Genomic DNA, 55,849 nt, shown 5'->3' on the forward strand with positions numbered 1-55,849 from the left:
GCCGTGGTGGCAGACGCTCCGGAGCCACTTCGATATAAGGTTAGTGGTCCACTGCGTCACACTGGCGGTTTGAGCGGCTTTCTTTTGCCTACTTTTCTTTGCCGCTGCAAAGAAAAGTAGGTGCCGCCCCGCACAGGGGTAACACTAATAGACCGACACGAATACAAGGAAACGCCAAAGTACTATAACCCGCACCCAACGGCAGAAATCACAATTTCAAACCCACTCACCAAAAGCATTGCCGCGCAAAAACGGGGCCGCCCTGCACGTCTGCCGACAATATATCCGTTTCGCGATGCATTGCGCGTGACACATGCGGGACGTCACACAGATGTCATGAGCGCTCGCGCTGTCACGTTATCGACATGATTCGCCGCGCTCGCGGCGCACAGCCGCGCAAATAGGTGTAGTCGTCTAGACGTCGCGATGCCTTCACTCAACCGTCATAGTCCCTTCCTAGAATGACCCCACTCAATCAAGGATTCGCGGCCGCGTGCCCGATCCACGCGACGAATCGACATGGACGCCAGGAAGTACGCCGGAATGGACGCAATCCGCATCGAACGCCTCTCGAAGACCTTTAGCGGGGCCGCAAGCCGCAAGGCGCTCGACGAAATCAACCTGCGCGTGAGCGCAGGCGAAATGGTTGCGCTGATCGGCGCATCGGGCTCGGGCAAGTCCACGCTGCTGCGCCACATCGCCGGCTTCGTGGCCGCCGATCCACAACCTTCGCAGATCGAAATACTTGGCCGGCCGATTCAGCAGAACGGACGCATCGTGCGCGAGGTGCGCCGCATTCGCCGCGATATCGGCTTCGTGTTTCAACAGTTCAATCTCGTGCACCGGCTCACGGTGGAAACCAACGTGCTGATTGGCGCGCTCGCGCGCCTGCCACTGTGGCGCCGTCTCACCGGATGGTTTCCGCGCAGCGAGCGCGAGCTAACGGCTGCGGCGCTCGCGGAAGTGGGCATCGGCGACAAAGCAGGCGAGCGCGCCGCGAATCTCTCGGGCGGCCAGCAGCAGCGCGCCGCCCTCGCCCGCGCGCTCGTGCAGCGCGCACGCCTGATTCTCGCCGACGAGCCGATCGCCTCGCTCGACCCCGAGTCGTCGCGCCGCGTGATGGAGATGCTGCGCATGCTCAACCGCAATCACGGGCTCACGGTGCTCGTGTCGCTGCATCAAGTCGATATCGCGATGCGGTACTGCCCGCGCACGATCGCGCTGCGTGACGGCCGCGTGGTCTACGACGGCCCGTCCGCCGCGCTCACGCCCGCCCTATTGCACGAGCTTTACGGCAGCGCCGCGCGCGAGTTGCTCGAATCCGATCCCGCTCATGCGGCCACTCACCGCTTCGGCGCGCAGCCTGAAGCTGCCTGAAGTCGCCGGAAGCTACCCGATCACGCAAACGTCCCCCCTCCCCACGGAATCCGCCTCTCCCATGAAACTGCTCCGTTCCATGCTCTCCTGGTGCGCCGCCGGCGCCGTCGCGTTCGCCTCGCTCGGCGCTTCGGCCGCCCACGCGGAAGACATCAACTTCGGCATCATCTCCACCGATTCGTCTTCGGTGCTCAAGCAACGCTGGCAGCCGTTCATCGACGACATGAACCGCCAGACCGGCCTGCACGTGACAGCGTTCTTCGCGACCGACTACTCGGGCATCATCGAAGCCATGCGCTTCAACAAGGTGCAGCTCGGCTACTTCGGCAACGCCTCGGCGATGGAAGCGGTGGACCGCTCGAACGGCGAAATCTTCGCGAAGGTGCTCTACGCCAACGGCGACGCCGGCTACAAGTCGGTGCTCATCACCAACGTCAACAGCCGCGTGAAGACGCTCGACGATGTATTCAAGAATACTAAGGATCTGACGCTCGGCTGGGGCGATCCGAATTCCACTTCGGGCACGCTGATTCCCGGCTATTACCTGTTCGCGCAGCACGGCGTCTCGGTGAACGCATCTGCGTTCAAGACGGTGCTGCCTTCGAGCCACGAAGCGAACCTGCTCGCGGTGGTCAACAACAAGGTCGACATCGCGACCAACAACACCATCGAGCTCGCCACGCTCCAGCAGAAGCACCCGGACCGCTTCGCGCAGGTGCGCGTGCTGTGGACCTCGCCGCTGATCCCGTCCGACCCGCTCGTGTGGCGCAAGGACCTGCCTGAAGCCACCAAGCAGAAGCTGCGCGACTTCTTCTATCACTACGCGAAGACCGATCCGAAGGAGAAGAAGATCATGGCCGACATCACGGGCTACGCAGGCTTCGCGCCCGCCTCCGACGCCCAGTTGCTGCCGATCCGCCAGGTCGCGCTGTTCCAGCAGAAAGAGAAGATCGCCGCCGACACGCATCTCTCCGACGAGGACCGCAAGAGCCAGATTGCGGCCATCGACGCGAAGATCGGCGCGCTCGCCAACGCGACGAAGCAGTAATGGGCACGATGGACTTCGACGCATCGCGGCTCGCGCAGCGCGCCGACGGCCTCGACGCGGAGCCGTCGGCGCACCTCGGCGAAGCGCCTGCGCAAGCGCCGGCCACGCCGGCGCTGCTCGCGCGCCAGGTGAGCGCAACCGCGGGCAAGCGCAGCTGGTCGTCGCTCGTGCTGTGGGCAGTCGTATTCGTGCTGCTCGGCGCGGCCTGGCGCGGCGCGGACATGCGTCCTCTCGATCTGTTCGCAGACTCGCAGAACATGGGCACCTTCGCGAGCGGCTTCTTCCCGCCCGACTTCACCGAATGGCGCACCTATGTGCACGAGATGTGGGTGACGGTGGCCGTCGCGCTTTGGGGCACGGCGCTCGCCATCGTCTGCGCGGTGCCGTTCGGGCTGATGTCCTCGCACAACCTCGCGCCGCGCTGGGTCCTGCATCCGGTGCGCCGCCTGATGGACGCATGCCGCGCCATCAACGAGATGGTGTTCGCGATGCTCTTCATCGTCGCGGTCGGGCTCGGGCCGTTCGCGGGCGTGCTCGCGCTGTGGGTCCACACGACGGGGGTGCTCGCCAAGCTCTTCGCGGAAGCCGTCGAGGCCATCGACCCGCGCCCCGCCGAGGGCGTGCGCGCGACCGGCGCCACGCCGCTCGACGAGATCATCTACGGCGTGCTGCCCCAGGTCTTGCCGCTGTGGATCTCATACGCGCTTTACCGGTTCGAGTCGAACGTGCGCTCGGCGATGGTGGTGGGCATGGTGGGCGCGGGCGGCATCGGCGTCGTGCTGTACGAGGAAATCCGCTCGTTCGACTATGCGCAGACGAGCGCGGTGCTGATCATGGTGATCGCCGTGGTGACGGTGATCGACCTCGTCTCCGCGCAACTGCGCGCGCGTGTGATCTGAGACCTCCACGCCCACCCCATTAAGTGCGGCGAGGCGCGGGCTGCATGGCAACCGCCGTGCAGCCCGCGCTTATTTCTTTGGACGGCCCACCCTTGCGTTCTGGCGCTGCGGCGCATTCGCTGGAATAATCGGCTGCTTGCGGCCGCAACCTCCCCGCGCCCACCCCACTCATAGCGCTCGTTCGATGGCAAGCTTCGTCGTCCTGCTAGTCCTGCTCTCGGCACTCATGCACGCGAGCTGGAACGCTTTTCTCCACCTCTCGGGCGACCGCGTCTGGCTGCTCGGCATGTTCTCGGTACCCTATGTGCTCGTGAGCGCCGTCGGCGTGTGCGTGCTGCCGCTGCCCGCTCCGGCGAGCTGGCCGTATATCGCGGCATCGGCACTGCTCGAATTCGCGTACTGCTTCGCACTGGTCCGCGCCTACCGCAGCGGCGACTTCGGGCAGATCTACCCGATCGCGCGCGGCCTCTCACCGCTGCTCGTGTTCGTGGGCGCGCTCGTGTTCGCGCACGAGGAACTGCACGCGCTCGCCGCCACGGGCGTGATGCTGGTCTCGCTCGGCATCATGTCGCTCGCGTTCAGGCGCGGCATGCGCTTCTCGGGCGAAAGCGTGCCCTGGGCGCTGGTGACGGGCTTCTTCATCGCGACCTATTCGGTCGTCGACGGCCTCGGCGCGCGCCTCGCCGGCAATCCGCTCAGCTACATCATGTGGGTCTATCTGCTCTGGAACGTCCCGCAGTTCATCGTGGTCTGCAAGCTGCGCGGCGGCGCGGCGCAAATGTTCGTCTCGAAGGGCAATGCGGTGCGCGGCATGCTCGCCGGCGTGCTCGCGCTGAGCGCGTATTGCCTCGTGATCGAGGCGTTCCGTTATCTGCCGATCGCCATGGTGTCCGCGCTGCGCGAGATGTCGTCGATCTTCGCGGTGCTGATCGGCTGGCTCTTCATGCGGGAAAAGCTCACCGCGCGCCGTATGGTCGCGTGTGTGCTCGTGACCTGCGGGGCAGTGTTGATACGGATGTAAGCGGGCCGTGATGCGGGCTCACGCCTGCATGATCAGCGTCGGGTGGTAGCGCCAGATTTTTGGATCCGCGCTCAGCAACGGCATGCCTTCGTGCAGTGCCTGCGCAATCATCAGGCGATCGAACGGATCACCATGATCCGCGTGGACGGGCAGCGACGCGACGGCCTCCGTGTGATCGCCCGTAATAGGCAGCTCCGCAAAACCAGCCAGACGAAACGCCGAGCGGGCATCGCGCGGATGCACGCGCAGATTTCCCTTCGCGTGCTTGATGGCGATCTCCCATACTGCCGCCGTACTTACGAACAACGTGTTGGCCGGATCCTCGATGACCTGCGCGGCGCGCGCCGACAGCTGCGGCGCCCCCTCTGCCGCCCATAGGGCAATGTGTGTGTCGAGCAATACTCTCACGGCTCGACGCCCGCGCCGGCACTCGCATCGAAATCGGCTTCAATCTCCGAATCGCCAGCGTTGAACGCCTCGAGTGTGGCTGGCACGTTGAGGCCGGCAAGCAGCTGGCGCGCCGCGCCAATTCGCCGTGGCGCGCTGTACGGAACGAGCCGCGCGACGGGCGTACCGTTGCGCGCGATGATGACCTCGTTTTCCTGGCCGACTTCGAGCCGCTCGACGAGGCTGGAAAGTTTTGACTTGGCGTCGTGCATGTTGACCGTAAGCATGGCGCTCTCTCCATGGCGCGCGAAGCTCGCGCGATATTAGCTAATCAATGTTAGCTAGTATGCCGCCAGTCGCGCATTAGAGCAACAGCAGACGGCCCACCCGGAACACCGGCTAGATCCCGGCGGACGCAATTGACGCACCGGGCGCATGATTTCCCGGTCAGGCCCGGCTAGGCAAACACCGGCAACGTCACATCAATCGCCTCGGCGAGCGTATCGAACGCGGGCGCGATTTCCTCGTCGGGCACGCACGCATAGCCAATCAACAGCCCCGACGCCGCGCGCTCGCGCTCCGAGTAATAACCCGACAGCGGCCGCACGACGATATTGCGCGCAAGCGCGGCCTCGGCCACGGCGCGGTCGTCGCTGCCTTCGGGCAACTGCATCACCACGTGCAGCCCCGCATCGCCGCCCATGGCCGGCAGCGCATCGCCGTAACGGCGCGTGGCCGCATCGAGCAGGGCCTGGCGGCGCTGGCCATAGAGCGCGCGCATCTTGCGGATGTGCGAGGTGAAATGCCCTTCGGCGATGAACTCCGCCAGCACCGCCTGCTGCAGGAGCTGACCCTCGCGATAGAGCTCGGCGCTCGCGGTCGCGAAGCTCTCGGCGAGCGGCTCGGGCGCAACGAGATAGCCCACGCGCAGCCCCGGAAACAGCGTCTTGCCGAAGCTGCCCACATAGATCACCTGCCCCGCCGTATCGAGCCCCTGTAGCGACGCGAGCGGCCTGCTGCCGTAGCGGAATTCGCTGTCGTAGTCGTCCTCGATGATCCAGCACTGGTGCTGGCGCGCGTACTCGAGCAGCATGCGGCGGCGCGCGAGGCTCATCACCATGCCGAGCGGGTACTGGTGCGAGGGCGTGACGAGAATCAGCTTCGGCGGCGCGGCGGCGAAGTCGGCCGTCGACGGATTGATGCCCTCGCTGTCCACCGCGATCGGGCGCGGTTTGAGCCCCGACACCTGCAGCACGCTGCGCACGCCCCAGTAGCACGGGTCTTCGGTCCAGATCGTGTCACCGGGGTCGGAGAGCAGGCGCACGGCCAGGTCCACCGACTGGTGGATGCCCGTCGTGATGATGATTTGCTCGGGCGAGCAGCGCACCGAGCGCGAAGTGCGCAGATAGTCAGCGAGCACGTGGCGCAGGAGCGCCAGGCCGCCGCCCGGCGCGTAGGTCAGCAGATCGGGGCGCAGGCTGCGCCAGTACTTGTTGTGCAGGCGCGTCCAGATGCGCGCCGGAAAGCGCGAGACGTCGGGCACGCCCGGCATGAACGCGCCGCCCTGGCGCTTCGAAACGCCCGCGCCCGCGATCAGGCGCGCGCCGCGCGTGGAGAGCGCGCGGGCCGCCGTGCGCTGCGCCTGCGTGGGCGCGAACGGCGCCTGGATGTCCTCGGTATCCGCGCGAAGAGAATCGGCTTGCATCGCGGGCCTCGCCGCAATTGGCGGCACGCCATCGGCGCCTGGCAAAGTGCGCGTAATTGGGCTGTTAGTTGCGATTAAACCCGCATTGCCCACCATGCGTGCAGTCATGCCCGCCATCGAATTGGGTGCGGATCCAGATTCAGCGGCATTTTTAGCCATCCGCAGGGAGCCAATTTCCGCCGCGCCAACGATCTCATCGGGCGAAGTATCGGCGACGAAGGTCCCGCGCCCCGTCGCCGAAGTCACATAGCCTTCGAGCACGAGTTGCTCGTACACCTGCGTAACCGTATTGCGCGCAATGCCCAGCTCCGCCGCCAGCAGCCGGGACGACGGCACCCGCGCGCCCGCGGGCAACTCGCGCGAGAGGATCGCCTGCTGCAGCAGACGATGCAGTTGCCGGTAGACCGGTTGACCGCTGCCGCGCTCGATCCGCTGGGCCAGCCAGTCGGACAGGACACTCGCTCGCATCGAAATTGGCTCCTAATAATTTTACTGAATGGCTCTGAAATTTAGAGCCAAACGTGAGTATAGTCGCTGCATGGACGGAATGCGGACCGAATGGGACCGTATGCCGGTCCACCCGACAACCGAACCGACACTGTTTTCGAAGGAGACGAACGTGAGCAAGAACGCCGAACTGCAGAACCGCAAGAACGCCATTACCCCGCGCGGCGTGGGCGTAATGTGCGACTTCTACGCCGAGCGCGCCGAGAACGCGGAACTGTGGGACGTCGAAGGCCGCCGTTTCATCGACTTCGCCGCCGGTATCGCCGTGTGCAACACGGGCCACCGCCATCCGAAGATCGTCGCCGCCATCAAGGCGCAGCTCGACCACTTCACGCACACCGCCTACCAGATCGTCCCCTACGAGTCGTACGTCTCGCTGGCCGAGAAGGTCGCCCAGCGCGCACCGGGCAACTTCGCCAAGAAGGCCGCGTTCTTCACGACCGGCGCCGAAGCCGTCGAGAACGCCGTCAAGATCGCCCGCGCCCACACCGGCCGTCCGGGCGTGATCGCCTTCGCGGGCGGCTTCCACGGCCGCACGCTGATGGGCATGGCGCTCACGGGCAAGGTCGCGCCGTACAAGCTCGCGTTCGGCCCGTTCCCGGCCGACGTCTATCACGCGCCGTACCCCAACTCGGTCCACGGCATCAGCACGGCTGACTCGCTCAAGCACATCGAGATGCTGTTCAAGGCCGACATCGATCCGAAGCGCGTCGCCGCGATCATCTTCGAACCGGTCCAGGGCGAAGGCGGCTTCTACCAGGCGCCCGCTGACTTCGTGCGCGGCCTGCGCAAGATTTGCGACACGCACGGCATCCTGCTGATCGCCGACGAAGTGCAAACGGGCTTCGCGCGCACCGGCAAGCTGTTCGCGATGGAACACTACGACGTCACGCCGGACCTGATGACGATCGCCAAGAGCCTGGCCGGCGGCATGCCGCTGTCGGGCGTGGTCGGCCGCGCGGAAGTCATGGACGCGGCAGCGCCCGGCGGCCTCGGCGGCACCTACGCGGGCAACCCGCTGGCGGTGGCGTCGGCGCACGCGGTGATCGAGATCATCGAAGAAGAGAAGCTTTGCGAACGCGCCACCCAGCTCGGCGACAAGCTCAAGGCCAAGCTCAACGCGATGAAGGCCGAAGTCCCGCAAATCGCCGACGTGCGCGGTCCGGGCGCGATGAACGCGGTCGAATTCTTCAAGCCGGGCACGAACGAAGCGGACGCCGACTTCACCAAGCGCGTGCAGACCGCTGCGCTGAACCGCGGCCTGCTGCTGCTCATCTGCGGCGTGTACTCGAACGTCGTGCGCTTCCTGTTCCCGCTGACGATTCAGGACAACGTGTTCGACGAAGCGCTCGCGATCCTCGAAGAGTCGATCAAGGAAGCCGTGGGCGTGCCGGCGTAAGCCTCGCGTCGCGACTTCAGCCTTAGCACAAGCACTTAGTGGCCCGCCGCGCGCGGGCCATCCACGAAACGGCACACCGGCGTTTGCCGCTGTGCCGTTTGTCGTTCTTATTGCATCGAAATCGAATCGCATCAACGCTATCGGGAGCCCAGGCATGAACCTGAAAGACGCATCGCTGCTGCAAAGCAAGGCCTATATCCACGGCGAATGGCAAGGGGCCGAAGACGGCGCCACGCTCGACGTGATCAACCCCGCCACCGGCGCACTGATCGGCACCGTGCCGCGCATGGGCGCCGCCGAAACGCGCCGCGCGATTGCCGCCGCGAACGCCGCCTGGCCCGCCTGGCGCGCGAAGACCGCGAAGGAGCGCAGCGTCATCCTGCGCAAGTGGCACGACCTGATGATGGCGAACGCCGACGACCTCGCGCTCATCCTCACCACCGAGCAAGGCAAGCCGCTCGCCGAGGCGAAGGGCGAAATCGGCTACGCCGCGTCGTTCCTCGAATGGTTCGCCGAAGAAGGCAAGCGCATTTACGGCGACACGATTCCGACCGTCGCCAATGACAAGCGCATCGTCGTGACGAAGGAACCCGTGGGCGTGTGCGCCGCCATCACGCCGTGGAACTTCCCCGCCGCGATGATCACGCGCAAGGTCGGTCCCGCGCTCGCGGCAGGCTGCCCGATCGTGCTCAAGCCCGCCGAAGCCACGCCGCTTTCGGCACTCGCGCTGGCCGTGCTGGCCGAGCGCGCGGGCGTGCCGGCCGGCATCTTCAGCGTCGTCACCGGCGACCCGAAGGCCATCGGCGGCGAGCTCACGAGCAACCCCACGGTGCGCAAGCTCTCGTTCACGGGCTCGACGCCGGTGGGCCGCCTGCTGATGGGCCAGTGCGCAGCGACGGTCAAGAAGGTCTCGCTCGAACTGGGCGGCAACGCGCCGTTCATCGTCTTCGAAGACGCCGATATCGACGCTGCCGTGGCAGGCGCCATCGCCTCGAAGTACCGCAACAGCGGCCAGACCTGCGTGTGCACGAACCGCTTCTACGTGCACGACGCCGTCTACGATACGTTCGCCGCCAAGCTGCGCGAAGCCGTGGAAAAGCTCAAGGTTGGCCTGGGCACGGAAGCTGGCGTCACGCAAGGCCCGCTCATCAACGAAGCGGCCGTGCTGAAGGTGGAGTCGCACATCGAAGACGCGCTCGCGAAGGGCGCCCAGGTGCTCACGGGCGGCAAGCGCCACGCGCTCGGCCATGGCTTCTTCGAGCCCACCGTGCTCACCAACGTCACGCCCGCGATGAAGGTCGCGCGCGACGAAACCTTCGGTCCGCTCGCTCCGCTGTTCCGTTTCTCGTCGGACGAGGAAGTGATCAGGATGGCGAACGATACCGAATTCGGTCTCGCCGCGTACTTCTACAGCCGCGACATCGGCCGCGTGTGGCGCGTGGCGGAAGCGCTCGAGTACGGCATGGTGGGCATCAACACCGGCCTGATCTCGAACGAAGTGGCGCCATTCGGCGGCGTGAAGCAGTCGGGCCTCGGCCGCGAAGGCTCGCACTATGGCGTGGACGACTACGTCGTCGTCAAGTACATGTGCATGGCAGGCATGTAAGCCGCACGGCGACACTCAAAAGAAAGCGGGCGCCGTAAAAGGCACCCGCTGAAAATCGAAACGCCGGCGCATCGCGATGCATTCGCGGTGCGCCGGCGTTTTCGCTGATGTGGCCGGACCGCTCGGTCCGCCAGCGCTTATTGCGCCTGGCCCACCGGCGTGACCTGCGTTGCGTAGGCGGAAACGAACACGGCGTGGATCGTGTCGCCAACCTTGAGCTTCTTCAGATCGACATCGGGCGTGGCTTCGAGCGTAACCGTTTGATAGGCGCCGCGCAGCGTGACTTCACGCTTCTTCGCATTGATATGCTGCACCGTGGCCTGCACCTCGACCTGACGCGCAGCGTCGTAACCCGACGATGCCGGCAGATAGACGTTGGTATCGACGCGCTTGCGAATGCCCTTGTCCTTGCCCGTCACCTTTTCGGCGGTCACGAGCAGTGCGTTCTTGTAGAGCACGTCGACGGTATCGCCCACGTTGAGCTGGTCGAAATTGCCCACCTGCTGGCTGAGCGCGATATCCACGTCATTGCCACGCGGGCCGCGCAGCGTGACCACGCGCGACGCACGGTCGATGCCGACGATCTTGGCCTGCACGTGAACCGGCTCTGCATTGGCGACGATCGCTTGCGCCGCGCCCGCAAGCGCCGATTGCGCCTCGGGTGCCGACGCCGGCTGCCCGGTTTGCGCCGATGCTGCTTGCGCGAACGCCATGCTAATGACCACCGCTGCTGCCAAAGATGTTGCCTTCATCATCTGTATTCTCCAAAAGTCGAGGTTTAATTTTCGCTGCAACGGCTTGCGCCGAAGTGGGACGATTCTACGCGTCCCTTTTAAAAATCGACTAGAGAATGGCTGCGAGCCAGATCAGATTAAGCTGAACGCATAACAAAATGCGTTGTTTTATTGATCGGCGTCGAATCCGAAATAATTCAGGGTATTTTTTCTATTCACGAAACGTTGATGCGATGCGTTTCAATATGAGGGCCATTGGTACGCAGGACGAAAAAAGCCGCGAATCTTTCGACTCGCGGCTTATTCACTGCGCATTGGCAGCGGCGGCGGCCAAAACGAACTTCCGGCCGCCTGAGCGGAATCAAACTCGCTCGATGGCGATAGCGATGCCCTGACCCACGCCGATACACATCGTGCACAGCGCATAGCGGCCCTGCGTGCGATGCAGTTGGTACATCGCCGTCGTCACGAGACGCGCGCCGCTCATGCCCAGCGGATGACCCAGCGCGATTGCGCCGCCGTTCGGGTTGACGCGGGGATCGTCGTCGGCCACGCCGAGCATGCGCAGCACGGCCAGGCCCTGCGAGGCGAACGCTTCGTTCAGTTCGATTACGTCGAACTGGTCGATGGTCATGTTCAAGCGCGCGAGCAGCTTCTGTGTGGCGGGCGCCGGCCCGATACCCATCACGCGCGGCGCAACGCCCGCGGTCGCAATACCGATCACACGCGCGCGCGGCGTGAGGCCGAAGCGCTTCACGTTTTCCTCGTTGGCGAGCAGCAGCGCGCACGCACCGTCATTCACGCCCGACGCATTGCCCGCGGTAACCGAGCCATCCGGGCTCACGACGCCCTTGAGCTTCGCCAGCGTCTCGAGGGTCGTCTCGCGCGGATGCTCGTCGCGCGACACCACGAGCGGATCGCCCTTCTTCTGCGCGATCGTCACCGCGACAATCTCCTGCGCGAGCGTGCCGTCAGCCAGGGCGCGCGCGGCCTTCTGCTGGCTGCGCAGCGCGAAAGCGTCCTGATCGGCGCGGCTCACGCCGTAATCGACGGCGACGTTCTCGGCGGTCTCCGGCATCGAGTCCACGCCGTACTGCTGCTTCATCAGCTTGTTGACGAAGCGCCAGCCGATGGTCGTGTCGTAGATCGCGGCATCGCGCGCGAAGGCGCTGGCAGACTTGCCCATCACGAAAGGCGCGCGGCTCATGCTCTCCACGCCGCCCGCGATCATCAGGCCCGCTTCACCCGACTTGAGCGCGCGCGCGGCAATGCCCACGGCGTCCATGCCCGAGCCGCACAGCCGGTTCACGGTCGAGCCCGGCACGGCCTGCGGCAGGCCCGCCAGCAGCGACGACATGCGCGCGACGTTACGGTTGTCTTCGCCCGCCTGGTTCGCGCAGCCGTAGATCACGTCGTCGATTGCGGCCCAGTCCACGTCCTTGTTGCGCTCCATGAGCGCCTTGAGCGGCACGGCCCCGAGGTCGTCGGCGCGAACCTGCGCAAGGGCGCCCGCGTAGCGGCCGATCGGTGTGCGAATCGCGTCGCAGATGAATGCTTCCGTCATGAGAGTCTCCAGTTCCAGTCGCACATGGTGCGATCCGATGCAAGGCTGATTGAGATTGACGGACTGCGCGGGCGATAAAAAGTGGCGGGACTCGAGCGCGCATGTCCAGATGCGTTTTGTTCGCTACGCGAACTCATGATCGTTTAACGAACAATTGGCGCCCATGATAGGCGTCGCTGCGCGCGAGTGTCAAGCTGGCGTCTCACCTGATCGGCGGGGCGTATTCCGTCAGATGAAATGAAAACGGCCGCACAGAACACCTGTCTGTGCGGCCGTCGGCCTGTGCGGACCGGCGCCCTGGCGGTTCTCGCCAAGGCACCGGACAGAGCCGGTGATTATCGCGACATCATGTTCATGCCGACGTTGTGCATGACCCAGATCGTGCCGAAGATCAGGAACGCAGCCGCCAGCACAGTATAGGCGAGCGAGAGCACATTCCAGCCCTGCCCCGACGACGTGTTCAGATGCAGGAAGAACACGAGGTGCACGATCACCTGCACGAACGCAAGTACGGCGAGCACGACCATGATGATGTTTGGCGCCAGCGTACCGTGCATGACGATGCCGAACGCAGCGGCAGTCAACAGCACCGCGAGGATGAAGCCCGCCACATAGCTGCCGAGGCTGCCATGGGCTTCGCTATGAGAATGCGCCATTTAGATCACGCTCCCGAGATAGACAAAGGTAAACACGCAGATCCACACCACGTCGAGGAAGTGCCAGAAGAGGCTGAGGCACGTGAGACGGCGCACTTCCCTGTCGTCCATTTGCGGACGGCGGATCACCTGCAACATCAGCACGGCCATCCAGACGAGGCCAAAGAAGACGTGCAGACCGTGCGTGCTGACCAGCACGAAGAACGACGAGAGGAACGCGCTGCGCTGCGGACCCGCGCCTTCGGCGATCAGGTGCGAGAACTCGCGCAACTCCAGCACGAGGAAGCACACGCCCAGAACAAAGGTCACACCGAGCCAGCCCAGAACCGCGCCGGTCTTGCGCTGATGCGCGCCGAGCATGGCGAAACCGTAAGTGATGCTGGAAAACAGCAGCACGGCGGTTTCAACCGCAACGTCGCTGATATTGAACAGGTCCTTGCCCGTGGGGCCGCCCGCGAACTGATGCCCGAGCACGCCAAACGTGGCGAACAGCGCCGCGAACAGCATGCAGTCGGTCATCAGGTACACCCAGAAGCCGAAGACGGACTGCGACGGCGGATGATCGTGATGATCGAAATCGGCAAGCGTTGCCGTATTGGTTTTCTGTAACATCGCTTAAGCCTCCACAGCTTCCATCTTGCGCTCGGCAGCGACCGCCGCGCGATGGCGCTTCTCTTCGATCTCGCGAACCTTCGCGGCCGGAATGTAGTACCCGTCGTCGTCGCCGAAGCTGCGTGCGGCGATGGTGACGACAATGGCGATAAACGCGAGCACGCCAAGCCACGTGATGTGCCAGACGCCCGCAAAGCCCAGCACCAGACTGAATATGCCGACGAAGAAGCCCGCCGACGTATTCGACGGCATGTGGATGTCGCTGTACTTCGCGGCGAGACCCATGCCACGGCCCGTTTCCTTCATGTGGGCGAAGGCATCGATGTCCTGCACCTGCGGAATGAGCGCAAAGTTATAGACCGCCGGCGGCGACGAGGTCGCCCATTCGAGCGTGCGGCCATCCCACGGGTCGCCCGTGACGTCCTGGCACTCCGGCTTGTTGCGGTTCACGAAAGCCATCACCCACAGGAGCACCTGGAACACCACGCCCAGCGCGATGATCGCCACGCCAATGGCGGCCACGACGAAATACGGATGCCAGGCGGGGTTGTCGTAGTGGTTCAGACGACGCGTTGCGCCCATGAAGCCGAGCACGTAGATCGGCACGAACGCCACGTAGAAGCCCACGAACCAGCACCAGAACGACGCCTTGCCGAGTTTTTCGCTGGGCTTGAGGCCGAACACCTTCGGGAACCAGTAATGCAGGGCCGCGAGGTACCCGAACACCACGCCGCCGATAATGGCGTTATGGAAGTGCGCGACGAGGAAGAGCGAGTTGTGCAGCACGAAGTCCGCGCCCGGAATGGCCATCATCACGCCGGTCATGCCGCCGATCGAGAACGTGACCATGAAGCCGATCGTCCAGAGCACCGGCGCCGTGAAATGAACGCGCCCGCGGTACATCGTGAACAGCCAGTTGAAGATCTTCACGCCTGTAGGGATCGCGATGATCATGGTGGCGATGCCGAAGAACGCGTTGACGTCGGCGCCCGAGCCCATCGTGAAGAAGTGGTGCGCCCACACGAGGAACGCGAGGATCATGATCGCGCACGATGCATAGACCATCGTCTTGTAGCCGAACAGCGGCTTCTTGCAGAACGTGGCCATGATTTCCGAATAGATGCCGAACGCAGGCAGCACGAGGATGTACACCTCGGGGTGGCCCCACGCCCAGATCAGGTTCAGATACAGCATCATGTTGCCGCCGCCGTCGTTCGTGAAGAAGTGCATCCCGAGGTAGCGGTCGAAGCCTAGCAGCGCAACGGCGATCGTGAGGATCGGGAACGTGGCCATGATGAGCACGTTCGAGCACAGCGCCGTCCACGTGAACACCGGCATCTTCATGAGGCTCATGCCCGGCGCGCGCATCTTGATGATGGTCACGAAGAAGTTGATGCCGGTAATGAGCGTGCCCACGCCTGAAAGCTGAACGGCCCAGATGTAGTAGTCGACCCCGACGCCTGGACTGTACGCGAGCTCAGAGAGCGGCGGATAGGCAAGCCAGCCCACCTGCGCGAACTCGCCGATGAAAAGCGACAGGTTGATGAGGATTGCACTGATGGCCGTCATCCAGAACGAGAGCGAGTTCAGGAACGGGAACGCCACGTCGCGCGCGCCGATCTGCAGCGGCACCACGAGGTTGAACAGGCCGACCATGAGCGCCATCGCCATGAAGAAGATCATGATCACGCCGTGCGCCGTGAAGATCTGGTCGTAGTGGTGCGGTGGCAGGTAGCCCGGCCCGTCGAACGCGATGGCCTGCTGGACGCGCATCATGACGGCGTCGGCAAAGCCGCGCACGAGCATGAGCACGGCCACGATCATGTACATGACGCCAATGCGCTTGTGGTCCACGCTCGTGAGCCACTCGCTCCAGATGTACTTCCACTTGCCGGTCGCGACCACGAGACCGAGCACGCCGATGACGATCAGCGCCATGAACGCCGTGGCGCCCATGATGATCGGCTGATCGAACGGGATTGCCTCTAATGTAAGTTTGCCGAACATGCTGCTTACCCCTTGGTCACGCACGACGGGTCGGTGAACTCCGTGACGTGGCCGTTGTTGTACTTCGCAATGATGTTGTTGAAGAGCTTCGAGTCGACCGTCGAGAAGTACTCAACCGGCGCCTTCTCGCTCGGCTCCGAGACCTTCGCGTACTGGTCCATCGAAAGCGACGCCTGCGACGCCTTCACTTTCTGGACCCACGCGTCGAAATCCTGCTGGCTCGTCGCGAGCGTGCGGAACTTCATGTCCGAGAAGCCCTTGCCGCTGTAGTTGGCCGAGATGCCCGCGTAGTCGCCCGCTTCGTCGGCGATCAGGTGCAGCCGCGTCTGCATGCCCGCCATCGCGTAGACCTGGGTGCCCAGCTGCGGGATGAAGAACGAGTTCATCACCGAATCCGACGTGATGCGGAAATTGATCGGCGTGCCCACCGGCACGGCAAGCTGGTTCACCGTGGCGATGCCGAGGTCCGGGTAGATGAAGAGCCACTTCCAGTCGAGCGCGACGACTTCGACGTTGATGGGCTTCGCGTTCGATTCGAGCGGCTTATAGGGATCGAGCTCGTGAGAGGTCTTCCAGGTAAGGATGGCGAGGAAGAGGATGATGACGGCCGGAATGCTCCAGATCACCACTTCGATGGCGGTGGAATGCGCCCATTTGGGCGCATAGGTGGCGTTGCGGTTGGACGCGCGGTAGCGCCAGGCGAAAAAGAGCGTGAGCAGGATCACCGGTATCACCACCAGCAGCATGGCCCACGTGGCCGTGGCGATGAGGTGCTTTTCGGCCACGCCGATGCTGCCCTTGGGATCGAGCACGGTTAGCTCGCCGCTGCATCCCGCGAGGGAGGCGAGCAGCCCGCTGCCGAGGGGGATTAACCACCTTTTGAAGGCTTTTCTCTTCATGTTTGCCTGTTTTTCCGTTTAACCACCTGGACGCTTTCATGCATTCGCATCGCAAAAAAGCAACGCAAAATGCACCCCTATCGTGTTTGGCGAAATTCTACGGAAAGGCCTTATCCAAAAATTTGATCTCGGACAGATTTTTGACCCTCAACATATCTCGATCGAGCAAGCGCGACAGAAAGACGCAAATTACCTTCAAATATCTTTCAGCGTCGTGAATGCCCCATGACGACGGGCTCACAGCGCGCGAAGAGCATGCTGGCGAGGGAAATAAAAAAGACTCTGGGGCACCGAAGAAAGGAAAAGCAACAAGTCCTGCATTTAGTCTGACATTAATATTCGACTGGCTTCCCGGAAGATAATTTGATAATAAAATTTAATCCAACATACCGCCTGAATATCTTCCATCGAATTACGTCAACCCCAATATTCGGCTTTGATATTGCTGAAAATCAAATATCAAAGCGATAAAGTCCGTTGTCGCCTCGATTTTCCGCCTCGACCGGCCCCGCTCGCCGCGCGCCGGTTGGCGAATCCATGCGCTTGCGCTATCGTCATGGGTTCCTTACGCGCCGCCTGAAGCCCTTGATCCGACGCCACGACGCCATGAACCCCGCCAGCCGTGCTTCGCCCGACCCTTCCGACGAGCAGCCGGAGATCCCCGAAAAGCCGGGTGACTCCTACGTGCAGTCGTTCGCACGCGGGCTTTCCGTGATCCGCGCGTTCAACGCCGAGCACCCCGAGCAGACGCTCACCGACGTCGCCGCCGCCACCGGCCTGACGCGCGCCGGCGCGCGCCGCATCCTGCTCACGCTGCAGACGCTCGGCTACGTGGAGGCCGAAGGGCGCCTGTTCCGGCTCACGCCCAAGATCCTCGACCTCGGCTTCGCGTATCTCACGTCGATGCCGTTCTGGAATCTGGCCGAGCCCGTCATGGAAGAGCTCTCGGCAGAGGTGCACGAAAGCTGCTCGGCCGCCGTGCTCGACCGCACCGAGATCGTCTACGTGCTGCGCGTGCCCACGCACAAGATCATGACGATCAACCTCTCGATCGGCAGCCGTCTGCCCGCCTATTGCACCTCGATGGGGCGCGTGCTGCTCGCGACGCTCGACGACGCCACGCTCGACGCCACGCTCGGCGCCGCGCCGCTCTACGCACACACGCCGCGCACCGTCACCGACAAGGACGAGCTCAAGAAGATCATCGCGCAGGTGCGCCAGCAAGGCTGGGCCATCGTCGACCAGGAGCTCGAAGGCGGCCTCATCTCGATCTCCGCACCCATCCGCAACCGCCAGGGCCGCGTGATCGCCGCCATGAACATCAGCGGCAACGCCCAGCGCACCTCGGCCAGGCAGATGGTCAAGGCGTTCCTCGATCCGCTTCTGCAAGCCGCCCAGCGCGTCTCGCAGATGGTGGCGCTGCGCACCTGATACCGCCAGGCGCCCGCTCCTGCCTCACGACGCGTCCGCAAACACCTGTACGAGCCAGTCCGCGAAGGCGCGCACGCGCAGCGAAACCTGCCGGTTTTGCGCGAACAGCACGGAAACCGGCATGGGCGGCGGCGGCTGATCCGCCAGCACGACGCACAGCTCGCCGTTGGCCAGTCGCTCGCGCACGCGGTAGCGCGGCACCTGCACGAGCCCGAGCCCCGCGACGGCGCCGGCCGTGTAGAGCTCCGCCCCGTTCACCGCCACCGGGCCCGGCAGCGTGAGCGTGCGCACGCCCTCAGGCATTGCGAATTCGAGCGGATGCGCGCGGCCCGTGGCCGGCGAGAGATAGTTGACGGCGTGATGGCCCGACGCCAGCGCGTCGATCGACGCCGGGTCGCCGTGCCGTTCGAGATAGGCGGGACTGGCCACCGTGACCTGCTCGAGCAGCGCCACGCGCCGCGCGATCATCGACGAGTCGGCGAGCTCCCCCGCGCGCAGCACGCAGTCGACGCCCTCGCGCACGAGGTCGACGAATTGATCGCCCGAGCCGATGAAGAGCTCGATGCGCGGATAGCGCGCGAGAAACTGCGGCAGGCGCGGCATCACGAAATACTGCGCGAGCGTGCCCTGCATGTTCACGCGCAGGCGCCCCTGGGGATCGGCGTCGCGAAAGGCCTCCTCGGTTTCCTCGAGGTCGGCGAGCAGGCGCGTGCAGCGCTGGTAGTAGGCATCGCCGTCGGGCGTAGGCAACACCCGCCGCGTGGTGCGCTCCAGAAGCCGCACGCCGAGGCGCGCCTCCAGGCGCTTGATCGAATTCGTGACGGTGGCGCGCGGCAGGTTCAGGTCTTCCGCCGCCTGCGTGAAGCTGCGGCGGTCGACGATGCGCGTGAAGATCTGCATCTCCTGGAAACGGTCCAAGGGCATTCTCAATTGGGTTCACGGGGTCGCATGCATCTTCGCATGACCCATGGCACCCGCCAAAAATACCCAGTATCGATGCGCGCCCTTGCGCCCGCATAAGAACGCCTTGAGCACGCCCGGCGCACGCCTGCCGGCTCGCGCATGGTGTGCTCAGCCCATCGCCACCCGCTGCACCGCCGCGACGAAGGCCATGCCGGCGTCCTCGAGCCGCCCCGAGTTGTCGATATGCGTGAGCGACGCGCCCTCAGGCACCTCGAACGGCGCGCGCCGCGCTAGGCGCGCGGCAACCTGCTCCGGCGTCTCCCGCGCGCGCGAGGCGAGCCGTGCGGCCAGCACGTGCTGCGCGGCGTTCACGTGCACGAGCGTCATGCGCGGATAGCGCGCAAGCGCCTCGCTCACGTAGGCGCGCGAGCCGTTCACGACCACGGTGCAGCCCAGCGCGAGCCATTGGTCGATCTCCACGCCGATGCCGTAACGCAGCGCGTGGCTGCGCCATTGCAGCGCGAAGAGGCCGAGGCGCGAGCGCGCTTCGAATTCGGTGTCGGTGAGCGCGATATGGTTTTCGCCGCCGCCCGCTTCGCGCGTGATGTAGCGATGCGCGAACAGCACCCCTTCAGCCGCAAGCCGCGCCCGTGCAAAGCCAAGCAACGAGTCCTTGCCCGCGCCCGAGGGGCCCATCACGTAGATCAGGCGGGACTTCATGCGCCCACCCGCGCCTGCCGGTCTGCTGCGCGTTGCGCAGGAAAATCCACGCGCCGCCACAGCGAGAACGGCTCGCCCGGACGCGGCTCGACGTAAAGCGCGGCGCCCTCCACGGGCAGCGCGCCCGCGTCGTGCATCTGCGCATTCCAGCCGCGCGCGAGCGAGGCACGCAGCGCTGCGTCGTCGAGCGAATCGGAGAGCGTCATGTGGAAACGGAATTCATCGAATACGTACGGGTAGCCCCATTCCTCGACATAGGCGCGCTGGCGCGGCGTGAGCGGCGCGTCGAGGCGCCTCGCCAGCTCGTCGGCTGTTTGCGCGGCGCGCAGATGGCCGAGCGTGCGCAAGGCAGAGGCGGCGAGTTCGCGCAGCGCCTCGGCGCCGCTTTCATCGGCGGCCCGCAGCGCGACGAAGCGCCCCAGCGTGGCCGCCTCCACGGCAACGTCGAAGCGCGCGCGCCCCGCGCCCCATGCCTGCGTGGCGGCAAGCAGCGTCTGCGGCGTCACGCCCGCCGCGAGCCGGAACGGCGGCACGAGGGTGCCGTGCCAGCCATAGCGGCGCGGCGCGCCGGTGAGCGCCTCGAGCGGCTGCGCGAGCCAGGCGGGCCGCGGCGGCGCAAGGGTCTCACCGCTTTCGGGGTCGCGGCCGAGCCAGGTGCAGCCGGCCCGCCACCACTGCGAAGCACGCGGCGGCGCGTAGTAGAGCGCGAAGCGCGTGGCCTCGCTCCAGGCTTCGTGCGCCGCGCTCATACGTCGTGCTCCACCATCAACTGCACGCGGTCCGCCGCGAAATGCGTGATGCCGTACTTGATCGGCACGCCGTCGAGATCGACGTCGACGTTCTCGACCCACAGCACCGGCTGCTGCCGGTTGATGTTCAGGCGCCGCGCCACTTCGGGCTCGGGCAGCACGCTGCCGATACGGCTCCACTTGCGCAGATAATCGCTCACGCCGAATTCGGCGAGCGCTTTCGAGGTGCTGTCCACGCGCTCCATGACCGCGGGAAAATCGGTGAAGCGCGCGGCCGGATACCAGCTGCGCGCATAGGTGAGTGGCACGCCGTCCGACTCGTGCAGCGTCTCCAGCCGATAAACCAGCGCGCCGGCGCGCAAGCCCAGCGCCTTCGCGACGCCCGGATCGGCCTTCACGCGCGAGGACGCGAGCAGCTTGCCCACCGCCGAATGCTGGTGACGCTGCAGGTTTTCAGTGAAGCGCGTGCGCTTGCCGATGGTGTAGTCGATCGCCCCAGGCTGCACGAAGGTGCCGCGCCCCTGCTCCACGCTCACGAGGCCGAGTGCCGCGAGTCCGAGCATGGCGCGACGCACCGTGTGGCGGTTCACGTCGAAGCGCCGCGCGAGCTCGCCTTCGCTCGGCAGGCGGCCGTCATCGCCGAAGCCCTTGGCCGCGATCTCGGCCGCGAGTATCTGCTCGATCTGCCGCCACACCGCCACGCCTGCGCCGCGCTCGAGCGTGCTGTGCGGGGCGTCGTCGTTCGATGTCATGGTGCTGTCATTCCTCCCGGTTCCAATATGGGGTGTAGCTTGCGCATTGTAGTGTGCATGGCGTGATGGAAATATGAAAACGTTCCCCTTGCGCTCACACTGTTGCTGCCCGTGTAAACATCTAGACGTTTAGATGAGTAGATGCTTCAATGTACACCTTCGTTCACGACACAGGAACTCCGATGAACGCATCTTCCGTCCCGCCCACCGCCGCGTCCGCCGCACGGCGCGCCTGGATGGCGGTTCTCGCGCGCACCCCGCGCGCCGAGCTCGAAGCGGCCTTCACCGCAGCGCTCGGCAGCGAATGCGCGCCGGCTTTCGATTGGCTGCGCCCGCCCCAGACCGGGCTCGCGATGGTGCGCGGGCGCGTCGGCGGCACCGGCAACGCCTTCAATCTCGGCGAAGCCACCGTCACGCGCGCCACGCTGCGGCTGCGCGCGCAGGGCGGCAGCGGCGCCACCGTAGGCGTTGCGTGCCTGCTGGGCCGCGACAAGCGCCGCGCCGAACTCGCCGCGCTCGCCGACGCGCTCCTGCAGCAGCCCGAGCACCACGCCCGGCTCCAGACGCAATTGATTGAGCCGCTCGCGGCACGCCTGGCGGCTCAACGCGCCGCGCAACGCAACGAGACCGCCAGCACGAAGGTCGAGTTCTTCACGATGGTTCGAGGCGACGCATGAACGAACAACCCAGCATCCCCGATATGCCCGGTACGTCCGGCAGGCAGGCGGCCCTTCACGAGTCGCTCGATACGCTCGCGCCCGGCTTCGCCGATCCGGTCCACGACACCCAGACCGTGTTCCGCACGCTGCTCGGCGCGCTCTCGCGCCCCGGCACGATCGCCACGATCGAGACGCCGCTGCCCGCCGCGACGAGCGAGAGCGCCTCATCATCGGGCGCACCGCGCGCGGGTCTCGCGGTGTTTGCCGCGCTGCTCACGCTCTGCGACTACGCCACGCCCGTGTGGCTCGCGCAGCCCGACGCCGCGCTGGCGTCCGCGCTGCGTTTTCACGCGGACGCCCCGCTCACGGGCACGCCGCGCGAAGCCGCCTTCGCTTACGTGCACGACGCCGCCGCGCTGCCGCCGCTCGACACGTTCGCATGCGGCACGCCCGAATCGCCGGAGCAATCGGTCACGGTGTTCGTGCGCGTCGATTCCCTGATCGATGGCGCACCCATCACGCTGCGCGGGCCCGGCATCGAGTCGACGCACGTCATCGCGCCGGCCGGCCTGCCCGTGCGCTTCTGGGAAGATCGCGCCGGGCTCGCGCCGCTCTTTCCGTGCGGCATCGACTTCTACTTCGTCTGCGGCGCCCAGATCATGGGCCTGCCGCGCACGACGCGCGTGGAGGTGAGCTGATGTACGTCGCCGTCAAAGGAGGAGAGCGCGCGATCGAAGCGTCGTGGCGCCTGCTCGACCAGGCCCGCCGCGGCGATACGCGCGTGCCCGAGCTGAGCGTCGCGCAGATCCGCGAACAGATGCGCCTTGCCGTGGCGCGCGTGATGGCCGAAGGCTCGGTCTATGACGAGGAGCTTGCCGCGCTCGCGATCAAGCAGGCTGCGGGCGATCTCGTGGAGGCGATCTTTCTGCTACGCGCTTATCGCACGACGCTGCCGCGCTTCGGCTACACGCTGCCGGTGGAAACGGAGCAAATGGCCGTCGAGCGCCGCATCTCCGCCACCTTCAAGGACGTGCCCGGCGGCCAGGTGCTGGGGGCGACCTACGACTACACGCAGCGTCTGCTCGATTTCGCGCTGCTCGCGGAAGGCGACGATGCTTCGGATACCGAATCGACTACCCTGCCTCATGCACAACGCAGCGCATCGAACGAACAAGCGTCGATGCCGCGCGTGGTCACGCTGCTCGACAAAGAAGGCTTAATCGAGCAGGAAACGCCGTCGAGCGAGGCCGGCGAGCCAGGCGACCTCTCGCGCGAGCCGCTCGCGTTTCCCGCCGACCGCACCGTGCGGCTGCAGAACCTCGCGCGCGGCGACGAAGGCTTCCTGCTCGCGATGGGCTACGCCACGCAGCGCGGCTATGCGCATTCGCATCCGTTCGCGGGCGAGATCCGCTTTGGTTCGGTGGCCGTGGAAATGGTGCTCGACGAATTGGGCGAAGCGGTCGAGATCGGCGAAATCGAATTGACTGAATGCCAGATGATCAACCAGTTCGCGGGCAGCAAGGACGTGCCGCCCGCCTTCACGCAAGGCTACGGTCTCGCATTCGGCCACGCGGAGCGCAAGGCCATGGCGATGGCGCTAGTCGACCGCGCGCTGCGTGCCGAGGAGCTGGGCGAAACGCTGGCCTCCCCCACCCAGGACATCGAATTCATGCTCTCGCATAGCGATAACGTGGAAGCCTCGGGCTTCGTGCAGCACCTGAAACTGCCGCATTACGTGGATTTCCAGGCCGAGCTCGAACTCGTGCGCCGCCTGCGCGCGCAGCAAGCGCGCGGCGACATGCCATCCGGGGAGGCCGCATGAACGCGCCCGATACCTTCGACACCACGCTCGCCTCGCACGAAACCCAGGCGGCCCAGGGCTACAACTTCGCGTATCTCGACGAGCAGACCAAGCGCATGATCCGCCGCGCGCTGCTCAAGGCGGTGGCCGTGCCCGGCTACCAGGTGCCGTTCGCCTCGCGCGAAATGCCGTTACCATATGGCTGGGGCACGGGCGGCATCCAGCTGACGGCGGCCATCATCGGCGCGAACGACACGCTCAAGGTGATCGACCAGGGCTCGGACGACACCACGAACGCCGTCAACATCCGCCGCTTCTTCGCGCGCACGACGGGCGTGGCCACCACGCGCCGCACCCAGGACGCGACGATCGTGCAGACGCGTCACCGCATTCCCGAAACGCCGCTCACCGAGAAGCAGATCCTCGTCTACCAGGTGCCGATGCCCGAGCCGCTGTTCCGGCTCGAACCGCGCGTGGCCGAATGCAAGAAGCTCCACGCGCTCGCCGATTATGGGCTCATCAGCGTGAAGCTTTATGAAGACATCGTGCAGCACGGCAGCATCGCCACGACGTACGACTACCCGGTGACTGTGAATGGCCGCTATCTCACGTCGCCCTCGCCGATTCCGAAGTTCGACAACCCCAAGCTGCACATGAATCCGGCGCTGCAGTTGTTCGGCGCGGGCCGCGAGCGCCGCATCTACGCGATTCCGCCTTATACGCCGGTGAAGAGCCTCGACTTCGACGATCACCCGTTCGAAGTGCAGCGCTGGGAGCACGCGTGCGCGCTGTGCGGCTCGCGCGAGAGCTTCCTCGACGAGATGATCGTCGACGATGCGGGCAAGCGCATGTTCGTCTGCTCGGACAGCGACTATTGCCATACGCGGCGGGAAACTCAGGACAACCAGGACAACGCGCAGGACAACGCGCAGGACAACGCGCAGGACAACGCGCAGGCAAGCGCGCAGGCATTGCCATCAGGAGAACACGCATGACGCCGGCTTTCACGCCACTCCTTCGCGCCCGCCACCTCACGAAGCAATTCGGCGGCCGCAACGGCTGCCGCGACGTGAGCTTCGACCTGTATCCCGGCGAGGTGCTGTGCATCGTCGGCGAATCGGGCTCGGGCAAGACCACGCTCCTCAACACGCTCGCGCTGCGCACCCCGGCCGACTCCGGCGCGCTGCAGTATGTGAACGCGAACGGCGAAACGCTCGACCTGCTCACGCTTTCCGAGCCGCGCCGGCGCCTGCTCGCGCGCACCGAATGGGGTTTCGTGCAGCAGAATCCGCGCGACGGGCTTCGCGCCGGCGTCTCGGCGGGCGCCAACATCGGCGAGCCGCTGATGGCCGTGGGCGCGCGCCACTATGGGCGCATCCGCCAGAGCGCGCAGCAGTGGATGCAGCGCGTCGAGCTCGACGCCACGCGCATCGACGAATTGCCCGCGGCATTCTCGGGCGGCATGCAGCAACGCCTGCAGATCGCACGCAATCTCGTCACGGGCCCGCGCCTCGTGTTCATGGACGAGCCCACCGCCGGCCTCGACGTATCGGTGCAAGCGCGCCTGCTCGACCTGCTGCGCACGCTCACCACGACGCTGCATCTCTCGGTGCTGATCGTCACGCACGACATCGGCGTCGCGCGCCTGCTTGCGCACCGCCTGATGGTCATGCAAGGCGGCACCGTGGTCGAAGCGGGGTTGACCGACCAGGTGCTCGACGATCCTCAGCATCCCTACACACAAACTCTGGTGGCCTCCGTGCTGCCGGTATAGGACGAGCCATGACTCCCGATCCATCGATCGCGCGCGCGTTCGGCGAGCGCCCCGCACTCATGCTGCGCGCCGAAGACGTGCGCAAGACCTTCACGCTGCACGGCCAGGGCGGCATCGGCATCGAAGCGCTCGCGGGCGTCTCGCTCGACGTGGAGCGCGGCGAATGCGTCGTGCTGGTCGGCCCCTCGGGCGCGGGCAAGAGCACCTTCCTGCGCTGCCTCTACGGCAACTATCTCGCGAGCGGCGGCTCGATCGCCATTCGCGACGAAGCGGTGCCCGGGCAGCATCTGGAGATCGCCGGCGCCGCGCCGCATGACGTGCTGCGCCTGCGCCGCAACGTGGTGGGCTACGTGAGCCAGTTCCTGCGCGTGATTCCGCGCGTATCCGCGCTCGATATCGTCGCCGCGCCGCTCGTCTCGCGCGGCGTGGAAGAAGATGAAGCGCGCGAACGAGCCGCAACGCTGCTCGCGCGCCTGAACGTGCCGCGGCGCCTCTGGCCGCTGGCGCCCGCTACCTTCTCGGGCGGCGAGCAGCAGCGCGTGAACATCGCACGCGGGCTGATCGCACAGCATCGCGTGCTGCTGCTCGACGAGCCCACGGCCTCGCTCGACGCAGAAAACCGCGCGGTGGTCGCCAGCCTGATCGTGGAGGCGCGCGAGCGCGGCGCGGCGATCGTCGGCGTCTTTCACGACGAGGACACGCGCGAGCGCGTGGCCACGCGCGTGCTGGCGCTCACCGCCCCGCAGGCGCAGGCGCCGGTCGCTGAAATGGCCTGAAAGTGCCTTGAAAAGCCACGGCCTGTCATTTGCGGCAGGCAAAATCACCTTTGAATGCACGCTAGAAGCGCTGCCAGTACGGTATTACGACCCGATTTCCGGAGCCCGACGATGTTGATCAAGAACGCTCGCATCGTGACGCGAGACGAAGTTTTCACCGGCACGCTGCGTGTCGAAGACGGCACGATCCGTGAGATCTCGCGCGGCACGACCGCCGCGCCCGACGCGCAGGACTGGGAAGGCGACTTCCTGTTGCCGGGGCTCGTCGAGCTGCACACCGACAACCTCGAAAAGCACCTCGCGCCGCGCCCCGGCGTGCACTGGAACACCGACGCCGCGTTCGTGATCCACGACGCGCAGATCGCCGCCGCCGGCATCACCACGGTGTTCGATGCGCTCGCCATCGGCACGCGCGCCGCCGTGGGCGTGCGCGGCCGCGACGTGCAGCTCGCGAGCGCCGCCGCGCTCTCGCGCTTCTCGGAGCGCAAGCTGCTGCGCGCCGAGCACTTTCTGCACCTGCGCTGCGAGATCGCGACCGAAGACGTGATCGAGCTTTTCGACCTGCTGAGCGAGCACCCGCTCCTGCGCCTCGCCTCGGTGATGGACCACACGCCTGGCCAGCGCCAGTGGCACGACCGCACGCAATGGCGGCGCTTCCAGGAGCGCCACGGCAAATGGACCGACCAGCAGGCCGAAACCATGCTCGCCGAGATGGCCACCGAGCAGGAGCGCTATGCCGACGCCCATCGCCGCGAGATCGTCGAGCGCTGCCGCGCGCGCAGCATCCCGCTCGCGAGCCACGACGACACGCTCGTCGAGCACGTCGAGCAGGCGGCGGCGGAAGGCATCGTGCTCGCTGAATTCCCGACCACGCGCGCGGCAGCCGCAGAGGCGAAAAAGCGCGGCATCGCCACGATCATGGGCGCGCCGAACGTGGTGCGCGGCGGCTCGCATTCGGGCAACGTCTCCGCGCTCGAACTGGCGCAGGCGGACCTGCTCGACATCCTCTCGTCGGACTACGTGCCGTCGAGCCTGCTCACCGCCGCGTTCGATCTCGTGACCAAGGCCGACTGGACGCTGCCGCGCGCGCTCGCCACGGTCTCGTGGGAGCCGGCGCGCAAGGCGGGCCTCGCCGACCGCGGCGCGATCGAGCCCGGCCTGCGCGCGGATTTCGTGCGCGTGACGATGCTCGACACGCTGCCGGTGCCGCGCGCGACGTACCGCGCGGGCGCACGCATGGTCTGAGCACAGCGCGCATTCGTGCGCGCTCCATGCCGCATTCGCATGCGCTGCAGATGCTGCACTGCGAAAGCGGCATGGTGTAACAAGGGCGTACCTGACAACGAAACCAACGGTACGCCATCGTTTCGTTTTCAACTTCCCTTCATGCACCGCGCGCATTCTTCAGACTGTTGCGGCGGAGCATCGCAATCGCCCTCGCCGGCGCTGCCGGCGGCTCTCGCCCCTGACCCCGAGCGCCTTGTCCCGCAAGGCTTTGCGCCCCGGTGTAGAGGCGTGCGAACGAACGTTCAGCGCATCGAATCCCGCTATCCGGTATTACACTAGCGACGCAGCAATTTTGACCGGGTAAGCTTTGCGCCGCCGCTCGCTCCCAAGCCAGCGAGCCCAACGAAAGTTCCGGCGCGAGCCGTGCCGGAATCATGCGCGGCGGCGGCACGACCGCACGCGGCGCGCCCTGAACCATACCGAGGAGTACACATAGTGAAAAAACTGCTTGCCACCCTGTCGGTTGCCCTGCTGGCTGTCTCGGCCGGCGTCGCCCACGCGAAGGACTGGACCACCGTGCGCTTCGGCGTCGACGCGAGCTACGCGCCGTTCGAATCGAAGGCACCCGATGGCAAGCTCGTCGGCTTCGACATCGACCTCGGCAACGAGATCTGCAAGCGCCTGAACGCGAAGTGCGTGTGGGTCGAGCAGGACTTCGACGGCATGATCCCGGGCCTGAAGGCCAAGAAGTTCGACGGCGTGCTGTCCTCGATGACGATCACCCCGCAGCGCGAAGAGCAGATCGCCTTCTCGGCGAAGCTGTTCAACACGCCGACGCGCCTCGTCGCCAAGAAGGGCTCGAGCCTGCAGCCGAGCGCCGACTCGCTCAAGGGCAAGTCGGTGGGCGTCGAGCAGGGCACGATCCAGGAAACCTACGCGAAGGAAAACTGGGCGCCCAAGGGCGTGAACGTGGTGCCTTACCAGAACCAGGATCAGGTCTACGCCGACTTGCTCTCGGGCCGCCTGGACGCAGCGCTGCAGGATGAAGTGCAAGCCGACCTCGGCTTCCTGAAGACGCCGCGTGGCGCCGGCTTCCAGTTCGCGGGCAAGGAAATCCCGACGGGCGCGGCCGCCATCGGCCTGCGCAAGGAAGACGCCGACCTGAAGACGAAGATCGACAAGGCCATCGCCGACATGATCAAGGACGGCACGTACAAGAAGATCGAGTCGAAGTACTTCGACTTCGACGTGTACGGCGGCTAAGCACTGCAACGAAGCCGCGCCCGCGTGAAGACGCGGTCACGGCTTGGCCGTTGGAAGAAAGCCCAGACTTATCCGGTCTGGGCTTTTTTCATTTCCACTTCACTGCGCCGCGCCGCAAGCTCGCCGCGCTCGAGGCGGTTGGCCCGCGGCGCGGCGAGATCGCGGATCAGAAGCGATACGTCGCCTGCAGCGATCCCGCCTGTGCCGAAGCGTGCGTCGTATTGATGAGCGCGTCGTAGCCAAGCGAAACGTCGAGGTTCTTCATCGGCTGCATGCTCACGCGGATGCCGGTCGTGAGATAGCCGCGCGGCAGGCTCGTGCCCGGCGCCGTGAAGATCGTGCCGTCCTGTGACGCCACGCTCACGGCGCGGCCCGCGTCGAGCAGCTCGTGCGCATAGCCGAGCCGCAGCTGCACGTTCACGGGCCGCAGCGCGTCGCCGAAGGTCTTGTCGAGCGTCACTTCGGCATACGGCTGGAGGCTGTGGACGTTGTCGGTGCCCACCTGCAGATCCTGGCCTCCCGCACCGCTCTCGCCGAAGCCGTTCGCGTGGAAGTACGCGTAACGCAGACCCACGCGCGGCGTGAGCACGAAGCTGCCCAGCGTAAGCGGCAGGCTCGCCTGTGCCCCGGTCGTGAACTCCTGTCCGATGTGATCGCCCTGCGCGGTGCCCACGCCCACGAACGGACGCTTCTGCGAGAGGAAATCGACGCCGTAGCCGACGGTCGCTGCCACGTCCACCGGACCGAGCCAGCGGCTGCCGTAGAACGCGGCGCGCAGCGTGTCGACGGAACCCGAATCGCCGGTCCCGGATTCGTCGAGATCGGTGTGCGAGTAGCCGCCCGCGAAGCCGAGCGTGTAGTCGCCGAGGCGATGTTCGGCACCCGCAAGGAAGCCGTAGCGGTTCGCCTGGAAGCCGGGCTCGCCCGCGCTGCCGCCGACCTTCGTTTGCGTACCGGTAGCGTCGATCCACGCCGCCGGTGATGCGCCCGCCGCCGCGCGCGCATTGCCCGCGCGCTCGAGCAGCGCGGCGCTCGCGTCCTGCGCGTTGAGCACCGTCGCCGTGCCGAGCGCCGTATAGATGCTCGTGTCGCTCGGCGCGATGACGACCGGCGTCGTCGGCGCGGGCGGATCGTTGGGCGTCGTTGTCGTGGGCGCCGTGGACGTGGGCGCTGCAGTCGTGGATGTCGTCGACGTGGGCGTCGTGGGCGTCGCAGGCGTGGTCGGCGTTGACGTGCTGTTGGCCAGCACGAGATCGACGCCGTTCGCGTCATACGCCACCGACGACGTCAACGTGCCCAGATTCGCGCCGTTCTGCAGCGTGCCTGTCACGTGCGTGAACTGCCCGCTCACGCCCTTCGCCGCCGACACGACCGTGTACTGCGTCGCCGAATAGGTGCCGGGATCGTACGTGATCGCGAGCACGCCGTTTAGCGTCGCGCTGCCATTCACCTTGAGCTGCGAAGCCGCCGTCGGGCTCACTTCGATCGACAGCGTCGCCGTGCTCGCCTGTGTGTAATTGCCGTTCACGGTGAGCGTGCCGATCGAACCGCCAGGCGCAACGGTGCCGCTGTTCGTCACGTTGCCGAGAATCGTCCCGTGGCCGCGCAGCGTGCCCGTGCCGACGACGTTCGCGTCGCCGCCGAGCACTGCGTTCGTGTGGTCGATGTCGCCCACTTCGAGCGTGCCGCCCGAGATGTCGGTCGTGTTGGTAAAGGCGGAGCTGTTGCCGTTGAGGATCAGCTGGCCGCTGCCTTGCTTGAGGATCTGGCCGGTGCCGCTGACCGAGCCGTCGAACGTCGTCGAGCCGTTGACGACGTTGAGGTTGCGCGCGCCCAGCACGACGTTGCCGGTGCCGACGAGGCCTGCCACGGTCGTGCCGTTGGTGGTGGCCGAAATGTCGAACGTGCCGTAATCGCTCACGATGCTCGAGCTCGCGATGCTGCCCGCGCCGGCGAGCGCGAGCGTGCCGCCGAGGATCGACGTCGCGCCGGTGTAGGCGTTGACGCCGCTGAGCGTGAGCGTGCCGGCACCGATCTTGGTGAGCGCCCCGGTGCCCGCGATGGCCTGTGCGATCGAGCCGGCGTGGCCGTTGGTGTCGAAGGTGCCGCCCTGTGCGCCGAGCGTGAGCGCGCGCGTGGCTGCGAGCGCGAACGCGCTGCCCCAGCGCAGCGTGCCGCCGTTGAGCGTGAGCGCCCCCGTTGCCGCGCCAAGGCCGCTGTCGGCGTTCACGACGAGCGCGCCGCCGGTGAGCGTCGTGCCGCCGCTGTAGGTATTCGCGCCCGTGAAGGTCTGCGTGCCGCCGCTCACGGTAACGCCGCCCGCGCCCGTGATCGCGCCGCCGTAAGTCGCGGCGGCGCTCGAACCCGTCAGCGTGAGCGTGCGGCTGCCGAGCACGACGGTGCCGGTCGTGCCCGTGCTGCTGAGGCTCTTCACCGCCGCGGCCGCCGAGTTCGAAACGTCGAACGTGCCCTCGACATCCACCGCCTGCGAGCTGGCGATGCTGCCGTTGCCCGTGAGCGCGAGCGTCGCGCCCTGGAGGATGTTCGTCGCGCCGGTGTAGGTGTTGACGCCAGCAAGCGCTTCGCTGCCGGCCGTCAGGCTGACATTGCCGCTGCCGCCAATCGTGCCCGAGAACGTATCGCCGGCAGTGGCGTTCGTGATCGTGAGGCTATTGCTGCCGAGCACGACGTTGCCGCTGCCAACAAACCGCGTGAGCGACGCGCTGCCCGTCACGTTGGTGAGATCGAGCGTGCCGAGATCGTCGACGAGCGAGGAATTCTCGATGCTGCCCACGCCAGTCAGCGCGAGCGTGCCGCCCGCGTCGATCGTCGTGGCGCCCGTATAGGGGTTCTGAGCACTGAGCGTCACCTCGGCGGAGGGCAGCACGCTGACCTGGCCCATGCCGGAGATCGCGCCGTTCACGTTGAGCGTGGTGCCCGCGAAGTTCACCTGCGATGCGCTGTCGTCGAGGGTGATTGGGCCGAGCGTGGCACCGCTTTGCGTGCTGCCGATGGTCGCGCTCACGCCTGCGCCCAGTTCCACGATGCCGTTGATGACCGAATTCGTGCCGATCGTGAGCGCGTTCGTGCCGCCCGTGAAGTCGATCGCGCTCGCTTGCACGCCGCCGGACGTGCCGCCACTGATGATGCCGTCGTTGGTGATCGTGAGCGACGAACCGACAATGCCTGCGCCGCTGCTGGCGCCGGTGCCGCCCGCTGCGCCCTGGATGACACCACTCGTGTTGTTCGTGATAGTGAGGTTGTTGCCGATCACGCCCGCGCCGCCCGTGCCGCCCGCCCCGCCGAGAGGGAAAGGGAAAGGCAATGCCGTGCCGTTCGCGCCCGTGCCGCCGCTAATCGTGCCGCTGTTGACGACAGTCATGTCGTTGCCGGCCAGCGCGTTGCCGCCATTGCCGCCGTTGCCGCTGGCAATTGGGCCGACGATAAACACTACGCCGACGGTCGCGCTGGCGCCGTTGCCCCCGCTGATCGTGCTGCCGGCCGTGTTCGTGACGCTCAGGCCGTTGCCGCTGATCGCCGTGCCGCCCGCGCCGCCCGCGCCGCCGCTGGCGCCGTCACCGCCCGTGATCTTGCCGCCGTTGCTGACGATGCTCACCCCGTTCGCCGAGATGCCGATGCCGCCCGCGCCGCCGGCACCCGCCTGACCGCCGCCGATACCGGTGTTGCCGCCGCCTCCGCCGCCCGCGCCGGTGACCCACGCGCCGGAGCCGAGCGTGATCGAGGCATCGCTCGCGGCCGAGAGCACCTGGATGCCGATGCCGCCTGCGCCGCCCGCGCCGCCGGACACGCCCGGAAGAAACATCATGCCGTCGCTCCCGCCCCCGCCGCCACCGCCGCCCGCGACGACCACACCCGGCTGGATCGTCAGGCCACCCGCGGTCGCGCCATTGATCACAATGCCGTTGCCGCCGTTTCCGCCGTTGCCGGCCACCGGGCCCGGCGCGCCCGCCCCGCCGCCGCCCCCGCCGCCGACCGCGTCATTGGTTACCGTGGTGGTGCCTTCGCTGGTCGTCCAGGCCGCCGTGCCGGCTCCGCCTGGCGAGCCGGGCAACGCGCCGCCCGCGCCCTGAGCATTGGCCGAACTGCCGAGCCAGGTGCCCCCGCCGCCGCTATAGCCTGTGAAGGTGGTGCCTCCGCCGCCCGCGCCCAGCGTGCCCGGGGCGCCGCCCATGCCCAGGCCGCCAGCCACGTTATACGTCGTCGACGCAACCACGGCCCATGCGTTCGTCCCGCTCAGCGCGAACAACAAGACCGCCGGACAAGCCAGCAACGCCGGCCGCAGGAAGCGCTTTGCGCTCTCCAGCGGATCGAAAACCGCATGCGCGACGCGTGCCGACTGCACGCCGCGCTTGCCCGTCGTGCGCGCCAGTTCCGTGACCGCCTGCCAGGCGCCGGTGCTCGTATTCCATACCACGCGGTAAAACCGGTTCATCCCCATCACCCCTTGTTATTGCCGACTTTCTAGCCGGGTCCGAGCGAGTTATCGGCCCCGGCCAAGGGTTCTGAATGGAAGGTCCACGAAATATTTTCAGATCTTGTTCGCGTACCAATATCGCTTTCTTAATGGCCTGGAAAAGACAACGCTTGCGCATCCCCATTTATTTAGCGATACAAATTAATCGGAAAAATTGTCCGCCAGTCTCGCAATCGTTTGCGCTATTGCGCTGCCCACAGTGGAGGATGCCCGCAGCAGCGGCAGACGCCGGCCACCCAGCCGCATTCAGCGCATCGCGCAGATCGGCTAAGATCATGGGCACAGGCCCGCGTTCGGGCCATTCATACCCTCACACCCTAAACGCACCGTGCGCCCCAGCGCGCCGCGCGAGCCCATCATGCAAACCCACCACCATCCGTTGATCGCGCCCGCACTCGGCACCGCGCGCCAGATCACGAGCTTCCACTACGGTCAATCCAGCGGCCAACCCGGTGGCAAAAAGGTGTACGTGCAAGCGTCCCTGCATGCCGACGAACTGCCCGGCATGCTCGCCGCCTGGGCGCTGCGGCGCAAGCTTGCCGCGCTCGAGGCCGCGGGCCGCCTGCGCGGCGAGATCGTGGTCGTGCCGGTGGCGAACCCCGTCGGCCTTAACCAGCATTGGCTCGGCCATCTCATCGGCCGCTTCGAGTCGAATACCGCGCAGAACTTCAATCGCAACTTCTACGATCTCACGGCGCTCGTGCTGCCGCAGATCGAATCGCGCCTCGGTCCCGACGCCGATGCAAACCGAGCGGCAATCCGCGCCGCGATGGGCGAGGCGCTCGCGGCGCAAAAGCCGAAGACCGAGATCGAATCGCAGCGCCTCGCGCTGCAGCGCCTCTCCTACGACGCCGACATCGTGCTCGACCTGCACTGCGACTGGGAGGCCGCGCTGCACATCTACACGAATCCCGAGCTCTGGCCCGAGGTCGAGCCGCTCGCGCGCTATCTGGACGCCAAGGCATCGCTGCTCGCGCTCAACTCGATCGGCAATCCGTTCGACGAGATTCACAGCTTCTGCTGGTCGGAGCTGCGCGAGCGCTTCGGCCACCGCTTCCCGATTCCGCATAGCTCGATTTCCGTGACCGTGGAGCTGCGCAGCCAGCGCGACGTCTCGCACGAATTCGCCGAGCGCGATGCGCAGGCCATCGTCGATTACCTGATCGAGCGCGGCGTGATCGATGGCACGGCGGCCCCGCTGCCGCCGCTCGCGCATCCGGCCACGCCGCTCGCGGGAACTGAGCCGATCGTCGCGCCCGCGAGCGGCGTGATCGTGTTCCGCGCCGAATGTGGCGCGTGGATCGAAGCCGGTGCGCCGGTCGCCGACATCGTTGACCCGCTCACCGACGCATTGACCACGCTGCACGCGAGCGTGAGCGGCGTGATGTATGCGCGGCATAGCGCGCGCTTCGCAACGGCCGGCATGGAGATCGCGCGCATTGCGGGCGACAAGCCAATCCGCACAGGATCGCTGCTCTCGCTCTGAAACAGGCGTCGCTCCCCCTCGGGGTGCGACGCCATCGGTAAATCAGGTAGTTCCGGCCCGCCCTTGGCCTCGACAAGCCTTTTTTGGAACACCCGCCAAGTGCCGCGTTTGCCGCCTACGGCGCGGCTACATCCTTGCGTCTCACACTGACGTACTTCCAGACTTTCATAATGAGCGCATATTCAATGCTGGCCACTATCAAATTGACGAGCGCCACCGCTGAAAGATAGAAGCCATCGTAGTCCCTCACGCCGAACATTTGCGATATCGCAATCAGGTAGTGCTGCTGATTGACCGGCATCGGCAATGGATAGGTATGAATGAATCGCATCGATACTAAAAACAAGCCCACAAACAAGATTACTTTAGATATCCTACGGACAAGTGTTGCCATTCGCAATTACCTCTATCCAGCCATAGGCCGTTAGTCCAGAATTGGCTGCAGAAATACTGGTCGTCAGCAACAGCGCTCTCCTGATGGTCTGAAAGTCCGAATAGCTTGGCAACGTGATGCATCCAAACGACACCCCGGCCCCACCGGCAGGATGCAGACGAAAATTGCCGCGCTTCACCCCGTTTACCCAAGTGTAGTCATCGATAACGCCGTCGTCTCGATACAAACCAAACCACTCATTGTGATGGGTTGGACTGCCGATGATTGAGTTACCCATGTCTTTTGCCCACGCTTGCACCTGTGAGCGAATGCCGCCTGAGGGACGATCAACGATCCAATATTTTCCGGCAGGGATAGGCCCGCTATCGGGCACGGCTGTGCATCCGCTCCGGTTGCGATAGATGTCATTTCCCGAGAAAGCGGGAAACGTTCCTACCCCAAACATTACAAGAGTCGAAAGCGGATGGTTATTGACGACGAATTTCCCCTGAATCGCCATGGTCAGGACCGTTCATTCCAACTGTCCGTGAACTTGATGTTCCCGTCCTTGTAATGCCACGTGATGCGCTCATACATCAACCCTATCGACTCAACGTGATTGAGTTGAGACATTCCGGCAAGCTTGGTGTTAGCCATGCCCGGATTGACGCCAACCACCTTGACGCTCTCAAGAAGCATGATGAAATACTCTTCTTCCTTGCCCGCATCGTTGATTCGATACCACTTTAGCTCTGCTGACTTCAACGATTGCCCAGTCGCAACGGCCTTGTAAAGATAAGGGCTTGAAGCGTCAAACTCCTTTTCAATGTGCATGGGGGAATGATTGCGTGATCCGGTAATGTCTCCAGTTTTGCTATCGACTGGCAGATTCACACCGTGGCCGAATCCAATTACTTCGATGCTCCCCTCGCGGCTTTGCACCGTGACCGAACCTTTGATATCCGCACCGCCATCGTCTTTAAGCCACATGTACGCTGGAATAGGCATATTCGTTTCACCTCTGTTGAATTTCGAATGATTAGCCACAGGGCTTCATACGCACCGAGGGTATCAGCTATAAAAACTCAAATTCAACAGGAGCGGCCAGAATTTACATTTCCCCATATTCTATCGCACGACATTTGATAATGCGCATATTTAACCTGCCTGACACGCCGCGCTCTTATATCAGATCCGCACAGGATCGCTGCTCTCGCTCTGAAGTTTTTTAAGCGCACTGGCTCGTGTCCTGACATGAGCCAGTGCTGCGCATCGGAAAGATTCTCTGTCGATTAATTCGCATTGCCAGGTAAATCGATAATCCATATACGTTTTTGGATTATTCAAAGCAGAAAATTTCATAAGCCGGTCTTCGCCGGTTCCAGCACCGCATCGCCCCCCTTCAAATTCCTGCCGAGCCAGTCCCGGCGCGGCTCGTGGCCGCTTGAAGCCGCTCGCAAGCCCTTTGTCGCATCCGCGCCACACCAAGGCGACATTCTGCCTGCACATCCTTACTGTCACATTTCTTTCGCGGCCGACCCTTAAATTGCAGCGCGTCGCATCAACCGGCCCACCAGAGCGCCGGAGACATACGTCCTTTACCCGGAGAAACAGTTGAAAAACAAGATTCTGACCACCGCTATTCTGACCACGTTTGCCGGCGCAGCCCATGCGCAAAGCAGCGTGACCCTGTACGGCCTGATCGATGCGGGCGTGAACTACATCAACCACACGCAGAACGCAACGAAAGGCAGCTCGAAGGCATTCACGTTCGGCGACGGCGTCGCGCAAGGCAGCCGTTGGGGCCTGCGCGGCTCGGAAGACCTGGGCGGCGGCCTGAAGGCGATCTTCGTGCTCGAAAACGGCTTCAACGTCGGTAACGGCACGGCCGGCCAGGGCAACTCGATGTTCGGCCGTCAAGCGTTCGTTGGCCTGACGAAGAGCGACATCGGCTCGCTCACGTTCGGCCGCCAGTACTCGTTCAGCACCGACGTGCTCGGTGGGCAGTACTCGACCGGCGGCAACACGGTCTCGGGCAACTGGGCCTACCACGTCAACGACGTCGACCAGCTCACGTCCAGCCGCATCAGCAACTCGGTCAAGTTTCAGAGCGTGAACTTCTCGGGCTTCACGTTCGGCGGCCTCTATGGCTTCTCGAACACGACCTCGTTCGCAGGCTCCCCGGCGGGCACGACGACGGCTTCGTCGCGTGCGTACAGCTTCGGTGCGAACTACGCATACGGTCCGTTCAGCCTCGGCGGCGCGTACACCGACATCACCTACCCGGCTGCGGCATCGCCCACGACGTTCTCGACCTCGCTCGCCAACGTCAACACGACCGGCAGCAGCACGGGCGTGATCCGCGATCTGCGCTCGTTCGGCTTCGGCGGCCGCTACGTGTTCGGCCCGGCGACGATGTGGCTCCTGTGGACCAACACGCGCTTCGCGCCGGTCACCGGTTCCTCGACGCTCTACAACGCCTACGAAGCAGGCGCCAAGTACGCGTTCACGCCGGCATTCACGGGCGCGGTGGGCTATACGTACTCGCGCGCATCGGGCCTCTTCACGGCGCACTGGAACCAGGTCAACGCGTCGGCGGACTACGCGCTCAGCAAGCGCACGGACGTCTACGCGCTCGTGGCTTACGAAGACGCATCGGGCACCTACAAGGGCGCCCCGGTCCAGGCGCAGATCGGCGATTCGTCGTCGAGCATCTTCGCGCCGTCGGGCAGCGGCTCGCAGAACCAGGTCGCGGTGCGCGTCGGCATCCGCCACAAGTTCTAAGCACGCACGGCATGGCGCCCGCCGCGGCGGGCGTCCGCACACCGTGCGGCGGGCACGGCGGGCTTGCCCGCCAGCCCGCGGCGGCGTGCAGTCTGCCGTCTCGCGCGCGCTTCTGGTACGCTGCGCCCTTTCCCCTCGCAGCGATCGAACCGATGGAACTCCCTTTCAACGAAGCCGGCGTCTCGGTCACGCGCACCGCGCTCTCCGCAGCGGGCCAGGTCTTTGCGCTGCGCGACATCGACGACTTGCGCGTCGTCGCCGGGCAGCGCAATCGCAGCTTGCCCATCGCGCTGTCGCTGATCGGCGTGGCGCTCGCCGCCGTGGGCGGCGCGTATGGCTCGGGAGCCGGGCTCGGGTGCGGCGTGATGATGGTGGTGGTGGGTTGGCTCGCGTGGATCTGGCAGGACGCCAAACACCAGCTCTTCGTGGTGACAGGCGGCGAATCCCGCGAAGCGGTCTGGAGCAACGACCTTGCCTTCCTCGAGCGCGTCGAGCAGGCCGTGCGCGCGGCCAAGGCCGCCAGCGCCGAGGCGAGCGCGGCGCGCCCCGCCGCACAGTAAATCCGCTGTAAATCTGCAGTAGACCCGCGGTCGATCCGCAACCGGTCCGCGGGCAACCGCATGGCTGACGCGCGCCGAGGCGCGGGTCAGCGCCCCGTGTCGATCGGCTTCGTGTGCCAGATCTCGCGCGCGTACTCCGCAATCGCGCGGTCCGACGAAAACATGCCCATGCCCGCCACGTTCTCGATCGCGCTCGCGTTCCAGCTGGGCACGTCCACGAAGCGCCGGTCCGCGGCCTCCTGCGCCAGAACGAACGACGCGTAGTCGGCTAGCACCATGTAGTGATCACCCCAGTCCACCAGCGTGTGGAAGATTTCCGCATAGCGCGCCGGATCGCCGGGCGAGAAGAAACCCCGGCGGATCTGGTCGAGCGCCATGCGCAGCTCGGCGTTCTCTTCGTAGAGCTGACGCGGCCGGTAGCCGGCACAGCGCAGCGCATCGACCTGATCGGCCGTATTGCCGAAGATGAAGATGTTATCCGCGCCCACGGCCTCGCCGATCTCGATGTTCGCGCCGTCCAACGTGCCGATCGTGAGCGCGCCGTTGAGCGCGAGCTTCATGTTGCCGGTGCCCGACGCCTCCGTGCCCGCCGTCGAGATCTGCTCGGAAAGATCGGCCGCGGGAATCAGCACTTCGGCCACGCTCACGCCATAGTTCGGCACGAACACCACTTTCAGGCGCTCTCCCACGACAGGGTCGTGGTTCACTTTCTCCGCCACGTCGTTGATGAGGCGAACGATGGTCTTGGCCATGCGGTAAGCCGAGGCCGCCTTGCCCGCGAACAGCACCACGCGCGGCACCCAATCCCGTTCGGGCTCCTGCACGATGCGGTTGTAGCGCGTGATCACATGCAGCACGTTGAGCAACTGCCGCTTGTATTCGTGGATGCGCTTGACCTGCATGTCGAACAGCGCGTCGGGATTGAACGCGAGGCCGGTGCGCGCGGTGAGCTTGCGGATCAGGCGCACCTTGTTCTCGCGCTTGGCCGCGCGAAACGCTTCTTCGAACGCCGCGTCGCGGGCGAGCTTGCGCAGCGCGCCGAGCTCGAACAAATCGGTGCGCCAGTGCGTGCCGATGGTCTCGTCCACGAGCCGCGCAAGCGGCCGGCTCGCCTGCGCGAGCCAGCGCCGCGGCGTAATGCCGTTGGTCACGTTGGTGAAGCGCTCGGGAAAGAGCCGTGCGAAGTCGGCAAAGATATGGTGCGTCATCAACTGCGAGTGCAGCTTCGAGACGCCGTTCACCTTGTGGCTCGCGACGATCGCGAGATACGCCATGCGCACGCGCCGCTGACCGTATTCGTCGACGAGCGAGATGCGGCGGATGAAGTCGAGATCGTGCGCGCCTTTCTCGCTCGCTTCGCGCAGGAACGCGGCGTTGATGTCGAAGATGATCTCGAGATGGCGCGGCAGCAGACGCGCCAATAGTTCGACATCCCAGGTTTCTAGCGCTTCGGGCATCAGCGTGTGATTCGTGTACGAGAACACGCGCTTGACATGGCCCATCGCCTCGTCCCAGGGCATGTGATGGATGTCCACGAGCAGGCGGATCAGCTCGGGAATCGCCAGCACCGGGTGCGTATCGTTCAGGTGCACCGCGACCTTTTCGGAGAAGCGGCCGAACGTGCTGTGCGTGCGCAAGTAGCGGCGGATCAGGTCCTGCATCGTCGCCGAAACGAAGAAGTACTCCTGGCGCAAGCGCAGCTCGCGGCCCGCCATGGTCGAATCGTCGGGATAGAGCAGGCGCGAGACGTTCTCCGAAACATTGCGCGCCTCCACCGCGCGCTGATAGTCGCCCTGGTTGAACGCGGAGAGGTCGAGCTCCTCGGCGGCGCGCGCGGACCATAAGCGCAGCGTGTTGGTCGCACTCGTCGCATAGCCGGGAATGATGGTGTCGTAGGCCATCGCGTTCACGTGCTCGGTCTCGATCCACTCCACGGTGCCGTTGCTCTGCACCGTGCGTCCGCCGAAGTGCACGGGATATTGCACCTCGGGGCGCGGAAACTCCCACGGGTTGCCTGAGCTCAGCCAGTAGTCGGGCTCCTCAACCTGCTCGCCGTTAATGATCTGCTGCCGGAACATGCCGTAGTCGTAGCGGATGCCGTAGCCGAAACCCGGAATGCCGAGCGTCGCCATCGAATCGAGAAAGCACGCGGCAAGGCGCCCGAGGCCGCCGTTGCCCAGCGCGGCATCGGGCTCGAGATCGATGAGCGATTCCATGTCGACGCCGAGGCCCGCGAGCGCCTCCTTCATCGGCTCGTAGATGCCGAGCGCGAGCAGCGCGTTGGAGAAGGTGCGGCCGATGAGGAACTCCATCGACAGGTAATAGACGCGCTTGGCGTCCTGGTCGTACTGGCGGCGCGTGGTCACCATCCAGCGCTCGACGAGGCGGTCGCGCACGGCCAGCGCGGCGGCATGCAGCCAGTCCTGCGGACGCGCCGTCACGGCGTCCTTGCCGACGCCGTACATCATGCGGTTCGACACGGAACGGCGCAGGGCGTCGGCACTGCTTTTCAACTGGTCGAATTCAAGACCCACTGCTGTCATCGAATATCTCCCGGGAAAACGGCGCGCTGCGTGAGAGCGGATGCGAGCACATGCGGCAGCTGGGCAGGCGCGGATCAGTTTGCAGAGTAGGACATTTTTGGGTGGCGTGCGGCGGCGCGGCATGCGTGCTCCGCATCGCCTCTCACGCGGATGCGCGACGCACGGGCGGCTCGCGGGCGGCTCGCGGGCATTGAGCGCTCTTGGCTGTTAGTTGCATTTGAATCGCTGTGGCAAGGGTGTTGTTGTGAGCGCGCCCGCATATGGAATGCCGGTTTCCACGGCACCTTACAAGCAGCTCACGCTTTGAAGCGTGCGCTGCAGAATCGCGCCGCGTCTGCAACAATCGCGAATTGCCCGCGCCGCGCCCGCCAAGTTCGCGCGTACGTGCCCCAAGCTTCGCATCACCCGAGATCCGCCGTGTCCGACACCCGCACCGCGCAAAGCCTCACCGAGCGCGCCGACGCGCCCATGTCGCCAAGAAACCGTCGCGCACTGGCCGCCATCATGCTCGCCGTCGCGCTGGCGACGCTCGACACCGCCATCGCCAATACCGCCCTGCCCGCCATCGCCGCCGATCTGCACGCGGCGCCCGCCGCCTCGGTCTGGATCATCAACGCTTATCAGCTCGCGATGGTGGCGACATTGCTGCCGCTCGCCGCGCTCGGCGACATCATCGGCCACCGGCGCATCTATATCAGCGGGCTCGCCATCTTCACGGTGGCGTCGCTCGCCTGCGCGCTCGCGCCCACGCTCACGGCGCTGGCCGGCGCGCGTGTGCTGCAGGGGCTCGGCGCGAGCGCGATCATGAGCGTCAACACGGCGCTGATCCGCTTCCTTTACCCGCCGCACCGGCTCGGGCGGGGGCTCGGCATGAACGCGCTGATCGTCGGCGTCTCGTTCGCCGTGGGTCCGACCATCGCCTCGATCATCCTCTCGGCGGGCACCTGGCCCTGGCTCTTCGGGATCAACGTGCCGCTCGGGGCAATCGCGCTCGTGTTCGCGCTGCCCGCGCTGCCGCACACGGAGCGCGGCAAGCATGCCTTCGACCCGCTCGCCGCGCTGCTCAATCTCGTGACCTTCGCCGCGCTGATCTTCGCGCTCGGCGAGGCGGCGCAGCGCGCGCCGGTCAAGGAAGTGGCCGTGGCGGCGGTCACCGCGCTCGTGTTCGGCGCGCTGCTGATCCGCCGCGAAGCCGGCCATCCCGCGCCGATGCTGCCCGTCGACCTGTTCAGGCGGCCCGTGTTCGCGCTCTCTTCGTTGACGGCCATGTGCTCGTTCGCGGCACAGGGCCTCGCATTCGTCTCGCTGCCGTTCTATTTCGAAACGGTGCTGATGCGCAGCCAGGTGGAGACCGGCTTCCTGATGACGCCCTGGTCCGTGGTCGTGGCCGCTGCCGCGCCCATTGCGGGACGGCTTTCCGACCGCTATCCGCCGGGCCTGCTGGGCGCGATCGGCCTCGCGATCCTCGCGGCCGGCATGGCCTCGCTCGCGATGCTCCCCGCGCATCCGGGCCTGGCCGACATCGTGATCCGCTTGTCGATCTGCGGCGCGGGCTTCGGCTTCTTCCAGTCACCGAACCTGAAGGCGATCATGTCGTCCGCGCCGCCCGAGCGCAGCGGCGGCGCGAGCGGCACCGTCGCCGTCTCACGCCTGCTCGGGCAAACGACGGGCGCGGCGCTGGTGGCGTTGTGCTTCGGGATTGCGGGCACGCATGGGCCGACGCTGGCGCTGGGCCTTGGCGCCGCATTCGCGGCGGCGGCGAGCGTGGTGAGCGGCTTGCGGCTGTTCGCGCCGTCGCATCGCGAGGTGAAGCAGTGAGCGACAAACGGACGGTGGCGCTGCATGCGTGAGTGCGGCGAGCGCCCCGCCTGAGCGCGCATGTCTGCCCAGGCAAGCCAAGCCGTGCGCCATGGCGCGCGCGCCGTAATCTCAAGCGGCACGCACCCCGCCCGCGTTCTTGTTAGCGCTTGAAGTAGCCCTTCACCGCCGCGAGGAACGTGTCGATATCGTCGGCGCTCACGTCGAGGTGCGTCACGAAGCGCGACGCATAGAGCATCTGCGTGAGGATGCCGCGCTCCTTGAGCCACGCCTCCAGCGGCGCGCAATCGGCCTGCGGAAACTGCGCGAACACCATGTTGGTGGCCACCGACGCCACCTTCACTTCGTCGATCTGCGCGAGCCCGGCGGCCAGACGCGCGGCATTCGCGTGGTCGTCGGCGAGACGCGCCACGTTGTGATCGAGCGCGTAGAGGCAGGCCGCCGCCAGCACGCCCGACTGGCGCATGCCGCCGCCCAGCACCTTGCGCCAGCGGTGCGCCACGTCGATCAGCGCCTTGCTGCCCACCAGCACCGAGCCGACCGGCGCGCCCAGCCCCTTCGAAAAGCAGATCGACACCGAGTCGAAGCCCTCGGCCAGCGCCTTGAGCGGCTGATTCGACGCCACCACCGCATTGAACACGCGCGCGCCGTCGAGGTGGGTGGCGAGGCCGCGGCCGTGCGCGAACTGCGTGGCCTCGGCGACATAAGCCGCGGGCAGCACCTTCCCGCCGATGGTGTTCTCGAGCGCGAACAGGCGCGTGCGCGCGAAGTGATCGTCGATCGGCTTGATCGCGGCGGCGACGCGCTCCAGCGCGATCGTGCCGTCCTCGGCGTTCTCGAGCGGCTGCGGCTGGATGCTGCCGAGCACCGCCGCGCCGCCGCCTTCGTATTTGTACGTGTGGGCCGCCTGGCCGACGATGTATTCGTCGCCGCGGGCGCAATGCGCCATCAATGCGGCGAGGTTGCTCTGGGTGCCGCTGGGAAAGAACAGCCCCGCCTCCTTGCCGGCCTCTTCGGCCACGCGCGCCTGCAGGCGCAGCACGGTGGGGTCGTCACCCCAGACGTCATCGCCGGTTTCGGCGCCGGTCATGGCGGCGAGCATGGCTTGGCCCGGACGGGTAACGGTGTCGCTACGCAGATCGATCATGCGGATGGCATCCTCGTAATGGCCGTGCGCGCACGGCGCGTTCCGCCGCGTTGCGCGGCGTGGAAACCATCGAGTGTATTTTCAAACGGCGCGTAGTGGGAAGCCGGGGCTAACGCGCCAACCGCCTGGACACGCCGGGTGCGCAGGGACCCGGCGCGTGGGCACGTGATGGTGCCGTGTGCGCGTGTTTAACGCGGGAGCAGTTGCAGCGGATCGACCGGCTTGCCGTCGCTGCGCACTTCGAACACCACGCCCGGGATGCCTTCGTTGTCGACGCCCATTTCGGCGATCGGCTGGCCTTGCGCGACGGCGTCGTCTTCCTTCACGAGCAGCTTGCTGTTGTGGCCGTAGGCCGTCACAGTCTGGTCGTTGTGCTTGATGATGACGAGCGGGCCATAGGCCTCGATGCCCGTGCCTGCATAGACCACGCGGCCTGCCGCTGCGGCCTTGACCTGCTCGCCCTGAGTGCCGCCGATGATGATGCCGTTGGACTTGCCCGGCGAGAAGCGCTGCAGGATCGGGCCGCGCGCGGGCCATGCCAGCGCGATGCCGACCGGCGCGGGCGCGGCGACGCCAGCGGCCGCGGGCGCGGCATTGGTATAGGCGGGCGGCGGCGGGGCGACATTGGCATAGCTCGGCGGCGGCGCCACGCGCAGCACCTGTCCGGGCAGCACCTGCGAGTTCGGCGGCAGCTGGTTCCAGTTCGCGAGGTCCTGCGGGCGCTGGCCATAGGCGCCGGCGATGCGCGAGAGCGTGTCGCCGGGGTTCACGCGGTAATAGCCGGCGGGCACGCCGTTGGACGTCATGGCGGGTGCGGGACCCGGTGCGCTCTCCCAGGGGGGCATGAGCGTGCTGCAGGCGCTGCAGGCGAGCGTGAGCGCGGCCAGTGCCGCGTACGTGCCCGGGATTCGCCGTTGTCGATTCATCTTGCTGTACCTCGCTGGTTCCTCGCTACGTACGACAGGGATACGTATTTGAATGCGCGTGGGGCCGCTGGCGTTCGCCTGCGATACCCTGATTGAGCCGGAATTGGCGAACGGCCCCCATTATATCGTCCCGTGGGTGACGGCCTTTTTTCGCGCGCAGGCCGCGCGCCGCCATCGCCCGCCCGGGGCCCGCAGAACGCTTACGGATGCCCTGCGCACGCACGGCGCACCCGCTTGCGCCCTCGCCTATACTGGCTCTTGCTGCTCTCATCAGATAATCAGACGAAAGGCCTCTCGCTGTGGTGCAACGTCCGTGAGGAATCCGAGGATGAACAAAGCCACTTTCCTTTCTGTGCAGATCAACGTCGAAGACGTCGCGGCATCGCCTGGCCTCGTTGAATTGTTGAACAACCATCTCGTCTTTGCCGCCGACGTTGCAGAAGCCGCGGACGAACTGATCCAGCACGCCAGTATCGCCCGGCTGTCCGGGGGCCGGGAAGCCACTGTCGAGATTCCGGCCGTCGTGGTCGAGCGCCTGCGCGACGCGCTCGACACCCTGAGCGGCTATGACGAAACCTGGCTGTTCGCGCTCGAGCCCGGCCCCGCGCTCTTCGACGATATTGCGCGCCGCAGGCGCCCGCTGCACTGAGCGCCAGCGCATCACAGGCCATGGCGTAGCGGACATCCCACTGTAAGCCGCTCCACCTCGACCGCGTGCCGACCGCCACGGCCCGCCGCCTTTATGCCCGGGCCGCCGCGATGTCTACCATGACATTTGGGGGAAAACGCCGTGAAGTCGTTCCTGAATCGCCGTAGCGCCGTGCTCCCGAGCGGCGCGTCCCACCTCGTCGCCGTCGAGCACGAGGCGCCGCACGAAGCCACACTCAGCGAGGATGCCGCAGTCGAGTGCGACGCGCCCGCCGAACGGTCCGCGAGCACCGACGCCAACCCTGCCGCCGAAACCGGCGCGCTGGCCCCGAGCCCGTCCGACACCGCCGCGGCGTCGCGCCCGGTCTCCACGCTGCACGCGGTGCCGGCCGTGCCCGCGCACCTCTCCAACCGGCCCGTGCAGCTCGCCGACGGCGCTTCGTTCGAAGCCCTCGCCGCCGCGAACGAACTCGTGACCTTCCGCGTGTTCCGCAGCTTCGACTATGCGGTGACGCTGATGTTTCATGGCCCCACGCTCGCCTACTTCGTGACCCTGCATCAGGACAACACGCTCTGGCATGCCCTGCGGGCCACCGATCTCGATGCGGCCGGCGCAGCGTTTCATCATCTCGAAGAGCAGGCGACGCGTCTCGCCGATGGCGAAACGCGGCTCGCCCAACTAGCGGCACAAAACGCGATGCTCACGAAACAGATCGAACAGTCGGAGGCGCAAGCCGAGCGTTTGCGCGTCGACTTGCAGCGCCACACGGAGCAGGAGCACCGCGTGAGCGCGCGCCAGCATCAGGTGCGCAAGGACGTGGCGCAGCTCGAGGCGCAACGCATCGCCGCTCAGGCGCAGTTGAACAAGGCGCACAGGACAATCCATCAGTTGAGCGTGACAAGCAACGAAGGCGTGCCGCACTTACCGGGTCGCTGATGACTCGCGCGCGGCCGCGGCGAGGATAAAGCTAAGCCCGGCGTTTCACGTAGAAACCCGGGCTTCTGTGGTCCTGCTGCGTCTATTGTTCTGCCTGGTGTTCTGCCTGGTGCTGGTCACACAACCATTTCATTTGCCGTCGCCGCTTGGCTGGCTATAACCATCGTTCCCGCACGCGTAACTCGCGGAAGCGGGAAGTGCCAGGACAAGCGATACAGCCAGCAAGGCTGCAAAGATGCGTCGCGCTTTCATTTGTCATCTCCACTGAGTCGATCACAACCGGCCGTCCCGCACGCGAATAGCGAGGCCGCGGGACGCGCAGCCAATACGCCAGGCACTAACAGCGCAGCAGGCAGCTAACGAATTTTCATTTTTTGAATCCGATCGGCGGACCCGCGTAGCCATCGCCCTTATCGTGTGCATAGCCCGCCGTTGAGTGCCCGATTGTCGTCGCCACCGCGACGATCACCATGATCGCAATCAGCCAGGGTCTCATGGCACACCTCCACCTACTCGCTTCATCTCGTAAGCATAGGTCGGATCACTTAGCGGATCACTTACAGAGTGAGTGGCGCAGGACTTGTATGTGTCGGGGGCTCCGGCACGCCGCGCAGCGCTACGGCGCGGGGCATCGCGTCGAACGCCCATAAAAGAAAAGCGCGGGCCGGTCTGTACCGGGCCGCGCTAGACTGCATGCTGCTACTGCGTACTGCAACTTCTACTGCTTACTGCCATTGCTTGCTACGTACTGCAACTGCTAATGCAACCTCTTTGCTTACTTCGGCTTGCTACTGATTACTGCAACTTCTGCTACGCACTGCGTACTGCTACTGCCTGCTACATAAAGCAACTTCCACAGCGAACTGCTTACTGCAACTGCCAACTACACCTCTTTGCTTACTGCACCTTCTACTGCGTACCGCATCTTCTACTACCGACTGCGTACTGCTACTGCCGACTGCATAAATCAACTGCCACTACAACTTCTGCTGCGCACTGCAACTGCCAACTACACCTCTTTGCTTACTGCACCTTCTACTGCGTACCACATCTTCTACTACCGACTGCGTACTGCTACTACCTACTGCATAAAGCAACCACCACTGCAACTTCCACTGCGAACTGCAACTACCAACTACAACCTCTTTGCTTACTGCATCTTCAACTACGCATTGCAACTTCTGCTACCAACTGCGTACTGCGACTGCCTGCTACGTAAAGCCACTACCACTGCAACTGCAACTGCAACTGCAACCACTTTGCTTACTGCACCTTCAACTGCTCACTACAACTTCTTCAACCGACTGCGTACTGCCACTATCTAAAGCGCCAAGCAACAACCACTTCAACTTCTACTGCGCACTGCTCACAACAACTTCCAACCGCCACAGGTGCGAAGCCACTTGATGCGACTTCGCTTCAACCCGCGGCAACTGCATGGCTTAGTGGCCGAAATAAACCGATTGCGACGGGGCGACTTGCTGCGTTTGCAGCACCGGAGCACCCGACTGCGACGTACCGACAGCCGGCGCGCCGTAACCGCTGGTATCGCCGTTCGCCAGCTTTTCCTGGGTCACGCGAGCCTGTGCGGCCTGAATGTTCTGGGGGTAATTCACCTGATCGCCCGCCGGGTTGTAACCCGCCTGCTCGAGTTGAACGAGCTCTGCGCGCACCTGGGCGCGGGTCAGGCCTTGCTGGCTCGACTGGGCGAACGAAACGGCCGGGATAGCGAGTGCTGCGGCCACGATAACTGCGGGGAAAAGCTTCTTCATGATCCGACCTCCATCTGTTTTATGTCCGCTTCGAACTCGGTGTTCGTTAGCGCTTGATGAAAGTCTAGGCGTTAACCCTGACCAGGGAAAACCCTAATTACGCAATAGATCATTGCAAAACAGTTAATAAAAAAGGGGAACCCGGTGGCTCCCCTTTTTATTCATCCTCGACCTGCAACTGCAATGCGGTTGAGCGCCGCAGTAAGCACTAACTTCGCGTGCGTCTTACGACCAGTCGGCGTGGAAGCTGCCCGGCTTGTCGATGCGCTCGAAGGTGTGCGCGCCGAAGAAATCACGCTGCGCCTGCACGAGATTCGCGGGCACGCGCTCCGAGCGATAGCCATCGAAATACGCGATCGCCGACGAGAACGCCGGCACCGGCACGCCCGCGTTCACCGCCTGGATCACCACGTCGCGCAGCGCCGCTTGATAGTTCGCGGCGATGTCGCGGAAGTAGGGATCGAGCAGCAGGTTGTCGAGTTGCGGGTTCTTCGCATAGGCATCGGTGATCTTCTGCAGGAAGCGCGCCCGAATGATGCAGCCTGCGCGGAAGATCTTGGCGATCGTGCCGTACTGGAGATCCCACTTGTACTCGTCCGAGGCCGCGCGCAGTTGCGCGAAGCCCTGCGCGTACGAGATCACCTTCGAGAAGTACAGCGCACGGCGCACCGCTTCGATGAACGCCTTGCGGTCTCCCGCGAACGGCTTGGCATGCGGACCCGCGAGCACCTTGCTCGCCGCCACGCGCTGCGTCTTGAGCGACGAGAGCACGCGTGCGAACACCGCCTCGGTGATGAGCGGCAGCGGCGCGCCCAGGTCGAGCGCGTTCTGGCTCGTCCACTTGCCGGTGCCCTTTTGCGCGGCGCGGTCGAGAATCACGTCGACGAGATACTTGCCCGTCTCCTCGTCCTTCTTGCCGAAGATCTTCGAGGTGATTTCGATCAGGTAGCTGTCGAGCTCGCCCTGGTTCCACTCGGTGTAGACCTGGCCCAATTCCTCGTTCGAGAGGCCGAGCACCTGCTTGAGCACCGCGTAGCTTTCGGCGATCAGTTGCATGTCGCCGTATTCGATGCCGTTGTGGACCATCTTCACGTAGTGGCCCGCTCCGTCCGGGCCCATGTACGCAACGCAGGGCTCGCCATCGGGCGCCTTCGCCGCGATCTCGGTGAGGATCGGCGCAACCAGATCGTAAGCATCGCGCGGACCGCCCGGCATGATCGAGGGGCCCTTGAGCGCGCCCTCCTCGCCACCCGAGACGCCCGTGCCGATGAAGTGCAGGCCCGCCTTCGCGAGCTCCTGATTGCGGCGGATGGTGTCGGTGAAGTGCGTGTTGCCGCCATCGATCAGGATGTCGCCCTGGTCCAGCAGCGGCTTGAGCGCCGCGATGGTGGCGTCGGTGGGCTCGCCCGCCTTCACCATCATCAGGATGCGGCGCGGCTTCTCGAGCGACTCGACGAACTCTTCGAGCGTGTAGGTCGGCACGAGCTTGCGCTCGGGATACTCAGCGATCAGCTCATCGGTTTTCTCGCGGGTGCGGTTGAACACCGACACCGCATGGCCGCGGCTTTCGATGTTGAGCGCGAGATTGCGCCCCATCACGGCCAGACCCACCACGCCGATTGCCTGTTTGCTCATGTTGAATCTCCACTTCAATCGATTGGGGCAATGCCGCGCCGTATCGCGCGCGGCATCGATCGTGCAAGGATAAGGGAAACGTTCTCGCAGCGTGCCGCAGCGTACATTTTGCGCGCACCGGCTTGTGGCGGCCCCCGGCGGCAACCGGGGCTCGCCCGCGTGTTCGCTTCCATGCGCGTTTTGCGCTTGTATCTACTGCCCTTGTCTCCCCCGCGCCTCCTCGAGGGCCGCGATTATCGCTTACTCGCCGGCCGCCGCCGGCTGCTTGCGAAAAACCACGCTGAAATTGTTGGCCGGCATCGGCACGACCGCCTCGCAAACGAAGCCTTCTGCCTGCGCGAGCGCCTCGACCGCTTCCAGGTCACGCACGCCCCACGCCGGGTCGCGCGCGCGCAAATCGGCGTCGAAGGCCTCGTTCGAGGGCGCGGTGTGCGCGCCGCCGCGCCGGTACGGGCCATAGAGCACCAGTGCGCCGCCTGCAGCAATGCGCGCGCCCGCACCTTTCATCAGTGCAACAGCCGCCTCCCAGGGCGCGATGTGAATCATGTTGATGCAGACGACGGCGTCCACGGCGCCCACCGGCCAGGGCTCGCGGCGCACGTCGAGATCGAGCGGTTCGCGCAGGTTCGCGAGGCCCGTATGGGCACGCCACGCGGCAATGGACGCGCGGGCGCGCGGTTCGGCGTCGCTCGGCTGCCACTCGATGCCGGGCAGCGCCGCCGCGAAATGCGCGGCGTGCTGGCCGGTGCCGCTCGCGATCTCCAGCACCGTGCCGCGCGCGGGCAGCGCGCCGCGCAGCACCTCGAGGATCGGTGCCGCATTGCGCGCAGCAGCGGGCGCCGTGAGGCGGTGGATATCCGGGTCTTGGGAATCGTTCATCGTGTCGTGGGTTTGAGTCGCGTGGATCGGTCAGTACAGGCTCTTTTTCATGCGCTCGGCGAGGTCGGCCTCGTAGCGTTCGACGTCGAAGGTCTCGCCGTATTGCTCCACGTTGACTCGCTTCAACATCTCGCCCGCGCTCGGCAGTTGCGAGCGCTCGACATGGCGTGCCGGGTCCCAGAGGTTCGAGCGCACGATCGCCTTCGCGCAGTGGAAATACACGCTTTGCACCTCGATCAGCAGCACCGAACGCGGCGGCTTGCCGTCCACGGCGAAGCTCGCGAGCAATTCGGGATCGAGGCTCACGCGCGCGCGGCCATTCACGCGCAGCGTCTCGCCCACGCCCGGCACCATGAATAGCAGGCCGATTTGCGGCGCAGCCACCACGTTGTGCAAGCTGTCGACGCGGTTGTTGCCGGGGCGGTCGGGCAAGGCGAGCGTGCGCGAGTCGAGTATGCGCACGAAGCCGGGCGCGTCGCCGCGCGGCGAGCAGTCGAGACCTTCGGGGCCGCCCGTCGCGAGCACCACGAACGGCGAGAGCTCGATGAAGCGGCGGTAATCCGCGTTCACGTGATCGATTTCCTTGCGCAGCGAGCGTTCGTTCGGCGCGCCGTAGTGCGCTTCGAGCTCGGCGGTCGTGTTCGGCATGGGGTTTCCTTGGGGTTACGTTACAGCTTCGTTGTCGTTGCGTTGCGTTGTCGTTGTCGTTGCGTTACTGCTTCGTGATCGGCGACGTGGCGGGTTGCCCGAAATCTTGGGGCTTGCGCAGCATCACGCCGAGAGGCGCGCGGCCAGTGCTTCGAGCGTGGCCGCACACGGCGCCGCTACTTTGAGCGCGAGCAGCGGATCGGCGCGCGTCTTGCCGAGGTTGATCGCCGCCACGGGTTTGCCGCGCTGCTGCGCCCAGGCGCAAAAGCGATAGCCCGAATACACCATCAGCGAAGAGCCGACTACCAGCACCGCGTCCGCTTCGTCGAGCGCCGTTGAAGCCGCCGCCACGCGCTCGCGCGGCACGTTTTCGCCGAAGAACACCACCGACGGCTTGAGCGTGCCGCCGCACGCCTCGCAGGCGGGAATCTCGAAGGCCTGCCCGCCGTCGAAGTCGAGGTGCGCGTCGCCGTCGGCGGCAGGCTCGGCGTTCGCACCCGCGAGCGCTGGATTGCCCGCTTCGAGACGCGGCTGCAGCGATGCGCGCGTGTATTGCGCGCCGCAGTCGAGACAATGCACGTGGCCGATGCTGCCGTGCAGCTCGATTACATCGGAGCTGCCGGCACGCTGATGCAGACCGTCGACGTTTTGCGTAACGAGCGCTTCTACGCGCTGCGCGGCGTCGAGTTGTGCGAGCGCTCGATGCGCGCCGTTGGGTTGCGCGCGGCCGACCGTTGGCCAGCCGATCATGCTGCGCGCCCAGTAGCGCCGCCGCGCGCTTTCGGAACCGAGGAATTCCTGCAGCGTGATGGGCGGCGAGCGCTTCCAGGCGCCGTTTTCGTCGCGGTAGCCGGGAATGCCCGAGTCAGTGCTGATGCCGGCGCCAGTCAGCACGAAGAGGCGCGGATGGCGGTCGGCGAATGCGTGCAGCGCGTCGAGCGCGGCGGGGTCGGGTTGGGTGGCGGCGAGGGGCGATGCGGGATCGGACATGACAGGACGGTGGGAATTCGGGGTACGAAGGTCGTCGATGCTGACGATGGCGGTACTGCTGGCGCGATGGCGTGCAATTTCAGGCGCTATCCGGGTGTTTCGGCGGTGCGCTTCGTGGATGTTCCTGCATGCGCTTTCGCTTTGCTGGATCCGGCGGGTTGACCCGATCCGCTCGCCTTCGTGCTGGCGGCTCCGCTCGCCGGTGCCTTCGCTGCCGAGGCTTGCTTGTGGCCCTTCTCGCGACCCTGCGCAGCCGCCGCCTGGCGCGCGGCCTCGCGCGCTTCCCAAGCCGCTAATGCGGCGCGCCAACGGTCCACCTCTTCGTCGTAAAGATCGAAGATGCAGGGACTGCAACCGCTCTGGCAGCAGTCTTCGTTACTGGGCCGCTCGGGCGGCAAGGGACGCGGGTCGTCCTCGAGATGCGGAGGCAAAGACATGGAGGCGCGGACGTTGTGGCGGTTTGGCGCGTTCAGTATACGGGAGCATGAGAACGCGCGTGCGGTGCCAGCGCAGGCGTTACCCGCGCCTCATGAACCGCAGCGTGGTCGCCAAAAGCGTCGTCGCAATATCACGCTGAACCGCCTACCTGCGTGATGCACGCACAATCATTGTGGCTGTACTGCTCTTGCTTAATGCATAGGCCGCTCATCCCGAGCGGCGCGTTACCATCCGGCAGTCGCTGCGATACCGGCGCATCAACGCGCGGGCTCGGACCGTGCCGCCGCTTTATCCGTGGATCAAGCTCGTGGGGCGATGGCTTGAGCTTGCGGACTTCGAAGCCGGACAGCGCGTGAGGATCGAGGTGCACCACGGCAGGCTCGTCATCACGCACGATTGAACAGCACTACAAACAATAGACCCGGCCAGCGCCGGGTTTATTGTCATCAGTGAGAGGTCTTGTCCAAGTTCATGAGCCGATGTGCAACAGTTCTGGTATGGACTTCATCTCCATCAAGGCCAATATGCTCGACCTCAAGCCATCGGAGGTAATCGTACAGTTCGTCGACTGTTTTTTCCTCTCGAAGCATACGACTAACATCCTGGACATATGAGTCGTATTCATCGTCCGCTTCTGGTGAATCTCCAACGCCAATGGGATCCCACTCCTTGAGCAGGACCACTTTTACGTCCAGATCCAAACCAATAAACGTTCTCTTCATTTTTCAGGGTGCTCCAGGAGTTACTGTGACGACGAGCCCAGTCTTAGAATTTGTGACGACCCGAACGTTGTTCACTGGATCATAGTATCCCGTTGTTCCGGGACGCGCTGGATAGTTAACGCCGTTCTCAATCGTGTTTTTCACCACTGAAGGCGGCACACCTCGGCCCTGCATCTGGTCTATTGCATGAGCTGAGTAATCAACTCCCCCGATGGTAGCGGGCGCATTTGTACCACGTGGCACGTCCATTGGACTACCACTAACTCCCACTGGCGTACTTGCGTCCTTAACACCTTTGCCAGCCGCTGCCGCTGCCGCAGCCAGCGCCGACGAGGGCACCGTAGCTGCCTGAGCACCCGACGGAACCTTCGCGCCGCCCTGGCCCACCATGGCGCGTTGTTTATCCTGCTGCTTACGGATATCTCGCGCCTCCTTCTGCGCCTCCGTCTCGTTCTTGTCGTTGTTCTGGTTGTACAGGTTCACGTTCGACGCCATCGCCGCGCCTGCGCTACCTCCGATCAGCCCACCGGCCAATCCCGAGAGAATGTTCCCGCTGATGTTGCCGATCAGCGATGAGCCCGTCGCGCCCGCCACCGCATCGCCGGCTTCCTTCGTCTGGCCGGCCAGCGTCGAGGACAGCCCCGCGCCCGCTGCACCTCCGAATGCACCCAACGCCCCACCGCCAAGACCACCAATCAGCGCGCCACCCGCAATGTGCAGGGCCGTGCGTAAGTCGCCGCCCTCGGCCCAGTTGTCGAAGTCCGACAGCGCCGCCGACACGCCGTCCAAATCGCCATTTTTGAACGCCGTTTTTGCCGCATCGAGCGCATCAGCGCGCTTCGCATCCGCATACGCCCCATTGCGGGCAGGCCCATGACTGGAACCGGGGCGAGGCCTTGAGCTTGCGGGCTTCGTGGCAGGGCAGCGCGTGAGGATCGAGGTCCACCACGGCAGGCTCGTCAGCACGCACGATTGAACGACGCTGCAAACAACAAACCCGGCGCAAGGCCGGGGCTGTTGCTACAGGACTTATACAGCTCGTCGTTCTAGGTTTCGTAGCTATTGCTAACGACGTTCATTTCCTCTTTCGCCTCCGGATATGAACCACAAGGAGTCTAACAATCTCCATCGCAATACCGAATACCAGCAGACATTTGAATATAAATTCAAGACCCACTGTCGCCTTTAATTGCTTTTCTGATGCTCCACTCCAACCCCAATGAATGACTGTCCATTGATTGATGGCAGGAAGGCAGACCATCCCTAAATATGCCACAATCAACACAGATATTCGCGCAACAGTGCCTTGGCATCCACTCGCCAACAGCAGACGATCAATCTTCGACACCTTCACTTCTGAGGCTCCTTGCTTGGCACAAAGCTTGAGGTACCTGCTGTTACCCCTCCAGTTACTGCCCCAGCGAAACCGGGAGTTGGATTTGGTACTCGCGGTTGCAATATCGCTGGAACCGCTGGATTTAAAGTGGGGTAAACATATGGCTTTACAATTTGCTGAAGCCCCTTGGTGGTAATTACCCCCACCCCTGAACCACCTGCCGCAGTAAGTGAGCCCACGCCGAATGCATAAGGAAGGCTATTTGATTCGCCATAATATGAATTATTAAATTCCGTATTTATAGCGTTAATTGCACCACCCAGAATAACACTGGTGATGAACCCGGACCCAGCTCCAATCGGACCGGCAATTCCACCTGTCAAAGTGGCAAAGGCCGATTGCATTGGACGTATTGTGCCAGTCTGTGCGTATGTTCCCGCCATATCCATACCACCACCTACGGCTGAACCAATTGCCGAATAGCCAAGGGCTCCCGCAGCAATCGCTGCCGGCGCTCCAGCCAATGCAACTCCGGCTGTGGCAGCCGCAATGACACCACCGCCCATCAGATTCCTGTTCGCCTGTTCGCGGGCAGCGCTATTCTGGATCTACTGGGCTGACGGCTGATTCGGGCCAATACCGTTCGGATAATAGCTGCCATACATGTTCGCGTTTGCCTTCTGATCCGGCGTTGCATAGAACATGTAGCCTGGTCCGCTATTACCATCAGCAGGCAACATGCCATGCGCCTGATCGAGAAACGCACTCGCGTTCGCATTCCATGCACCCGGCGAGCCATCTTGAACCTGGCGGTTTGCCTGTGCAGTCAGGTCACTTACAGCCTGGTCAACCGAAATGCCTTGCTGTTTGGCATATTGCGCTGCGTTGTCCTTGATCCATTTGTTTTCCTCGGGGTGAAGTTGCCGGTTGTAAAGATCAGCATTCGAAGCCGCTGCCGCTGCCGCACCCGCACTACCACCCACCGCAGCACCGGCCAGCCCAGCCAGCACATTCGCCGTCACATTGCCTGCTACCCCACCGATCTCGCCCGAGAGGTCGTTGAACTTCGGCGCAAGATACGCTGAAACCCCCGCACCCGCCGCACCCCCAATCGTGCTCAATGCCGTTCCTCCACCGAGCCCACCGATCAGCGCACCTCCAGCAATGTGCGCAATGATGCGATCCGTACCGCCTTCCTTCCAGCAACCCCGGCCAAGGCCGGGGTTGCTGTTTTGT

54 protein-coding genes are annotated in these 55,849 nt (G+C 65.0%); 22 read left to right on the plus strand and 32 right to left on the minus strand.

All coding sequences use genetic code 11. The annotated features are described in order from the left end of the window. Positions 1–543 precede the first annotated feature (543 nt). The 4 genes from phnC to EYW47_RS03450 all read left to right on the plus strand — a co-directional run bounded on the left by phnC (position 544) and on the right by EYW47_RS03450 (position 4,345). A complete protein-coding gene (gene phnC / locus EYW47_RS03435) occupies positions 544–1,377 on the plus strand; it encodes a phosphonate ABC transporter ATP-binding protein (RefSeq protein WP_133193457.1) in 834 nt (277 codons plus the stop codon). 61 nt (positions 1,378–1,438) lie between these two features. After that, on the plus strand, positions 1,439–2,425 hold the full coding sequence (phnD, locus tag EYW47_RS03440) for a phosphonate ABC transporter substrate-binding protein (RefSeq protein WP_133193458.1): 987 nt from the start codon (positions 1,439–1,441) through the stop codon (positions 2,423–2,425). Between the two features lie 8 nt (positions 2,426–2,433). Next, complete coding sequence (gene phnE, locus EYW47_RS03445; protein ID WP_133193615.1) at positions 2,434–3,324, plus strand: phosphonate ABC transporter, permease protein PhnE; 891 nt, start codon at positions 2,434–2,436, stop codon at positions 3,322–3,324. Positions 3,325–3,508: 184 nt separating this feature from the next. Further along, positions 3,509–4,345 (plus strand): EamA family transporter, encoded by an 837-nt coding sequence (locus EYW47_RS03450; RefSeq protein WP_133193459.1) that lies wholly within the window; start codon positions 3,509–3,511, stop codon positions 4,343–4,345. An 18-nt stretch (positions 4,346–4,363) separates the two neighbouring features. On the opposite strand, the gene EYW47_RS03455 is transcribed toward EYW47_RS03450, so the two are convergent. The 3 genes from EYW47_RS03455 to pdxR all read right to left on the minus strand — a co-directional run bounded on the left by EYW47_RS03455 (position 4,364) and on the right by pdxR (position 6,905). Then, on the minus strand, positions 4,364–4,753 hold the full coding sequence (locus EYW47_RS03455; protein ID WP_133193460.1) for a type II toxin-antitoxin system VapC family toxin: 390 nt from the start codon (positions 4,751–4,753) through the stop codon (positions 4,364–4,366). Next, positions 4,750–5,019, minus strand: coding sequence for a type II toxin-antitoxin system Phd/YefM family antitoxin (locus tag EYW47_RS03460; RefSeq protein WP_133193461.1), 270 nt, complete (start codon positions 5,017–5,019; stop codon positions 4,750–4,752). The genes EYW47_RS03455 and EYW47_RS03460 overlap by 4 nt, the downstream gene beginning before the upstream one ends. A gap of 170 nt (positions 5,020–5,189) precedes the next feature. Further along, on the minus strand, positions 5,190–6,905 hold the full coding sequence (gene pdxR / locus EYW47_RS03465) for a MocR-like pyridoxine biosynthesis transcription factor PdxR (protein WP_133193462.1): 1,716 nt from the start codon (positions 6,903–6,905) through the stop codon (positions 5,190–5,192). Between the two features lie 100 nt (positions 6,906–7,005). Here pdxR and gabT point away from each other — a divergent pair, with 100 nt between their 5' ends. Both gabT and gabD read left to right on the plus strand, forming a co-directional pair. Beyond that, entirely contained in the window at positions 7,006–8,343 is a 1,338-nt protein-coding gene (gabT, locus tag EYW47_RS03470) for a 4-aminobutyrate--2-oxoglutarate transaminase (protein WP_133193616.1), read from the plus strand. Positions 8,344–8,497: 154 nt separating this feature from the next. Beyond that, positions 8,498–9,949, plus strand: a complete 1,452-nt coding sequence (gene gabD, locus EYW47_RS03475; RefSeq protein WP_133193463.1) for an NADP-dependent succinate-semialdehyde dehydrogenase — start codon at positions 8,498–8,500, stop codon at positions 9,947–9,949. 137 nt (positions 9,950–10,086) lie between these two features. On the opposite strand, the gene EYW47_RS03480 is transcribed toward gabD, so the two are convergent. From EYW47_RS03480 to cyoA, 6 genes are all read right to left on the minus strand, one after another. After that, on the minus strand, positions 10,087–10,701 hold the full coding sequence (locus EYW47_RS03480; RefSeq protein WP_133193617.1) for a hypothetical protein: 615 nt from the start codon (positions 10,699–10,701) through the stop codon (positions 10,087–10,089). 343 nt (positions 10,702–11,044) lie between these two features. Further along, positions 11,045–12,247, minus strand: coding sequence for a 3-oxoadipyl-CoA thiolase (gene pcaF, locus EYW47_RS03485; protein ID WP_133193464.1), 1,203 nt, complete (start codon positions 12,245–12,247; stop codon positions 11,045–11,047). A 335-nt stretch (positions 12,248–12,582) separates the two neighbouring features. Continuing rightward, positions 12,583–12,903: a cytochrome o ubiquinol oxidase subunit IV gene (cyoD, locus tag EYW47_RS03490; protein ID WP_133193465.1), complete on the minus strand. Its 321-nt coding sequence runs from the start codon at positions 12,901–12,903 to the stop codon at positions 12,583–12,585. Beyond that, positions 12,904–13,515: a cytochrome o ubiquinol oxidase subunit III gene (gene cyoC / locus EYW47_RS03495; protein ID WP_133193466.1), complete on the minus strand. Its 612-nt coding sequence runs from the start codon at positions 13,513–13,515 to the stop codon at positions 12,904–12,906. It lies immediately after the preceding gene. A 3-nt stretch (positions 13,516–13,518) separates the two neighbouring features. After that, positions 13,519–15,522, minus strand: coding sequence for a cytochrome o ubiquinol oxidase subunit I (gene cyoB / locus EYW47_RS03500; protein WP_133193467.1), 2,004 nt, complete (start codon positions 15,520–15,522; stop codon positions 13,519–13,521). Positions 15,523–15,527: 5 nt separating this feature from the next. Further along, the gene (cyoA, locus tag EYW47_RS03505) at positions 15,528–16,421 is read right to left on the minus strand and encodes a ubiquinol oxidase subunit II (RefSeq protein WP_133193468.1); all 894 of its coding nucleotides are present in this window, start codon (positions 16,419–16,421) and stop codon (positions 15,528–15,530) included. 606 nt (positions 16,422–17,027) lie between these two features. On the opposite strand from cyoA, the gene EYW47_RS03510 reads away from it, so the two are divergent. Then, a complete protein-coding gene (locus EYW47_RS03510; protein WP_133193469.1) occupies positions 17,028–17,852 on the plus strand; it encodes an IclR family transcriptional regulator in 825 nt (274 codons plus the stop codon). A 24-nt stretch (positions 17,853–17,876) separates the two neighbouring features. On the opposite strand, the gene EYW47_RS03515 is transcribed toward EYW47_RS03510, so the two are convergent. The 4 genes from EYW47_RS03515 to phnF all read right to left on the minus strand — a co-directional run bounded on the left by EYW47_RS03515 (position 17,877) and on the right by phnF (position 20,976). Continuing rightward, positions 17,877–18,770 carry a LysR family transcriptional regulator gene (locus EYW47_RS03515; RefSeq protein WP_133193470.1) on the minus strand — a complete coding sequence of 298 codons (894 nt, stop codon included), beginning with the start codon at positions 18,768–18,770 and terminating at the stop codon, positions 17,877–17,879. 153 nt (positions 18,771–18,923) lie between these two features. Further along, the gene (gene phnN, locus EYW47_RS03520) at positions 18,924–19,475 is read right to left on the minus strand and encodes a phosphonate metabolism protein/1,5-bisphosphokinase (PRPP-forming) PhnN (RefSeq protein WP_133193471.1); all 552 of its coding nucleotides are present in this window, start codon (positions 19,473–19,475) and stop codon (positions 18,924–18,926) included. Further along, positions 19,472–20,224, minus strand: a complete 753-nt coding sequence (locus EYW47_RS03525) for a DUF1045 domain-containing protein (RefSeq protein ID WP_133193472.1) — start codon at positions 20,222–20,224, stop codon at positions 19,472–19,474. The genes phnN and EYW47_RS03525 overlap by 4 nt, the downstream gene beginning before the upstream one ends. Further along, on the minus strand, positions 20,221–20,976 hold the full coding sequence (gene phnF, locus EYW47_RS03530) for a phosphonate metabolism transcriptional regulator PhnF (protein ID WP_133193473.1): 756 nt from the start codon (positions 20,974–20,976) through the stop codon (positions 20,221–20,223). The genes EYW47_RS03525 and phnF overlap by 4 nt, the downstream gene beginning before the upstream one ends. 182 nt (positions 20,977–21,158) lie before the next feature. On the opposite strand from phnF, the gene phnG reads away from it, so the two are divergent. The 8 genes from phnG to EYW47_RS03570 all read left to right on the plus strand — a co-directional run bounded on the left by phnG (position 21,159) and on the right by EYW47_RS03570 (position 28,476). After that, complete coding sequence (phnG, locus tag EYW47_RS03535; RefSeq protein ID WP_133193474.1) at positions 21,159–21,653, plus strand: phosphonate C-P lyase system protein PhnG; 495 nt, start codon at positions 21,159–21,161, stop codon at positions 21,651–21,653. A 23-nt stretch (positions 21,654–21,676) separates the two neighbouring features. Continuing rightward, positions 21,677–22,333: a phosphonate C-P lyase system protein PhnH gene (gene phnH, locus EYW47_RS03540; protein WP_240763529.1), complete on the plus strand. Its 657-nt coding sequence runs from the start codon at positions 21,677–21,679 to the stop codon at positions 22,331–22,333. Further along, positions 22,333–23,457, plus strand: a complete 1,125-nt coding sequence (locus EYW47_RS03545) for a carbon-phosphorus lyase complex subunit (RefSeq protein WP_133193476.1) — start codon at positions 22,333–22,335, stop codon at positions 23,455–23,457. The genes phnH and EYW47_RS03545 overlap by 1 nt, the downstream gene beginning before the upstream one ends. Next, positions 23,454–24,431: an alpha-D-ribose 1-methylphosphonate 5-phosphate C-P-lyase PhnJ gene (locus EYW47_RS03550; RefSeq protein WP_240763509.1), complete on the plus strand. Its 978-nt coding sequence runs from the start codon at positions 23,454–23,456 to the stop codon at positions 24,429–24,431. The genes EYW47_RS03545 and EYW47_RS03550 overlap by 4 nt, the downstream gene beginning before the upstream one ends. Continuing rightward, positions 24,428–25,210 (plus strand): phosphonate C-P lyase system protein PhnK, encoded by a 783-nt coding sequence (gene phnK / locus EYW47_RS03555; protein WP_133193477.1) that lies wholly within the window; start codon positions 24,428–24,430, stop codon positions 25,208–25,210. Before EYW47_RS03550 ends, phnK begins: the two co-directional genes overlap by 4 nt. Positions 25,211–25,218: 8 nt before the next feature. Continuing rightward, positions 25,219–25,986: a phosphonate C-P lyase system protein PhnL gene (gene phnL / locus EYW47_RS03560; RefSeq protein ID WP_133193478.1), complete on the plus strand. Its 768-nt coding sequence runs from the start codon at positions 25,219–25,221 to the stop codon at positions 25,984–25,986. Positions 25,987–26,097: 111 nt separating this feature from the next. Continuing rightward, positions 26,098–27,231 (plus strand): alpha-D-ribose 1-methylphosphonate 5-triphosphate diphosphatase, encoded by a 1,134-nt coding sequence (locus EYW47_RS03565; protein WP_133193479.1) that lies wholly within the window; start codon positions 26,098–26,100, stop codon positions 27,229–27,231. A 477-nt stretch (positions 27,232–27,708) separates the two neighbouring features. Continuing rightward, positions 27,709–28,476, plus strand: coding sequence for an ABC transporter substrate-binding protein (locus EYW47_RS03570; protein ID WP_133193480.1), 768 nt, complete (start codon positions 27,709–27,711; stop codon positions 28,474–28,476). Positions 28,477–28,642: 166 nt separating this feature from the next. Here the strand turns inward: EYW47_RS03570 and EYW47_RS42370 are convergent, their stop codons facing one another. Further along, positions 28,643–32,929, minus strand: coding sequence for an autotransporter domain-containing protein (locus tag EYW47_RS42370; RefSeq protein ID WP_133193481.1), 4,287 nt, complete (start codon positions 32,927–32,929; stop codon positions 28,643–28,645). A 400-nt stretch (positions 32,930–33,329) separates the two neighbouring features. Here EYW47_RS42370 and EYW47_RS03580 point away from each other — a divergent pair, with 400 nt between their 5' ends. Beyond that, positions 33,330–34,457: a succinylglutamate desuccinylase/aspartoacylase family protein gene (locus EYW47_RS03580; RefSeq protein ID WP_133193482.1), complete on the plus strand. Its 1,128-nt coding sequence runs from the start codon at positions 33,330–33,332 to the stop codon at positions 34,455–34,457. Between the two features lie 115 nt (positions 34,458–34,572). On the opposite strand, the gene EYW47_RS03585 is transcribed toward EYW47_RS03580, so the two are convergent. The 3 genes from EYW47_RS03585 to EYW47_RS03595 are packed head-to-tail and all read right to left on the minus strand — an operon-like array spanning position 34,573 to position 35,838. Beyond that, complete coding sequence (locus EYW47_RS03585; protein ID WP_133193483.1) at positions 34,573–34,851, minus strand: hypothetical protein; 279 nt, start codon at positions 34,849–34,851, stop codon at positions 34,573–34,575. After that, the gene (locus EYW47_RS03590; RefSeq protein WP_133193484.1) at positions 34,832–35,350 is read right to left on the minus strand and encodes a DUF2778 domain-containing protein; all 519 of its coding nucleotides are present in this window, start codon (positions 35,348–35,350) and stop codon (positions 34,832–34,834) included. The genes EYW47_RS03585 and EYW47_RS03590 overlap by 20 nt, the downstream gene beginning before the upstream one ends. A gap of 2 nt (positions 35,351–35,352) precedes the next feature. Beyond that, a complete protein-coding gene (locus tag EYW47_RS03595; RefSeq protein ID WP_133193618.1) occupies positions 35,353–35,838 on the minus strand; it encodes an Hcp family type VI secretion system effector in 486 nt (161 codons plus the stop codon). Positions 35,839–36,444: 606 nt separating this feature from the next. Here EYW47_RS03595 and EYW47_RS03600 point away from each other — a divergent pair. Further along, on the plus strand, positions 36,445–37,614 hold the full coding sequence (locus tag EYW47_RS03600) for a porin (RefSeq protein ID WP_133193485.1): 1,170 nt from the start codon (positions 36,445–36,447) through the stop codon (positions 37,612–37,614). Positions 37,615–37,766: 152 nt separating this feature from the next. Further along, positions 37,767–38,174 carry a DUF6232 family protein gene (locus EYW47_RS03605; RefSeq protein WP_133193486.1) on the plus strand — a complete coding sequence of 136 codons (408 nt, stop codon included), beginning with the start codon at positions 37,767–37,769 and terminating at the stop codon, positions 38,172–38,174. A gap of 86 nt (positions 38,175–38,260) precedes the next feature. On the opposite strand, the gene EYW47_RS03610 is transcribed toward EYW47_RS03605, so the two are convergent. Continuing rightward, positions 38,261–40,717: a glycogen/starch/alpha-glucan phosphorylase gene (locus EYW47_RS03610; RefSeq protein ID WP_133193487.1), complete on the minus strand. Its 2,457-nt coding sequence runs from the start codon at positions 40,715–40,717 to the stop codon at positions 38,261–38,263. A 468-nt stretch (positions 40,718–41,185) separates the two neighbouring features. Here EYW47_RS03610 and EYW47_RS03615 point away from each other — a divergent pair, with 468 nt between their 5' ends. Next, positions 41,186–42,535, plus strand: a complete 1,350-nt coding sequence (locus EYW47_RS03615; RefSeq protein ID WP_133193619.1) for an MFS transporter — start codon at positions 41,186–41,188, stop codon at positions 42,533–42,535. Positions 42,536–42,677: 142 nt separating this feature from the next. Here EYW47_RS03615 and ltaE read toward each other — a convergent pair whose 3' ends face one another. Beyond that, entirely contained in the window at positions 42,678–43,682 is a 1,005-nt protein-coding gene (gene ltaE / locus EYW47_RS03620) for a low-specificity L-threonine aldolase (protein WP_133193488.1), read from the minus strand. A 188-nt stretch (positions 43,683–43,870) separates the two neighbouring features. Further along, positions 43,871–44,608 carry a peptidoglycan DD-metalloendopeptidase family protein gene (locus tag EYW47_RS03625; RefSeq protein ID WP_133193489.1) on the minus strand — a complete coding sequence of 246 codons (738 nt, stop codon included), beginning with the start codon at positions 44,606–44,608 and terminating at the stop codon, positions 43,871–43,873. Between the two features lie 328 nt (positions 44,609–44,936). Between EYW47_RS03625 and EYW47_RS03630 the strand changes: the two genes are divergently transcribed. Beyond that, positions 44,937–45,257 (plus strand): hypothetical protein, encoded by a 321-nt coding sequence (locus EYW47_RS03630; protein WP_133193490.1) that lies wholly within the window; start codon positions 44,937–44,939, stop codon positions 45,255–45,257. 141 nt (positions 45,258–45,398) lie between these two features. Next, positions 45,399–46,193 (plus strand): DUF2968 domain-containing protein, encoded by a 795-nt coding sequence (locus tag EYW47_RS03635; RefSeq protein WP_133193491.1) that lies wholly within the window; start codon positions 45,399–45,401, stop codon positions 46,191–46,193. Positions 46,194–46,560: 367 nt separating this feature from the next. On the opposite strand, the gene EYW47_RS42375 is transcribed toward EYW47_RS03635, so the two are convergent. The 7 genes from EYW47_RS42375 to EYW47_RS42560 all read right to left on the minus strand — a co-directional run bounded on the left by EYW47_RS42375 (position 46,561) and on the right by EYW47_RS42560 (position 52,554). After that, complete coding sequence (locus tag EYW47_RS42375) at positions 46,561–46,689, minus strand: hypothetical protein (RefSeq protein ID WP_276322925.1); 129 nt, start codon at positions 46,687–46,689, stop codon at positions 46,561–46,563. A 946-nt stretch (positions 46,690–47,635) separates the two neighbouring features. Continuing rightward, positions 47,636–47,965, minus strand: coding sequence for a DUF4148 domain-containing protein (locus tag EYW47_RS03640; protein WP_133193492.1), 330 nt, complete (start codon positions 47,963–47,965; stop codon positions 47,636–47,638). 225 nt (positions 47,966–48,190) lie between these two features. Further along, positions 48,191–49,600, minus strand: a complete 1,410-nt coding sequence (gene gndA, locus EYW47_RS03645) for an NADP-dependent phosphogluconate dehydrogenase (protein ID WP_133193493.1) — start codon at positions 49,598–49,600, stop codon at positions 48,191–48,193. A 240-nt stretch (positions 49,601–49,840) separates the two neighbouring features. Further along, positions 49,841–50,479 carry a DUF938 domain-containing protein gene (locus EYW47_RS03650; protein ID WP_133193494.1) on the minus strand — a complete coding sequence of 213 codons (639 nt, stop codon included), beginning with the start codon at positions 50,477–50,479 and terminating at the stop codon, positions 49,841–49,843. A 30-nt stretch (positions 50,480–50,509) separates the two neighbouring features. Beyond that, the gene (locus tag EYW47_RS03655; RefSeq protein ID WP_133193495.1) at positions 50,510–51,127 is read right to left on the minus strand and encodes a pyridoxamine 5'-phosphate oxidase family protein; all 618 of its coding nucleotides are present in this window, start codon (positions 51,125–51,127) and stop codon (positions 50,510–50,512) included. Between the two features lie 123 nt (positions 51,128–51,250). Continuing rightward, on the minus strand, positions 51,251–52,117 hold the full coding sequence (locus EYW47_RS03660; protein ID WP_133193496.1) for an NAD-dependent protein deacetylase: 867 nt from the start codon (positions 52,115–52,117) through the stop codon (positions 51,251–51,253). Between the two features lie 86 nt (positions 52,118–52,203). After that, the gene (locus tag EYW47_RS42560) at positions 52,204–52,554 is read right to left on the minus strand and encodes an oxidoreductase-like domain-containing protein (protein WP_133193497.1); all 351 of its coding nucleotides are present in this window, start codon (positions 52,552–52,554) and stop codon (positions 52,204–52,206) included. Positions 52,555–52,832: 278 nt separating this feature from the next. Between EYW47_RS42560 and EYW47_RS41665 the strand changes: the two genes are divergently transcribed. After that, entirely contained in the window at positions 52,833–52,955 is a 123-nt protein-coding gene (locus EYW47_RS41665; protein WP_276322926.1) for a SymE family type I addiction module toxin, read from the plus strand. 46 nt (positions 52,956–53,001) lie between these two features. Here EYW47_RS41665 and EYW47_RS03675 read toward each other — a convergent pair whose 3' ends face one another. The 5 genes from EYW47_RS03675 to EYW47_RS03695 form a co-directional block, all read right to left on the minus strand. Beyond that, positions 53,002–53,277, minus strand: coding sequence for a hypothetical protein (locus tag EYW47_RS03675; protein ID WP_133193498.1), 276 nt, complete (start codon positions 53,275–53,277; stop codon positions 53,002–53,004). 3 nt (positions 53,278–53,280) lie between these two features. Then, positions 53,281–54,243, minus strand: coding sequence for a DUF4258 domain-containing protein (locus tag EYW47_RS03680; protein WP_133193499.1), 963 nt, complete (start codon positions 54,241–54,243; stop codon positions 53,281–53,283). Positions 54,244–54,352: 109 nt separating this feature from the next. Further along, positions 54,353–54,631, minus strand: a complete 279-nt coding sequence (locus tag EYW47_RS03685) for a hypothetical protein (RefSeq protein ID WP_133193500.1) — start codon at positions 54,629–54,631, stop codon at positions 54,353–54,355. Further along, the gene (locus tag EYW47_RS03690; RefSeq protein ID WP_133193501.1) at positions 54,628–55,179 is read right to left on the minus strand and encodes a hypothetical protein; all 552 of its coding nucleotides are present in this window, start codon (positions 55,177–55,179) and stop codon (positions 54,628–54,630) included. The genes EYW47_RS03685 and EYW47_RS03690 overlap by 4 nt, the downstream gene beginning before the upstream one ends. 42 nt (positions 55,180–55,221) lie before the next feature. Next, positions 55,222–55,734, minus strand: coding sequence for a hypothetical protein (locus tag EYW47_RS03695; protein WP_133193502.1), 513 nt, complete (start codon positions 55,732–55,734; stop codon positions 55,222–55,224). Positions 55,735–55,849 lie beyond the last annotated feature (115 nt).

The organism is Paraburkholderia silviterrae (assembly GCF_004353915.1).
GTDB lineage: Bacteria > Pseudomonadota > Gammaproteobacteria > Burkholderiales > Burkholderiaceae > Paraburkholderia > Paraburkholderia silviterrae.

Excerpts from the sequence above, each read along its gene's own strand:
- phnL (WP_133193478.1), top strand. The coding sequence starts at position 25,219 with ATGACTCCCGATCCATCGATCGCGCGCGCGTTCGGCGAGCGCCCCGCA.
- EYW47_RS03650 (WP_133193494.1), bottom strand. The coding sequence starts at position 50,479 with ATGAACGATTCCCAAGACCCGGATATCCACCGCCTCACGGCGCCCGCT.
- pcaF (WP_133193464.1), bottom strand. The coding sequence starts at position 12,247 with ATGACGGAAGCATTCATCTGCGACGCGATTCGCACACCGATCGGCCGC.
- pdxR (WP_133193462.1), bottom strand. The coding sequence starts at position 6,905 with ATGCGAGCGAGTGTCCTGTCCGACTGGCTGGCCCAGCGGATCGAGCGC.
- phnC (WP_133193457.1), top strand. The coding sequence starts at position 544 with ATGGACGCAATCCGCATCGAACGCCTCTCGAAGACCTTTAGCGGGGCC.
- EYW47_RS03565 (WP_133193479.1), top strand. The coding sequence starts at position 26,098 with ATGTTGATCAAGAACGCTCGCATCGTGACGCGAGACGAAGTTTTCACC.
- EYW47_RS03460 (WP_133193461.1), bottom strand. The coding sequence starts at position 5,019 with ATGCTTACGGTCAACATGCACGACGCCAAGTCAAAACTTTCCAGCCTC.
- EYW47_RS03580 (WP_133193482.1), top strand. The coding sequence starts at position 33,330 with ATGCAAACCCACCACCATCCGTTGATCGCGCCCGCACTCGGCACCGCG.
- EYW47_RS03675 (WP_133193498.1), bottom strand. The coding sequence starts at position 53,277 with ATGAAGAGAACGTTTATTGGTTTGGATCTGGACGTAAAAGTGGTCCTG.
- EYW47_RS03480 (WP_133193617.1), bottom strand. The coding sequence starts at position 10,701 with ATGAAGGCAACATCTTTGGCAGCAGCGGTGGTCATTAGCATGGCGTTC.
- phnH (WP_240763529.1), top strand. The coding sequence starts at position 21,677 with ATGCCCGGTACGTCCGGCAGGCAGGCGGCCCTTCACGAGTCGCTCGAT.
- gndA (WP_133193493.1), bottom strand. The coding sequence starts at position 49,600 with ATGAGCAAACAGGCAATCGGCGTGGTGGGTCTGGCCGTGATGGGGCGC.
- gabT (WP_133193616.1), top strand. The coding sequence starts at position 7,006 with ATGCCGGTCCACCCGACAACCGAACCGACACTGTTTTCGAAGGAGACG.
- EYW47_RS03595 (WP_133193618.1), bottom strand. The coding sequence starts at position 35,838 with ATGCCTATTCCAGCGTACATGTGGCTTAAAGACGATGGCGGTGCGGAT.
- cyoD (WP_133193465.1), bottom strand. The coding sequence starts at position 12,903 with ATGGCGCATTCTCATAGCGAAGCCCATGGCAGCCTCGGCAGCTATGTG.
- cyoA (WP_133193468.1), bottom strand. The coding sequence starts at position 16,421 with ATGAAGAGAAAAGCCTTCAAAAGGTGGTTAATCCCCCTCGGCAGCGGG.
- phnF (WP_133193473.1), bottom strand. The coding sequence starts at position 20,976 with ATGACATCGAACGACGACGCCCCGCACAGCACGCTCGAGCGCGGCGCA.
- phnE (WP_133193615.1), top strand. The coding sequence starts at position 2,434 with ATGGACTTCGACGCATCGCGGCTCGCGCAGCGCGCCGACGGCCTCGAC.
- EYW47_RS03525 (WP_133193472.1), bottom strand. The coding sequence starts at position 20,224 with ATGAGCGCGGCGCACGAAGCCTGGAGCGAGGCCACGCGCTTCGCGCTC.
- EYW47_RS03585 (WP_133193483.1), bottom strand. The coding sequence starts at position 34,851 with ATGGCAACACTTGTCCGTAGGATATCTAAAGTAATCTTGTTTGTGGGC.
- ltaE (WP_133193488.1), bottom strand. The coding sequence starts at position 43,682 with ATGATCGATCTGCGTAGCGACACCGTTACCCGTCCGGGCCAAGCCATG.
- cyoC (WP_133193466.1), bottom strand. The coding sequence starts at position 13,515 with ATGTTACAGAAAACCAATACGGCAACGCTTGCCGATTTCGATCATCAC.
- EYW47_RS03605 (WP_133193486.1), top strand. The coding sequence starts at position 37,767 with ATGGAACTCCCTTTCAACGAAGCCGGCGTCTCGGTCACGCGCACCGCG.
- EYW47_RS03630 (WP_133193490.1), top strand. The coding sequence starts at position 44,937 with ATGAACAAAGCCACTTTCCTTTCTGTGCAGATCAACGTCGAAGACGTC.
- phnD (WP_133193458.1), top strand. The coding sequence starts at position 1,439 with ATGAAACTGCTCCGTTCCATGCTCTCCTGGTGCGCCGCCGGCGCCGTC.
- EYW47_RS42370 (WP_133193481.1), bottom strand. The coding sequence starts at position 32,929 with ATGAACCGGTTTTACCGCGTGGTATGGAATACGAGCACCGGCGCCTGG.
- EYW47_RS03590 (WP_133193484.1), bottom strand. The coding sequence starts at position 35,350 with ATGGCGATTCAGGGGAAATTCGTCGTCAATAACCATCCGCTTTCGACT.
- EYW47_RS42560 (WP_133193497.1), bottom strand. The coding sequence starts at position 52,554 with ATGTCTTTGCCTCCGCATCTCGAGGACGACCCGCGTCCCTTGCCGCCC.
- EYW47_RS42375 (WP_276322925.1), bottom strand. The coding sequence starts at position 46,689 with ATGAGACCCTGGCTGATTGCGATCATGGTGATCGTCGCGGTGGCGACG.
- EYW47_RS03625 (WP_133193489.1), bottom strand. The coding sequence starts at position 44,608 with ATGAATCGACAACGGCGAATCCCGGGCACGTACGCGGCACTGGCCGCG.
- gabD (WP_133193463.1), top strand. The coding sequence starts at position 8,498 with ATGAACCTGAAAGACGCATCGCTGCTGCAAAGCAAGGCCTATATCCAC.
- EYW47_RS03550 (WP_240763509.1), top strand. The coding sequence starts at position 23,454 with ATGAACGCGCCCGATACCTTCGACACCACGCTCGCCTCGCACGAAACC.
- cyoB (WP_133193467.1), bottom strand. The coding sequence starts at position 15,522 with ATGTTCGGCAAACTTACATTAGAGGCAATCCCGTTCGATCAGCCGATC.
- EYW47_RS03510 (WP_133193469.1), top strand. The coding sequence starts at position 17,028 with ATGAACCCCGCCAGCCGTGCTTCGCCCGACCCTTCCGACGAGCAGCCG.
- EYW47_RS03660 (WP_133193496.1), bottom strand. The coding sequence starts at position 52,117 with ATGTCCGATCCCGCATCGCCCCTCGCCGCCACCCAACCCGACCCCGCC.
- EYW47_RS03450 (WP_133193459.1), top strand. The coding sequence starts at position 3,509 with ATGGCAAGCTTCGTCGTCCTGCTAGTCCTGCTCTCGGCACTCATGCAC.
- phnN (WP_133193471.1), bottom strand. The coding sequence starts at position 19,475 with ATGAAGTCCCGCCTGATCTACGTGATGGGCCCCTCGGGCGCGGGCAAG.
- EYW47_RS03615 (WP_133193619.1), top strand. The coding sequence starts at position 41,186 with ATGTCGCCAAGAAACCGTCGCGCACTGGCCGCCATCATGCTCGCCGTC.
- EYW47_RS03640 (WP_133193492.1), bottom strand. The coding sequence starts at position 47,965 with ATGAAGAAGCTTTTCCCCGCAGTTATCGTGGCCGCAGCACTCGCTATC.
- phnG (WP_133193474.1), top strand. The coding sequence starts at position 21,159 with ATGAACGCATCTTCCGTCCCGCCCACCGCCGCGTCCGCCGCACGGCGC.
- EYW47_RS03690 (WP_133193501.1), bottom strand. The coding sequence starts at position 55,179 with ATGGGCGGTGGTGTCATTGCGGCTGCCACAGCCGGAGTTGCATTGGCT.
- phnK (WP_133193477.1), top strand. The coding sequence starts at position 24,428 with ATGACGCCGGCTTTCACGCCACTCCTTCGCGCCCGCCACCTCACGAAG.
- EYW47_RS03545 (WP_133193476.1), top strand. The coding sequence starts at position 22,333 with ATGTACGTCGCCGTCAAAGGAGGAGAGCGCGCGATCGAAGCGTCGTGG.
- EYW47_RS03655 (WP_133193495.1), bottom strand. The coding sequence starts at position 51,127 with ATGCCGAACACGACCGCCGAGCTCGAAGCGCACTACGGCGCGCCGAAC.
- EYW47_RS03610 (WP_133193487.1), bottom strand. The coding sequence starts at position 40,717 with ATGACAGCAGTGGGTCTTGAATTCGACCAGTTGAAAAGCAGTGCCGAC.